This is a genomic window from Frankia sp. Cppng1_Ct_nod (genome assembly GCF_920656135.1).
Lineage (GTDB): Bacteria > Actinomycetota > Actinomycetes > Frankiales > Frankiaceae > Protofrankia > Protofrankia meridionalis.
Map to the genome: position 1 here is coordinate 1 of NZ_CAKKTK010000005.1, position 57,671 is coordinate 57,671.

56 protein-coding genes and 2 pseudogenes (1 of these 58 running past the window's edge) are annotated in these 57,671 nt (G+C 67.5%); 35 read left to right on the top strand and 23 right to left on the bottom strand.

Translation table 11 applies throughout. From position 1 onward, the window contains the following. The 5 genes from NBW77_RS22005 to NBW77_RS02780 form a co-directional block, all read left to right on the top strand. Window positions 1-319 (top strand): cytochrome P450 (locus tag NBW77_RS22005; protein ID WP_284346876.1); only part of this gene is annotated, 319 nt, incomplete at its 5' end. 7 nt (window positions 320-326) lie between these two features. Next, on the top strand, window positions 327-1,478 hold the full coding sequence (locus NBW77_RS02765) for a class I SAM-dependent methyltransferase (RefSeq protein WP_131744942.1): 1,152 nt from the start codon (window positions 327-329) through the stop codon (window positions 1,476-1,478). After that, window positions 1,475-2,671: a cytochrome P450 gene (locus NBW77_RS02770; RefSeq protein ID WP_131744943.1), complete on the top strand. Its 1,197-nt coding sequence runs from the start codon at window positions 1,475-1,477 to the stop codon at window positions 2,669-2,671. Before NBW77_RS02765 ends, NBW77_RS02770 begins: the two co-directional genes overlap by 4 nt. A gap of 100 nt (window positions 2,672-2,771) precedes the next feature. Next, a complete protein-coding gene (locus NBW77_RS02775) occupies window positions 2,772-3,617 on the top strand; it encodes an SAM-dependent methyltransferase (protein ID WP_131744944.1) in 846 nt (281 codons plus the stop codon). A 261-nt stretch (window positions 3,618-3,878) separates the two neighbouring features. Next, window positions 3,879-5,834 (top strand): KedN5 family methylcobalamin-dependent radical SAM C-methyltransferase, encoded by a 1,956-nt coding sequence (locus NBW77_RS02780; RefSeq protein ID WP_207386783.1) that lies wholly within the window; start codon window positions 3,879-3,881, stop codon window positions 5,832-5,834. Window positions 5,835-6,048: 214 nt separating this feature from the next. Here the strand turns inward: NBW77_RS02780 and NBW77_RS02785 are convergent, their stop codons facing one another. The 3 genes from NBW77_RS02785 to NBW77_RS02795 all read right to left on the bottom strand — a co-directional run bounded on the left by NBW77_RS02785 (window position 6,049) and on the right by NBW77_RS02795 (window position 8,373). Then, window positions 6,049-6,177 (bottom strand): ribbon-helix-helix protein, CopG family, encoded by a 129-nt coding sequence (locus NBW77_RS02785; RefSeq protein ID WP_242605511.1) that lies wholly within the window; start codon window positions 6,175-6,177, stop codon window positions 6,049-6,051. A gap of 659 nt (window positions 6,178-6,836) precedes the next feature. Beyond that, a complete protein-coding gene (locus NBW77_RS02790; RefSeq protein WP_131744945.1) occupies window positions 6,837-7,148 on the bottom strand; it encodes a VOC family protein in 312 nt (103 codons plus the stop codon). A gap of 409 nt (window positions 7,149-7,557) precedes the next feature. Then, window positions 7,558-8,373, bottom strand: a complete 816-nt coding sequence (locus tag NBW77_RS02795) for an oxidoreductase (RefSeq protein ID WP_131744946.1) — start codon at window positions 8,371-8,373, stop codon at window positions 7,558-7,560. A gap of 67 nt (window positions 8,374-8,440) precedes the next feature. Here NBW77_RS02795 and NBW77_RS02800 point away from each other — a divergent pair, with 67 nt between their 5' ends. Then, entirely contained in the window at window positions 8,441-8,662 is a 222-nt protein-coding gene (locus tag NBW77_RS02800; protein WP_250279239.1) for a TetR family transcriptional regulator, read from the top strand. Window positions 8,663-8,690: 28 nt separating this feature from the next. On the opposite strand, the pseudogene NBW77_RS02805 reads toward NBW77_RS02800, so the two are convergent. Further along, window positions 8,691-8,870, bottom strand: a pseudogene (locus NBW77_RS02805) (integrase core domain-containing protein); the annotation flags it as partial. Between the two features lie 722 nt (window positions 8,871-9,592). Here NBW77_RS02805 and NBW77_RS02810 point away from each other — a divergent pair. The 7 genes from NBW77_RS02810 (at window position 9,593) to NBW77_RS02840 (ending at window position 17,562) form a co-directional block, all read left to right on the top strand. Next, window positions 9,593-10,774, top strand: coding sequence for an inositol-3-phosphate synthase (locus NBW77_RS02810; RefSeq protein ID WP_131744947.1), 1,182 nt, complete (start codon window positions 9,593-9,595; stop codon window positions 10,772-10,774). After that, window positions 10,771-11,646: an SCO3242 family prenyltransferase gene (locus NBW77_RS02815; RefSeq protein WP_131744948.1), complete on the top strand. Its 876-nt coding sequence runs from the start codon at window positions 10,771-10,773 to the stop codon at window positions 11,644-11,646. Before NBW77_RS02810 ends, NBW77_RS02815 begins: the two co-directional genes overlap by 4 nt. Continuing rightward, window positions 11,643-13,385: an EboA domain-containing protein gene (locus NBW77_RS02820; protein WP_250279240.1), complete on the top strand. Its 1,743-nt coding sequence runs from the start codon at window positions 11,643-11,645 to the stop codon at window positions 13,383-13,385. Before NBW77_RS02815 ends, NBW77_RS02820 begins: the two co-directional genes overlap by 4 nt. A 103-nt stretch (window positions 13,386-13,488) precedes the next feature. Further along, the gene (locus tag NBW77_RS02825; protein ID WP_131744949.1) at window positions 13,489-14,382 is read left to right on the top strand and encodes a TatD family hydrolase; all 894 of its coding nucleotides are present in this window, start codon (window positions 13,489-13,491) and stop codon (window positions 14,380-14,382) included. Between the two features lie 35 nt (window positions 14,383-14,417). Beyond that, window positions 14,418-15,614 (top strand): metabolite traffic protein EboE, encoded by a 1,197-nt coding sequence (gene eboE / locus NBW77_RS02830; RefSeq protein WP_131744950.1) that lies wholly within the window; start codon window positions 14,418-14,420, stop codon window positions 15,612-15,614. Beyond that, window positions 15,611-17,053, top strand: a complete 1,443-nt coding sequence (locus NBW77_RS02835; protein ID WP_131744951.1) for an alkaline phosphatase family protein — start codon at window positions 15,611-15,613, stop codon at window positions 17,051-17,053. The genes eboE and NBW77_RS02835 overlap by 4 nt, the downstream gene beginning before the upstream one ends. 59 nt (window positions 17,054-17,112) lie before the next feature. Then, a complete protein-coding gene (locus NBW77_RS02840) occupies window positions 17,113-17,562 on the top strand; it encodes a hypothetical protein (RefSeq protein ID WP_207386785.1) in 450 nt (149 codons plus the stop codon). A 120-nt stretch (window positions 17,563-17,682) separates the two neighbouring features. On the opposite strand, the gene NBW77_RS02845 is transcribed toward NBW77_RS02840, so the two are convergent. From NBW77_RS02845 to NBW77_RS02855, 4 genes are all read right to left on the bottom strand, one after another. Continuing rightward, window positions 17,683-18,972 carry an alginate lyase family protein gene (locus NBW77_RS02845; RefSeq protein ID WP_207386786.1) on the bottom strand — a complete coding sequence of 430 codons (1,290 nt, stop codon included), beginning with the start codon at window positions 18,970-18,972 and terminating at the stop codon, window positions 17,683-17,685. A gap of 289 nt (window positions 18,973-19,261) precedes the next feature. Continuing rightward, on the bottom strand, window positions 19,262-19,384 hold the full coding sequence (locus tag NBW77_RS22010) for a nuclear transport factor 2-like protein (protein WP_284346877.1): 123 nt from the start codon (window positions 19,382-19,384) through the stop codon (window positions 19,262-19,264). 67 nt (window positions 19,385-19,451) lie between these two features. After that, a complete protein-coding gene (locus NBW77_RS02850) occupies window positions 19,452-20,681 on the bottom strand; it encodes an acetamidase/formamidase family protein (protein WP_250279241.1) in 1,230 nt (409 codons plus the stop codon). A gap of 373 nt (window positions 20,682-21,054) precedes the next feature. Further along, on the bottom strand, window positions 21,055-21,192 hold the full coding sequence (locus tag NBW77_RS02855) for a hypothetical protein (RefSeq protein WP_165485850.1): 138 nt from the start codon (window positions 21,190-21,192) through the stop codon (window positions 21,055-21,057). Window positions 21,193-21,261: 69 nt separating this feature from the next. Between NBW77_RS02855 and NBW77_RS02860 the strand changes: the two genes are divergently transcribed. Then, window positions 21,262-22,344 (top strand): helix-turn-helix domain-containing protein, encoded by a 1,083-nt coding sequence (locus NBW77_RS02860; RefSeq protein WP_131745576.1) that lies wholly within the window; start codon window positions 21,262-21,264, stop codon window positions 22,342-22,344. Between the two features lie 44 nt (window positions 22,345-22,388). Next, complete coding sequence (locus NBW77_RS02865; RefSeq protein WP_131745575.1) at window positions 22,389-22,916, top strand: PIN domain-containing protein; 528 nt, start codon at window positions 22,389-22,391, stop codon at window positions 22,914-22,916. A gap of 21 nt (window positions 22,917-22,937) precedes the next feature. Here the strand turns inward: NBW77_RS02865 and NBW77_RS02870 are convergent, their stop codons facing one another. Next, window positions 22,938-25,022 (bottom strand): hydantoinase/oxoprolinase family protein, encoded by a 2,085-nt coding sequence (locus tag NBW77_RS02870; protein ID WP_131745574.1) that lies wholly within the window; start codon window positions 25,020-25,022, stop codon window positions 22,938-22,940. A gap of 212 nt (window positions 25,023-25,234) precedes the next feature. Here NBW77_RS02870 and NBW77_RS02875 point away from each other — a divergent pair, with 212 nt between their 5' ends. Both NBW77_RS02875 and NBW77_RS02880 read left to right on the top strand, forming a co-directional pair. Next, window positions 25,235-28,951 (top strand): multifunctional oxoglutarate decarboxylase/oxoglutarate dehydrogenase thiamine pyrophosphate-binding subunit/dihydrolipoyllysine-residue succinyltransferase subunit, encoded by a 3,717-nt coding sequence (locus NBW77_RS02875; protein WP_131745573.1) that lies wholly within the window; start codon window positions 25,235-25,237, stop codon window positions 28,949-28,951. 38 nt (window positions 28,952-28,989) lie between these two features. After that, complete coding sequence (locus NBW77_RS02880) at window positions 28,990-29,166, top strand: DUF6104 family protein (RefSeq protein WP_165485849.1); 177 nt, start codon at window positions 28,990-28,992, stop codon at window positions 29,164-29,166. A 5-nt stretch (window positions 29,167-29,171) separates the two neighbouring features. Here the strand turns inward: NBW77_RS02880 and NBW77_RS02885 are convergent, their stop codons facing one another. Then, on the bottom strand, window positions 29,172-30,146 hold the full coding sequence (locus tag NBW77_RS02885) for a zinc-binding dehydrogenase (protein WP_131745572.1): 975 nt from the start codon (window positions 30,144-30,146) through the stop codon (window positions 29,172-29,174). A gap of 453 nt (window positions 30,147-30,599) precedes the next feature. Continuing rightward, window positions 30,600-31,865, bottom strand: a complete 1,266-nt coding sequence (locus NBW77_RS02890; protein WP_131745570.1) for an NAD(P)-dependent malic enzyme — start codon at window positions 31,863-31,865, stop codon at window positions 30,600-30,602. Window positions 31,866-32,110: 245 nt separating this feature from the next. Here NBW77_RS02890 and NBW77_RS02895 point away from each other — a divergent pair, with 245 nt between their 5' ends. Next, the gene (locus NBW77_RS02895) at window positions 32,111-32,728 is read left to right on the top strand and encodes a dTDP-4-dehydrorhamnose 3,5-epimerase family protein (RefSeq protein WP_131745569.1); all 618 of its coding nucleotides are present in this window, start codon (window positions 32,111-32,113) and stop codon (window positions 32,726-32,728) included. Here NBW77_RS02895 and NBW77_RS02900 read toward each other — a convergent pair. Then, window positions 32,689-33,231 (bottom strand): S24/S26 family peptidase, encoded by a 543-nt coding sequence (locus NBW77_RS02900; RefSeq protein ID WP_349816946.1) that lies wholly within the window; start codon window positions 33,229-33,231, stop codon window positions 32,689-32,691. The genes NBW77_RS02895 and NBW77_RS02900 overlap by 40 nt on opposite strands. Between NBW77_RS02900 and sodN the strand changes: the two genes are divergently transcribed. The 3 genes from sodN to NBW77_RS02915 all read left to right on the top strand — a co-directional run bounded on the left by sodN (window position 33,207) and on the right by NBW77_RS02915 (window position 35,711). Then, window positions 33,207-33,602 (top strand): superoxide dismutase, Ni, encoded by a 396-nt coding sequence (sodN, locus tag NBW77_RS02905; protein WP_131745567.1) that lies wholly within the window; start codon window positions 33,207-33,209, stop codon window positions 33,600-33,602. The two genes, NBW77_RS02900 and sodN, sit on opposite strands and share 25 nt — an antisense overlap. Window positions 33,603-34,155: 553 nt before the next feature. Continuing rightward, complete coding sequence (locus tag NBW77_RS02910) at window positions 34,156-34,728, top strand: anti-sigma factor (RefSeq protein WP_131745566.1); 573 nt, start codon at window positions 34,156-34,158, stop codon at window positions 34,726-34,728. Beyond that, a complete protein-coding gene (locus NBW77_RS02915) occupies window positions 34,725-35,711 on the top strand; it encodes an RNA polymerase sigma factor SigF (protein WP_250279242.1) in 987 nt (328 codons plus the stop codon). Before NBW77_RS02910 ends, NBW77_RS02915 begins: the two co-directional genes overlap by 4 nt. Here NBW77_RS02915 and NBW77_RS02920 read toward each other — a convergent pair. After that, window positions 35,708-36,136, bottom strand: coding sequence for a hypothetical protein (locus NBW77_RS02920; RefSeq protein WP_175324649.1), 429 nt, complete (start codon window positions 36,134-36,136; stop codon window positions 35,708-35,710). The genes NBW77_RS02915 and NBW77_RS02920 overlap by 4 nt on opposite strands. 217 nt (window positions 36,137-36,353) lie before the next feature. Here NBW77_RS02920 and NBW77_RS02925 point away from each other — a divergent pair, with 217 nt between their 5' ends. Further along, window positions 36,354-37,352 carry a diacylglycerol/lipid kinase family protein gene (locus NBW77_RS02925; RefSeq protein ID WP_131745600.1) on the top strand — a complete coding sequence of 333 codons (999 nt, stop codon included), beginning with the start codon at window positions 36,354-36,356 and terminating at the stop codon, window positions 37,350-37,352. An 85-nt stretch (window positions 37,353-37,437) separates the two neighbouring features. Here the strand turns inward: NBW77_RS02925 and NBW77_RS02930 are convergent, their stop codons facing one another. After that, window positions 37,438-38,175 carry a glycerophosphodiester phosphodiesterase gene (locus NBW77_RS02930; RefSeq protein ID WP_131745565.1) on the bottom strand — a complete coding sequence of 246 codons (738 nt, stop codon included), beginning with the start codon at window positions 38,173-38,175 and terminating at the stop codon, window positions 37,438-37,440. Between the two features lie 481 nt (window positions 38,176-38,656). On the opposite strand from NBW77_RS02930, the gene NBW77_RS02935 reads away from it, so the two are divergent. Then, window positions 38,657-38,902 carry a WhiB family transcriptional regulator gene (locus NBW77_RS02935; RefSeq protein WP_131745564.1) on the top strand — a complete coding sequence of 82 codons (246 nt, stop codon included), beginning with the start codon at window positions 38,657-38,659 and terminating at the stop codon, window positions 38,900-38,902. A gap of 267 nt (window positions 38,903-39,169) precedes the next feature. Here NBW77_RS02935 and NBW77_RS02940 read toward each other — a convergent pair whose 3' ends face one another. Beyond that, window positions 39,170-40,642, bottom strand: a complete 1,473-nt coding sequence (locus NBW77_RS02940) for a sensor histidine kinase (RefSeq protein WP_131745563.1) — start codon at window positions 40,640-40,642, stop codon at window positions 39,170-39,172. A gap of 118 nt (window positions 40,643-40,760) precedes the next feature. Between NBW77_RS02940 and NBW77_RS02945 the strand changes: the two genes are divergently transcribed. From NBW77_RS02945 to bsaP, 4 genes are all read left to right on the top strand, one after another. Next, window positions 40,761-42,023 carry an 8-amino-7-oxononanoate synthase gene (locus NBW77_RS02945; protein ID WP_131745562.1) on the top strand — a complete coding sequence of 421 codons (1,263 nt, stop codon included), beginning with the start codon at window positions 40,761-40,763 and terminating at the stop codon, window positions 42,021-42,023. Continuing rightward, complete coding sequence (gene bioD, locus NBW77_RS02950) at window positions 42,020-42,736, top strand: dethiobiotin synthase (RefSeq protein WP_131745561.1); 717 nt, start codon at window positions 42,020-42,022, stop codon at window positions 42,734-42,736. The genes NBW77_RS02945 and bioD overlap by 4 nt, the downstream gene beginning before the upstream one ends. Before the next feature lie 210 nt (window positions 42,737-42,946). Beyond that, on the top strand, window positions 42,947-44,029 hold the full coding sequence (gene bioB, locus NBW77_RS02955) for a biotin synthase BioB (protein ID WP_502799425.1): 1,083 nt from the start codon (window positions 42,947-42,949) through the stop codon (window positions 44,027-44,029). A gap of 77 nt (window positions 44,030-44,106) precedes the next feature. Then, on the top strand, window positions 44,107-44,307 hold the full coding sequence (bsaP, locus tag NBW77_RS22245) for a biotin synthase auxiliary protein BsaP (protein ID WP_131745560.1): 201 nt from the start codon (window positions 44,107-44,109) through the stop codon (window positions 44,305-44,307). Between the two features lie 79 nt (window positions 44,308-44,386). On the opposite strand, the gene NBW77_RS02960 is transcribed toward bsaP, so the two are convergent. Further along, complete coding sequence (locus NBW77_RS02960; protein ID WP_131745559.1) at window positions 44,387-44,617, bottom strand: biotin/lipoyl-binding carrier protein; 231 nt, start codon at window positions 44,615-44,617, stop codon at window positions 44,387-44,389. A 261-nt stretch (window positions 44,618-44,878) separates the two neighbouring features. On the opposite strand from NBW77_RS02960, the gene NBW77_RS02965 reads away from it, so the two are divergent. Both NBW77_RS02965 and NBW77_RS22680 read left to right on the top strand, forming a co-directional pair. Then, window positions 44,879-45,499, top strand: coding sequence for a DUF5317 family protein (locus tag NBW77_RS02965; protein WP_131745558.1), 621 nt, complete (start codon window positions 44,879-44,881; stop codon window positions 45,497-45,499). A gap of 130 nt (window positions 45,500-45,629) precedes the next feature. After that, window positions 45,630-45,704, top strand: a complete 75-nt coding sequence (locus tag NBW77_RS22680; RefSeq protein ID WP_369299096.1) for a 50S ribosomal protein bL37 — start codon at window positions 45,630-45,632, stop codon at window positions 45,702-45,704. Between the two features lie 181 nt (window positions 45,705-45,885). Here NBW77_RS22680 and NBW77_RS02970 read toward each other — a convergent pair whose 3' ends face one another. The 4 genes from NBW77_RS02970 to NBW77_RS02985 all read right to left on the bottom strand — a co-directional run bounded on the left by NBW77_RS02970 (window position 45,886) and on the right by NBW77_RS02985 (window position 48,830). Further along, window positions 45,886-46,836: a GDP-mannose 4,6-dehydratase gene (locus tag NBW77_RS02970; protein ID WP_131745557.1), complete on the bottom strand. Its 951-nt coding sequence runs from the start codon at window positions 46,834-46,836 to the stop codon at window positions 45,886-45,888. A 47-nt stretch (window positions 46,837-46,883) separates the two neighbouring features. Beyond that, entirely contained in the window at window positions 46,884-47,168 is a 285-nt protein-coding gene (gene rsrA, locus NBW77_RS02975; RefSeq protein WP_131745556.1) for a mycothiol system anti-sigma-R factor, read from the bottom strand. Continuing rightward, entirely contained in the window at window positions 47,165-47,968 is an 804-nt protein-coding gene (locus NBW77_RS02980; RefSeq protein WP_502799427.1) for a sigma-70 family RNA polymerase sigma factor, read from the bottom strand. The genes rsrA and NBW77_RS02980 overlap by 4 nt, the downstream gene beginning before the upstream one ends. A gap of 187 nt (window positions 47,969-48,155) precedes the next feature. Further along, a complete protein-coding gene (locus NBW77_RS02985) occupies window positions 48,156-48,830 on the bottom strand; it encodes an alpha/beta hydrolase family protein (protein WP_349816947.1) in 675 nt (224 codons plus the stop codon). A 90-nt stretch (window positions 48,831-48,920) separates the two neighbouring features. Between NBW77_RS02985 and NBW77_RS02990 the strand changes: the two genes are divergently transcribed. The 5 genes from NBW77_RS02990 to NBW77_RS03010 all read left to right on the top strand — a co-directional run bounded on the left by NBW77_RS02990 (window position 48,921) and on the right by NBW77_RS03010 (window position 53,994). Next, entirely contained in the window at window positions 48,921-49,709 is a 789-nt protein-coding gene (locus tag NBW77_RS02990; RefSeq protein WP_131745555.1) for a methyltransferase domain-containing protein, read from the top strand. 134 nt (window positions 49,710-49,843) lie between these two features. Then, the gene (gene aroA, locus NBW77_RS02995) at window positions 49,844-51,199 is read left to right on the top strand and encodes a 3-phosphoshikimate 1-carboxyvinyltransferase (RefSeq protein WP_131745597.1); all 1,356 of its coding nucleotides are present in this window, start codon (window positions 49,844-49,846) and stop codon (window positions 51,197-51,199) included. A gap of 10 nt (window positions 51,200-51,209) precedes the next feature. Continuing rightward, window positions 51,210-52,199, top strand: coding sequence for a ribosome small subunit-dependent GTPase A (rsgA, locus tag NBW77_RS03000; protein ID WP_131745554.1), 990 nt, complete (start codon window positions 51,210-51,212; stop codon window positions 52,197-52,199). 228 nt (window positions 52,200-52,427) lie between these two features. Then, complete coding sequence (hisN, locus tag NBW77_RS03005) at window positions 52,428-53,186, top strand: histidinol-phosphatase (RefSeq protein ID WP_284346879.1); 759 nt, start codon at window positions 52,428-52,430, stop codon at window positions 53,184-53,186. 37 nt (window positions 53,187-53,223) lie between these two features. Next, window positions 53,224-53,994 carry a glycerophosphodiester phosphodiesterase gene (locus NBW77_RS03010; protein ID WP_131745552.1) on the top strand — a complete coding sequence of 257 codons (771 nt, stop codon included), beginning with the start codon at window positions 53,224-53,226 and terminating at the stop codon, window positions 53,992-53,994. A gap of 835 nt (window positions 53,995-54,829) precedes the next feature. On the opposite strand, the gene NBW77_RS03015 is transcribed toward NBW77_RS03010, so the two are convergent. The 3 genes and pseudogenes from NBW77_RS03015 to NBW77_RS03025 all read right to left on the bottom strand — a co-directional run bounded on the left by NBW77_RS03015 (window position 54,830) and on the right by NBW77_RS03025 (window position 56,513). Continuing rightward, on the bottom strand, window positions 54,830-55,378 hold the full coding sequence (locus tag NBW77_RS03015) for an alpha/beta fold hydrolase (RefSeq protein WP_502799426.1): 549 nt from the start codon (window positions 55,376-55,378) through the stop codon (window positions 54,830-54,832). Between the two features lie 11 nt (window positions 55,379-55,389). After that, window positions 55,390-55,524, bottom strand: a pseudogene (bldC, locus tag NBW77_RS03020) (developmental transcriptional regulator BldC); the annotation flags it as partial. 152 nt (window positions 55,525-55,676) lie between these two features. Beyond that, entirely contained in the window at window positions 55,677-56,513 is an 837-nt protein-coding gene (locus NBW77_RS03025; protein WP_250279245.1) for a DUF8083 family protein, read from the bottom strand. 271 nt (window positions 56,514-56,784) lie between these two features. On the opposite strand from NBW77_RS03025, the gene NBW77_RS03030 reads away from it, so the two are divergent. Continuing rightward, on the top strand, window positions 56,785-57,671 hold the 5' portion of the coding sequence (locus tag NBW77_RS03030) for a Glu/Leu/Phe/Val family dehydrogenase (protein WP_242605474.1). Its footprint extends 184 nt past the window's final position; only the first 887 of its 1,071 coding nucleotides appear in the window; it begins with the start codon at window positions 56,785-56,787; the stop codon falls past the right edge of the window.

The following is a 57,671-nucleotide window of genomic DNA, read 5'->3' on the forward strand; positions in this document are numbered from 1 at the left end:
CCCTGAGGGGGCGCCCGTGCAGATCAATGTGGCAGCGGCCAACCGCTGTAGGAACGGGGAACCCGCGGACGATTTCGACGTGAACCCGGCCCGCAACCACATCAGCTTCGGGCTCGGTCACCACTACTGTCTCGGTGCGCCGCTGGCCCGCCTGGAGGCCGGGCTCGCCCTGAGCGCCTTCCTGCCCCGCTTCCCGAACGCCCGGCTGAGCGGGACCACCGAGGTGGGGTGGGAGTCGGAATGGATGACCCGCCGCATCAAGGTCCTCCCCGTTGTGCTGGCCGCTGCCGGCTCGTCCCAAACCGATCACGAAAGGTAGGACCAGCATGGACGAGGCATTGATCGAATCCGTACTCGCCATCGCGGCGCAATCGGAGCGGGCGGCATACGCTGCCACGGCCAAACAGGGCCCCGCCGAGGTCGCCGAGGTCGTGCTGACCGAGGTGGCCGCGCTGACGCGGGTGCTCCCCGGACCGGACGAGAAGGTGCCGGTCCAGTGGGACCTCGGCTTCGGCGACGAGCGGCTCGGTTACGTCATGACGGTCGGCGGTGGCGGCGCGACCGTCGAACCGGGCTGGTACGAGGGCGCCGACGTGGTGATCCGCCAGGACCTCACCGAACTCCTCCGCGCGGTGTACGGCGAGGCCGGGCCGCACGACTCCAGCAGGGAAGTCTTCGTGAATTTCCCGGACGGTCCACCGGAGGCCGACCCGGACGGCCGGGACCCGCGGCGGCGCGCGCAGGGCATCGCGGCGGCGCGCGCCGCCACCCGGGCCGCCACGGCGAACCCGGTCGACCTCACTGAACTCGCGATCCGCATGGGCACCGACAAGTGGGGCCGACACTGGTACACCTCGACCTACGAGCGATACTTCGCGAGGTTCCGCGACCGCAACGTTCGGGTACTCGAGATCGGCCGCGGCGGTGGTGAGTCGCTGCGCATGTGGACGCACTACTTCCGCAGGGGACAATTGATCCGCATCGACGCCAGGGACAAGTCGCTGAGCATACCGATGCGCGCGCGTGCGGTGTGGGGTGCCCCGGACCACGAGTTCCTCGCCTCGCTCGGGGCGGACCTCGGCCCGTTCGACGTCGTCATCGACGACGGCAGCCTCATGAACCACCGCGTCCTCACGTCATTCACCGCCCTGTTCCCGCATCTGCGGCCCGGTGGCCTTTACTCGATCGAGGCCGTCGGCGTCTCCTACTGGCCCGGTTGGGGCGGTAGCAGCACCGACCTCAACTCACCCACCACGATGGCGGGGTTCGTGAAGAGCCTGCTCGACGGCCTCAACCACCAGCACATCGAGCGTGCTGGCGAGTACGAGCCGACGCTCACCGACCGGACGGTCTCCGGCGTCTGCATGCACCACAACATGGCGTTCATCGAAAAGGGAGTCAACACCGAGCGCGGTGCTCCCGCGTGGGTGAGGAACGCCAACTCGGCACTGTTCCGGGATGGGGACGAACACCGATGACGCAGACCTCTCGGCTGCCGGAGTTCCCTTTCGCGCGGTCGAGTGCGCTCGACACCGACACGCTTGGCATCGAACTGTTGGCCAGCGCCCCAGTCACGCGGGCGCGGCTGCGCGACGGCGCCGAGATCTGGGCTGCGCTGAGCAACGCCGCCGCGCGCCAGGTCGTGACCGACCCCCGGTTCAGCAGCCGGGCGGCGCTGGAGCCGGACGGTCCCAAGATCGGCAACACCGTCCCCGATCTGCTGCTCAGCATGGATGGCGAGGAGCACGCCAGCGTCCGCAGCCTGTTCTCCAAGGCGTTTACGCCGCGCATGGTGGAGCGGATGCGCCCGTGGATCGAGGGCCTCGTCAGCGATCTACTCGACGCGGTAGAGCGAAAGGGACCGCCGCTCGACCTGGTCGAACAATTCACCGCACCCCTGCCGGTAACGGTGATGTGCCAACTCCTCGGTGTGCCGTACGCCGACCGGGGACAGTTCATGGCGTGGACCGACCGGATGCTCGGCGACACCGGGTTCACCCCCGAGGAGATCGCCGAAGGCATCGGCAATCTCCAACAGTACATGGGGCAGCTCGTCGATCGGAAGCGGCGTGAACCCGCAGAAGATTTCACCACCGAACTCATCGGCGTGTCTGAGCACGGTAACCGTCTCACCGAGGACCAGTTGGTCAACAACCTCTTCCTCATGCTGGGCGCCGGATACGACACGACGCTCAAGCAACTGTCCAACTCGATCCTGATCCTCCTGTCACGCCCGCAGGAGTACCTCCGGCTGGTGGAAAACCCCGACCTGATCCCGAACGCCGTCGAGGAACTGCTGCGCTACCTGCTGTTGTCCCCGACGGGGCTGCCGGTGCGTGTCGCCGTTGAGGACGTCGAACTGGATGGCCAACTGATCCGCGCCGGCGAAACCGTCGCCGTGCTGTACCACGTCGCCAACCGCGACCCCGCCTTGTTCGAGTGCCCGAACGAGCTGGACCTCACCCGGCCTGAGGCCGCCAAGCACATGTCCTTCGGTGCGGGCCCGCACTTCTGCCTCGGGGCTCCGCTGGCTCGCCTCGAGCTGCGGACGGCGTTGTTCCAGTTGACCCAACGCTTCCCGGCACTGCGGCTGGCGGTACCGCCCTCGGATGTGCTGTGGAAGGAGGGCGGCATACAGCGCGGGCCGCGAACGCTTCCCGTCGAGTGGTGACCTGCCGACCTCGTACGAGAGAAAGACGGCACCTCAGCGGCGTTGAACAATAACCACTCCGAAAAGCAACCAGACGCCGCACGATGACAGGAGCGAGGAAATGGCTGACGTTTCGCACCAGACCCGGAACGTGAACTCAGGGGACCGGAATACTGGTGAGTCGGACCTAAAGACCGACGTCCCCCACCCGGCCCGGATGTACGACTACTTGTTGGGAGGAAAACACCACTTCGAGGCGGACCGCAACGCTGCCGAGGGGGCTTTGGTTGCGTTCCCCAACCTCCAGATCTCGGCGAAGGAGAATCGGGCTTTCTTGATGCGCACCACCCGATTCGTCGCCCTTGCCGGAGTCCGCCAGTTCCTCGAGATCGGAGCGGGTTTACCCACGACCCCTAGCCTGCACGAAGTCGCCCAGCAGATCGCCCCCGACTCTCGCGTGCTATATGTGGACGATAACCCCATGCTCTTCGTCCAAGCCCGCGATCTGCTCGTCGGGACCGAACAAGGCAGGGTCTCCTACTTCGACGCGGACCTCCGGGACCCGGAACGCATCCTGTCCGCCTCCGTGCTGAGGGAAACCCTCGACCTCGCTCAACCCGTGGCGCTCTCCCTCGTCGCAGTCTTGCACTTCCTAGCGGACGACGACGATCCGTACGGCATCGTGGACCGCCTGGTGGCTGCCCTCCCTTCTGGCAGCTATGTGACGATCAGCCACCCCACGGGTGACTTCGACCCCACCACGGCGGTACTCGGCGACGACTTTCGAGCCCGTGGAATGCCGGCCCAACAGCGTAACCGAGCTCAAATCGGCCGGTTTCTCCACGGGCTGGAACTCATCTACCCCGGCCTCGTGCCGGTACACACCTGGAGGCCTGACCACACGACCCCCGCCGATGTGACCGACGCAGCCGTGTCCATTTATGGCGCGGTGGCCCGTAAGCCCTGATTCGAGGACGTCCGTCCGCAGCGGCCCGTCCACGTCGATCCGGTCCACCCGGCCGAGGTTCATCAGCCTCGAACAGCCGAAACTCCAGATCGGTAAGCCTGTGATCTGCGGTTTAACCTCAGCGCGCTCCGTCGTGTGCCCACGAACGGCGAAGCGCGGGTCACGCGTTTCAACGGGAAGCGCCAGGCACCTTTTACCTTTTACGTGGGCCCGAGATGCTCTGTGAATCCTCTGCAATCCATCGTGGATAAGGGAGGGGTAGTGAATGATGCTGCGCATATCAATGTGACCTTGGTCCAGCAAGGTGTCTGGGACATGCCCAAAGAATCCATGCCCCTGGCGTCTGGATATCTCAAGAGTATGGTGATGGAAGATGTCGAGTTACGACAGTCCGTGACGGTGGAGATCTGCAACTTCCGGGGTGGGGTTACGCATGGCGAGATGGCAAGATCGCTCTTCTCGCGTACCCTTCCTGACATTCTCGCGTTCTCGGTCCTGGGTTGGAACGTGCGGGCGTTCGGTTCCCTGGCGGAGACTTTCAAGCAGCTCAAGCCAGATGGGTGGGTGGTCTTCGGCGGGACGCACGTTAGCGGCCAGGCGGACCGCGTCTTCCGGCTTTACCCGGAGGTAGACGTCATCGTCAACGGAGAAGGCGAGATCACATTCAGGGAACTTGTACGTGCCAGGGTGAGGGGGGTGCGGCTCACCGATCTGGCAGAGATAGTCGGAATATCCTGGCGGGCGGCCGACGGCTCAACCGTCACAAATGTGGATCGACCACGTATCGAGAATCTTGAAATCATCCCCTCTCCATTCCTCTCCGGTGCGATCGACCTGGTGGATGAAAAGGGCGAATTCCGGTACGATGTCGCTCTAATCGAAACGAACCGGGGCTGCCCCTATAAGTGCGCGTTCTGCTACTGGGGCGGGGCGGTAGGACAGCGGGTTCGCGCTTTCTCCCGTGAACGGTTGCGGGCGGAACTGGAGCTGTTCGCCAAGCTGCGCGTGCACACCATCGTTGCCTGTGACGCGAACTTCGGCATGCTCCCAGGCGACTTGGAGCTGGTGGAGGACCTCATCGAGATCAAGAACAGATACGGCTTTCCGTGTGCCTTCGAGGGATCGTGGGCAAAGAACAAATCAAAAGTATTCTACGAAATCGTACGGCGGATGAAGGAAGCGGGTCTGCGTAGCTCCTTCACTTTAGCGCTTCAGTCACTCAACCCCGATGCCTTGGATTCGATGAACCGGCGCAACATGAAGGTGAACGAGTGGCGCGACCTGGTCGAATGGCTGAACCAGGAGGGACTGGACTGCTACGCGGAACTCATCTGGGGAGCGCCCGGAGAAACCGTCGATTCCTTCATTGAAGGCTATAATGATCTTTCTCAGTACGTGTCCCGGATTGCAGTCTATCCTATCATGTTGCTCCCCAACACCGCTTACGCGGAGAACAAGGCGTCGCACGGTATTGTCGCGGTACGTGGGGACCACGACGACTTCGAGTACGTACTTTCGCACCGCTCGATGTCCTTCGAGGACAACGCACGAGTCCAGCGCTTTCTGTTCTGGGCGCGAGTGATCGCGGAGAATGCGGTCCTGCGTCATTGCTGGCTTCCTTTGCGATTGCTGGCCGGATGGCAGCAGTCCCGGCTCTTGGACAGCCTGGCGGACTGGGTCGACACGACGTCATGCTCACTCGCGGCTACCTTGCGCGAGGCCGTCGCCCGCGCACATGGGGGCGGGGCCCCCGCCTACGCGAAGGCGATCGGCTATCTCTTCAGCGATCCGGGACGACAGGCACTGGATCTGTGGTGGCGGGAGGTAGTGAGTCCGCAGCTCGATCCGGCACACCGCCCGTTTCTGGACGAGGTCTTTCGGTTCGACCTACTCACACAGCCCGTCCTCCCCCCTCCAGGAACCACGGGCGAGGGCGATGCGCACTCCGACATCCCACCTCTGCGGGTGATCGATGGCCACGAATACTACGTACGTGAGAACGTCCTGCTCAGCTATGATGTGCCCGCCCTGCTGGCCGCCTTGCGCTGTGACATCCCCGTTTCCCTCAGCCCGACACCGACTCGGATTAACCTGTGGTACCGGGTGGGCGCGTTAAACGCGGTGATATCCACCAATCACGAGGAGATCGTGCACTTCATGGGAGAATTTCGGACCGCCGGTTCCCTAAGTGGGACGCCGGCTTCCCCCGATCGCTAACCGACATCCTGCGCCTGGTCACCGGTCCGGTACATTCGCTGGCCGGGGCGGGAGACCAGGGATCAGGCATAAACTTGGCAGCGGGTGGTCGCCGGCGATGTCGTGGACGGAGCCGGGGAACCCGTCGGAGATCTAGATCGGCCGGCCGTGGGGGTCGGTCAGCCCCTGGAGGTTGACGCCGTGGTGCTTGTGCTTCCCCGAGTAATGTCGAGGATTACGCGCCGTCGAGCCACGCCCGGAGTGCCTGGCGGATAACGGTGCCGGCGTTCATATGATCGGCAGCCGCCTGCGCGGCAAGCGCCGCCCGCAGCTCCGGGTCCAGCCGCACCGGTACCACGTCCACAGGGCCCGATCCCCATTGGGTAGATTCGCATGCGATTCGCATCGGGGTATGCTGGCAGGCGTGGTCAGAACGACATCGACTCCACGTGACCTTCCGCATGTCCCGCCTTGCCAGCGCCTCCGTCGCACACGGATCCTCGGCGGGATGATCAACGAATACCGCAACGCCGCCTGACGACCTCCGGCGGCCCGGCCACCCCAGCGCAAACGCCCAGGTCACCATCCGGATCGGGGTTTTGGAGCCACACAAGGCCCCGCAATCACCGTCCGCTCGGTCGCTACACAGCTGCTGACCAGGGACGATGTCGAGTGAACCCGACGCCAGCAACATCGACAATGGACTCGAACGTGCGTTCCGGAGTTCGGGTAGGACCCGCGCCGACGGTGAACCTCGTGACCGTGCGGGCCTGTCCGGTTCCGAGGGGGGCCAGGCGCAGCAATGCGCCTCGCCTACCCGACCTCGCGCTCGGGGCTGCGTCTCGGCATCCCGATCTCCGTGACAACTGAAATGTAGCCAGGTGCAAGCTGGTATCTGCCGAGCAGTCGCCGCCAGTGTGGCGGCGGGACCATCAAGTATGGTTAGCGAATCCGGTAGGAACAGCTCGACCAGCAGCGAGCGCTACTCTGACGCACTGAGTTTTCCCCAACAGGCCGAACGTGTCAGCCGGAGACGGTGACGTTTACAGCACGACCGTCGGGATCACGGAGCAGATGCTGGCCTAGAGGAAGACGTGCTTCCGGAAAGTGGCTGGTCGAGAGGACGAAGCCGAGACGCAGTGCTCCAGTGGCTCCGTTCCGGCCTGCGGGATAGATCTCAAGCACGCTGCCGCCGGCGAGGCGGGCGGCAACATGCTTCGACCCGTTCCCGTGGCGTTCGGCGGTGAACACTAGACCGAGGCTTTCGTAAAAGGCTTGGCAGCTGGCGACGTCGGAGGTGTAAAGGACGAGCAGGCTGAGCTGCGGGTCGTTCACGGCTACAGTCTTTCTCTCTGAGAAAGCGGATTCGGTGCCGAGTGTGTGGTCAGTAGGGCACGTACGGCGACAGCGGCCTCGTGTAGTGAGGCGAAGACTTCTTCGTGGCCGCCGTAGCCGGCTTCCCTGATCTGGCGGAGCGGTGGCGCTGGCTCACCTTTCTCGGCGATGAGCTTGCCAAATTGAGGCAAACGTGTCTGGAATTCCGGCCGACGCCGGAATTCTTCTGCTGAAGGATGAACGAATTCACGGTAGGGACCATGATGTCGTCATGACCATTCACCATAAGAGTCCGGTAGGGAGCGTCCACGGAGAGGTTCTCGGCCTTGTCTGCCAGATACGTGCTCACGACTTCTCCTTGTTCGTGTGCTCGAGGGTCTTGTTGGTGTGTTTGATGGTCGAGTGGGTGTCAGCCGGCCAGCTGGTTGAGTTTGCGGATCTGGCGGTCGAAGGAACGGGCGGGGGCGATGCGGCGCAGGGTGGCGACGCGTCCGGCCGTCGAGCCTGCGGTGTAGCGCAGTTTCGGCTTCGCGTTGGTGGCTGCCGCGACGATCACCTTGGCGACGACGGCGGGGTCGTCGCCGTCCTTCATCGCCGCAGCCATCACGTCGTCGAAGATGCGCCGCTGCTGGGCGTAGACCGGCAGCGGGTTGTCGGCCTGGACGGCGTTCACGTCGAACGGGGTGTTGGTGTAGGCGGGCTGGACGAGAAGCACCCGGATGCCGTGCTCGCGGACCTCGTGGTCCACGGACTCCGAGTACCCCTCGATCGCGTGCTTGGTCGCGGCGTAGACGGCCATGTAGGGTGCCGGGACGAACCCGAGGACGGACGAAATGTTGATGATGCGCCCGTTTCCCTGGGCGCGCAGGTGCGGCAGGACGGCCGTCGTCATCCGGATCGTGCCGAAGACGTTGACGTCGAAAACGCTCTGCGCCTGGGCGACGGAGTTCTCCTCGGCGGCACCCACCGCACCGATACCGGCATTGTTGACCAGGACGTCGATCTGCCCGAACTTCTCGATCACCCGTTTGACGACGACGGTGACCGACTCGTCGCTGGCCACGTCGAGATCGAGGAACGTCACCCCGTCGAGAGGGGCGACGCGCGAGGTGTTGCGGCTCGTGCCGACCACCTCGAAACCCGTGTCGGCGAGCGCGAGAGCGGCTGCCCTCCCGATACCCGAGGACGCACCTGTCACGAGCGCTACCGGCCGAGCTGTGGTCATCAGGGTCTCCCTAACTCATTGGATGATGGTTGTAATACTATTCACGATGACCGGCGGAAGGCAAGTCGTGGCTGGCGGGGAGCGTGGGGTGGGCGCCGAGCGCAGGCAGGCGACGAGGCGGCGGATCATCGAGACGGCCGGCCGTCGGTTCAAGCGCGACGGCATCGACGGCTCGGGCATCGCCACGCTCATGACGGACGCCGGGTTGACCAACGGCGCCTTCTACGCCCACTTCGCATCCAAGGACGACCTCGTCGCCACCGAGGTGACCAACTTCCTCGCCAGTTGACCACTCCAACCAAACGCCGACACCAGACGATGTAAAGCATCCGGTCGGTGACCTCGGTCCGAACAGTCAGGACGAACCGTTCCGCGTAGGCGTTCGCCCGGGGAGTCCGGGGCGGAATCGTGACCGCGGTGATGCCTGTGTCGGCGAGGGCCGCGTCGAACGACGCGGTGAACTGCCCGGCCCGGCCACGGACCAGGAACCGGAAGTCCACACAAGCAACTCCAGGTTTTTGGACGCCGACGAACGGCCGAACAGAACCAGCCAGCCACATACCCGAACGAAGATCAGACAGATCAGACACGCGGACATGGTTGACCCTCATGCCGACAGCCACACCGTCGCATCACCCCAGCTCACAGGCGCAGGCCGACTTCTGGCACCCACATGCCGAGCTTGCCGTCCCTTAAAGTGACCCACTGGTCCATGTCAGGCGAATCAAATAAATGTGATCTAAATCACATTTATATTATCTATATTGATAGTTACATATTAATAAGATTAATCTCCGAAAAAAGATGATGAATCGTAGCCCGGACGTCGCCGTTGGATCATTGCCGTTGGATCATTATTCGTGTCATGGGCGAGCTGCCCCCGAGGTCAAATTTCTTCCCCGTTCGACGGGCCTCTTCGACCCGTCGCTGGTTCGAGTGTCGTCCGTCGTAAAAGGCCGTGACCGGCGTGCGACGCCGACCATCAGTTGAGCTGTCGGATGCATGCAACGGAGGCGTCCGTGTCTGAGATTTCGACCGCATTCGCTTCGATTTCTACCAACAGCACTCCAGTGCGTTCACGAGCATCGCCTGGCCTGGCGGATACCGGACCGCAGCCGGGTGGGCCGGCAGAGAAATTCGCGCTGTACACGCATAGTGTGCGGTGAGACACTCTCGGTGTTTTCTGAGGATTTGAAAGAACGAATGTTGGAGGGAATGGATGGGCGACGGTATTCTAGCCGGGAATTCACGGGTCGGCCTGTGGTTGATCGGCGCGCGGGGCTCTGTGGCCGCCACTGTCGTCGCCGGAGCCGCCGCGATCCGCGCCGGCATGATGCCCGCAACCGGGTGTGTCAGCGAGCTGCCCGACTTCCGCGATACGGGTCTGCCAAATTTCAACGATCTGGTGTTTGGCGGGCATGACATCGTAACCGTACCATTACCCAAGAGAGTTGAGCAGCTCGCTCAGGACGGGGTCATTCCCGCCACCCTGCTCGGCCCCATCGACGGTGCCCTGGTAGCCGCGGAGACTGAGATCAGGCCCGGGATCGGGGCACTCCCGGTGGGACAGACACTGAGCGAGGCGGTAGCGCCGATTGTGGCCGACCTGGTGTCGTTCCGCCGGCGACACCGGCTTGCCCGGGTTGTAGTCGTCAATGTCGCCTCGACCGAGCGTCCGTCGCAGATATCCGCGGCGCACGACTCGTTGGCCGGCTTGGAAGAAGCGATGTCGGACACCTGCCCGGCCATACCGACGAGTTCCCTGTATGCGTACGCGGCATTCAGGGCAGGCTGTTCCTACGTCGACTTCACCCCGTCGGCGGGGGCTCGGCTGCCTGCTCTCGACGAATTCGCCCGCGTCCAGGGCCTACCTTACGCGGGCAGCGACGGTAAGACCGGTGAAACTCTCGTCAAGTCGGCGTTGGCACCGATGTTCGCGCATCGCGCGCTGCGCGTGCGGTCCTGGACCGGCGTTAACCTGCTCGGCGGCGGGGATGGTGCCACGCTGGCTGAACCGGCAGCCGCCCAGAGCAAGACGATGTCGAAAGGGCGCGCTCTCGAAGCCGTTCTGGGCACCGCGGTCGAGGGTGCCGTTCACATCGATTATGTGCCGGAACTCGGTGAGTGGAAAACCGCTTGGGACCACATCTCGTTCGAAGGTTTCTTCGGTGTCCGGATGACAATACAGTTCACCTGGCAAGGCTGCGACTCCGCGCTGGCCGCCCCCCTGGTCCTGGATCTCGCTCGGCTGATGGCCCGAGCACACGAAACGGGTCGGGTGGGTCCACAGGGTCAACTGGCGTTCTTCTTCAAGGATCCGGTAGGGACCGACGAACACCGTCTGGTCATGCAGTACGAGGCGCTCCGGCAGTGGGCGATGTTGCTTCGGAGTCAGCGATGAAGGCTGTCGCTGACCTGAGCTCTCTGGTCGAGCTGGTCCGTGCGCCCGCGGCGCTGACCGTGCCGGGTGACTCCCTGTCCGGCGCGGCCGCGGCGGACAGGGAATTCGGCCCGGCCGCGGCGGGTCTCGCCCTCGCCTCCGTGTTCCTGTACTGGGGCGGGATGGCGCTCAACGACGTCGCAGACCGGGATGTCGACGTGACCGAGCGGCCGCACCGGCCAATCCCCTCCGGTCGGGTTACCCCGCGAGCCGCCTTCGCGCTCGCGTCCGGTCTCACCGCGGCTGGCGTCGGCGTCGCCGGTCTGGCGGGTGGCCGTTCCGCGCTTGCTGTCGCGGTCCCGTTGGCGGGCGTGGTGTGGGCGTACGACCTCGTGCTGAAACCCACCAGGCTGGGTCCCGCGGCCATGGCGACCGCACGGGCACTTGACGTGCTACTCGGTGCCGGTTCGCGCCGCCGCCGCAGCCTGCCGGTGGCGCTCGTCGTGGCGGGGCACACGGTCCTGGTCACCGAGTTGAGCAGGCGTGAGGTGGAAGGCTGCGATTCGGAGTTCCCCAAGGCGACCCTGGTTGGTACCGGGTTGGTGGCTCTCGGTGCCGCCGCTGCCACCCGCCGCTCGGGCGGGTGTGTGCCCAGACTCGTCGGTCTGGGTCTGCTGGGTACCTACGCCGCGACGTTCGGGGCGGCTCAGGTCGCGGTCGTGCGTGACCCGCAGCCGGCGCAGGTACAGCGGGCGGTCGGAGCCGGAATTCTCGGGCTGCTGCCTCTGCAGGCAGCGGTTGCGGCGCGCTCCGGCGCGCTTGGTGCGGCCGCTCTGTTAACCGCGGCCTTCCCGTGGGCGCGTGCCCTGTCCAGAAGGGTGTCGCCGACATGAGCGCCTCCGCTTACGACGGCGCGATCAGTCGCGTTGTCAGGGATGTCACCAACACCACCACCAACGCCGACGCTGTCACCGCTGTCCCTGCGGCAGGGCCGGGCCGGCGCACGGCGTTGCGCTTCGGTTACGGCACCAACGGCTTCGCCGACCATCGTTTCGAGGACGTCGTCACGGTGCTGGAGGGTCTCGGATACAACGGCGTAGCCCTGACTCTTGATCATCAGCATCTCGACCCGTTCGACGCTGACCTCGCCCGGCAGGTCGACCGGGTGCGGGACCGGCTCACCACGGCCGGTCTCGCTGTCGTGATCGAAACGGGTGCCCGGTATCTGCTCGATCCGTGGCACAAGCACAGTCCCACCCTGGTTTCGCCCCAGGACCGGGGGCGCCGCCTGGAGCTGTTGCGGCGGGCGGTCCGGGTCGGTGCGGACCTCGGTGCCGAGGCGGTGTCGTTCTGGAGCGGAGCCGTGCCGGCCGGAGTCCCGAGCGAGCTCGCCTGGGACCTGCTTGTCGACGGTTGCGCAACCGTCGTCGAGGCGGCCCAGGAGGCGGGCGTCCAGCTCGGATTCGAACCCGAGCCAGGCATGATGATCGAAGATCTCGACGGTTACGAGCGACTGCGGGATCTCCTCGGAGCGCCTACTGCCTTCGGCCTGACCCTCGACATCGGGCATTGCCGTTGCCTCGAGCCGGCACCCGTTCCCGACTGCGTCCGTAGGTCCGCGGACTGGGTGGTCAACGTGCAGATCGAGGACATGCGCCGCGGCGTTCACGAGCACCTGGAGTTCGGCCTCGGCGAGATCGATTTTCCGCCGGCGCTCGATTCCTTGATCGAGATCGGCTATCGCGGCCTGGTCTCGGTCGAACTGCCTCGCCACAGCCATGCGGCGCCGGACGTGGCACGGCGCTCGTTGGCATTTCTGCACTACGCCGGCGCGCCGGCGCGCTCGATGAGCGGACGGGCCTCCGCATCGTCCTCGTCATCCTCCTCGTCCCCGGCCGGTGTGCCCGGCGAGCCGTCCGTCAACGACGTCGCGTCGGCGCTTGCCGCCGCGCTCCCCGCCAGCGGCCATGCCTGGTTGGTTGCGGCGGTCGACACCGTCCGCGCCTCGCCGACGGAGATCCGCCGGCTGTTTCCAGCCGCGCGCAGGCACTGCGGAAGGGGCCAGCCCGGCAAGCAGGGCCTGCATGCCCAGCCGTACCCGATGAACGGGCCACTCCGCCCGGCGCTCGCCGACTGGACGAGCGACGACGCGGCCCGCGCATTGCTACTCACCGCCCTGCCTATGGCCGACGAAGCCCTCGCCGCCGAAGCGGCCCGGCTCTATGAACAGGGGGACGCCGCCGAGCGTCGCGCCGTGCTGCTGGCCCTGCCGCTGCTGGACGTCGGTTCGGCTGCCCTGGCGATCGTGCGGGATGCCCTCCGTACCAACGACACCCGACTGATCGGCGCGGCTGTCGGGCCGTATGCGGCCCGATACCTCGACGACGCGTCCTGGCGCCAGGCCGTGCTCAAGTGCGTCTTCGTGGGCGTCCCAGTCGCCGTTGTCGCGGACCTGGCCGGGCGGGTGGACGAGGAGCTGGCCCGAATGCTCGTCGCCTTCGCGCACGAGCGCGTCGCCGCGGGACGGGACGTCCCGGCCGACATCTGGTCGGTCGTGGACCGCTTCCCAGACCTGCGCCTACCCGAGCTGGCGGCGCAGTCCGGGCCGCACCGCGGATCGGGCTACCCCTGACACTCCGGACACCGTCCATATGCCATCCGGATGAACTTCTGGGATCGGCAGTCGGTAATCATCCTGGCTTTTCTTGCCGGATCAGTCCTCGCGGAGGCGAAAAATGCGCATCTTCGATCCCCACATCCATATGACCAGCCGGACCACCGACGACTATGCGGCCATGTGTGCGGCGGGCGTCCGTGCGTTGGTTGAGCCGGCATTCTGGCTGGGCCAGCCCCGTACCAGTGTCGGCAGTTTTGTCGACTACTTCGACAGCCTCCTCGGCTGGGAGCCGTTCCGGGCCACCCAGTTCGGAATCAGCCACCACTGCGCGATCGCGCTGAATCCCAAGGAGGCGAACGATCCCCGGTGTGCACCGGTGTTGGACCTGCTGCCCCGGTACCTGGTCAAGGACCGGGTGGTCGCGGTCGGAGAAATCGGATTCGACTCGATGACCGCCGAGGAGGAGAAGTGCTTCGTCGCCCAGCTCGCCCTCGCCGTCGAGTATGACCTGCCGGCGATGGTGCACACCCCGCACCGGGACAAGAAAGCGGGAACCTTACGGAGCCTCGAACTGGTACGCCGTTCGGGTATCGCCCCGGAACGGGTTGTGCTCGACCACCTCAACGAGGTGACCGTCGGGCCGGTGGCCGAATCGGGCTGCTGGATGGGATTTTCAATCTATCCTGACACGAAGATGGACCCGGACCGCATGGTTCGCATCCTCGCCGAGTACGGTCCGTCCCGGATGCTGGTGAACTCGGCCGCCGACTGGGGGCGCAGCGACCCCCTGCGCACCCGAGTCACCGGCGAGGCGATGCTTGCCGCGGGGTTCAGCGCCGACGACGTCGACAAGGTGCTGTGGCGTAATCCCGTCACCTTCTTCGGCCAGAGTGGACGACTGGAAATCGACGGCATCGAAGATGCGGATGACCTCGACGCCGCAGCGGTTGCGCCGGCCCCCCGCCCCGGTGCCGAGTTCGCGGGCAACTCGGTGCTGCGTGGTGTCCGATGAGCCTGGCACCCATGGGCTGGTGAAGGAGCATTAGCATGCGCTTCCGCCATAGTGACGGCACCATTCTTCACGTAGCGTACTGCACGAACGTCCACCCGGCCGAGGATCTCGACGGCGTCCTGGACCAGCTCGAACGGTACGCCGAGCCGATCCGCCGACGGCTGGGCACCGAGATGATCGGGCTCGGTCTATGGCTGGCCCACGATGTCGCCGCGGCACTCGACGGTAACCCCGCCCATCTCAAAAGACTGCGCGCGGATCTGGATGCGCGCGGCCTCGAGGTCGTGACCCTGAACGGGTTCCCGTACCGCCACTTCCACGCTCCGGTGGTGAAACACGCTGTGTACACACCCGACTGGTCGCAGCCTGAACGGCTTGCCTACACGTTGCGGTTGGCGCGCCTGCTGACCCGGTTGTTGCCGGCCGACGCGGCCCGCGGCAGCATCTCCACGCTTCCGCTGGGCTGGCGGAGCACCTGGGACGGTGACCGCAGGGACGCCGCCGCACGCAATCTGGTGGCGCTCGCTGACGAACTTGCCGTCCTCGAGGAGCGGACCGGCCGACGGGTGCGAATCGGGTTCGAACCCGAGCCCGGATGCGTCCTGGAGACCACCAGCGACGGGGCGCGACATCTCGGCGACGTCGACCGGTCCAGGCTGGGGATCTGCGTGGACGCCTGTCACCTGGCGGTGGCCTTCGAGGAGCCGGCGGCGGCTGTGCGCACCCTCGCGGCGGCCGGTCTGCCGGTGGTCAAGCTTCAGGCGTCCTCTGCGCTGCACGCCGACGACCCGGCCGACACCCGCGTTCGGGAGTCACTCCGTGCGTTTGTCGAGCCACGGTTCCTGCATCAGACGCGCGAACCGACGGCCGGTCCCGCGGACTCGCCCGAGATCCTGTTGGACGCGCGCGACGACCTGCCCGACGCGTTGTCCGGCGAGAGTCCGCTGCCCGCGCGCGGTCCGTGGCGCGTCCACTTCCACTTGCCGCTGCACGCCGTCCCCACGAAGCCGCTGGCCAGTACCCGCGACGTCCTGATCGGTGTGCTTGCCGCTCTGATCGGCGGCGAGCACGCCCTCACCGATCACATTGAGGTCGAGACCTATACCTGGACGTCTCTGCCGCAGCAGGATCGGCCGGTGGACGAGACTTCTCTCGTCCACGGGATCGCCGCCGAACTGGACTGGATTCGCGCGGAACTGGTCCGGCAAGGCCTGCGCGAGGTGACGTCATGACCGGGCTCGCGGCGAGCCGGGTCCCGGTGCTCGCACTCAACGTCGTCGGCCTCACCCCGAGACTGCTCAACCACATGCCGCACCTGCGCGCGGTCGGCTCCGCCGGTTTCACCGCCACGTTGGAGCCGGTGTTCCCCGCGGTCACCTGCTCGGCGCAGTCTTCCATGATTACCGGGTTGCTGCCCCGTGACCACGGCGTGGTCGGCAACGGCTGGTATTTCCGGGACCTCGGTGAGGTGCTTTTCTGGCGGCAGCACAACGGCCTCGTAACGGGGGAGAAGGTATGGCACGAGGGCCGGCGGCAAGTTCCCGGCTACCGGGTTGCGAACGTCTGTTGGTGGTACGCCATGGGCGCCGACGTCGATATCACCGTCACCCCCAGGCCGATCTACCACGCGGATGGCCGCAAATCGCCGGACTGTTACACCGTGCCCGCTGAGCTGCATGACGAACTGAGTGCCGAGCTTGGGCCTTTCCCGTTGTTCAGTTACTGGGGGCCGGGGGCGGCGTTACGTTCGTCCCAGTGGATCATTACGGCGGCATGCCGAATACTCGACCGCAGCCAACCGGATCTCACCCTTGTCTACGTCCCGCATCTCGACTACGACCTGCAGCGGTACGGGCCGAACTCCCCGCAGGCCGTCGCGGCGGCCAAGGACGTGGACAGCGCACTGGCGCCGCTGCTGCTACAGGCGCAGACCGCGGGCGTAACTGTCATCGCGGTCAGCGAATACGGCATCACCCAGGTGCACCGGGCTGTCGACGTCAACCGCGCGCTCCGCCGCGAAGGCCTGTTACGGGTGTACCGCCAGGCCGGTATGGAGTACCTCGACCCGTGGACATCGAAGGCGTTCGCCGTCGCCGACCACCAGATCGCCCATGTCTACGTGCACGATCCGGAGGATCTGCCGCGGGTCCGCGCCCTCCTGTCCGAGCTGCCGGGAGTGGACGAAATCCTGGACCGCACCGGGCAGGCGAAGCTCGGTGTCGACCACGAGCGTTCCGGCGAGCTGTTGCTCATCGCCGAGCCCGACGCCTGGTTCACGTACTACTACTGGCTTGACGACGATCGTGCTCCGGACTTCGCGCGTAGCGTTGAGATCAACCGCAAGCCGGGCTACGATCCCGCCGAGCTGTTTCTCGACCCGGCCGACCGGTGGGTCAAGGCACGGGCCGCTCTCACCCTCGCCCGCAAAGCGGTCGGTTTGCGCTACACCATGCGGGTCATCCCGCTCGACCCGTCACCGGTACGCGGCAGCCATGGCCGCCTGCCGGACGATCCTCGGGACGGCCCGGTGCTGGTTTGCTCCGACCCGGCCGCGGCGTGCGAGCGACTTCACGCAACCGGCGTCAAGGAACTGCTGCTACGCCTGGGCGGGATACCGCGGGCGGACGAATCCGGGGGACGGACGAATCCGGGACACTTTGGCGTGCCATGACGGCGAGCCCGTAGCCACCGGACACCGCTTCAGTGGCGACTACCAGAAAGGGTTGGAAGATGTCCCTGAATTCTCCCGCCATGGCCGATAGCCGGCGCGCGGCGGCCAAGTGGCTGACCGATTTTCTGCGCGCGCACGGCGGCGCATCCGGCACCGTCCACGTGCGTGCTGGTGACGAGCTTCTCCTGATCGCTGCTCACAACATCCCGGCTCATGTCCAGCAGATCACAGCGGTCATTCCCCGTGGCAAGGGAATGGCGGGCCTGGCCTTCGCCCGAGTGGAACCGGTGCAGACTTGCAACCTCCAGACCGACGAAACCGGCGACGTCCGACCCGGTGCCAGGGCGGTGGCCGCGAACGCCGCGGTCGCCCTTCCGGTGACAGACGCGGCAGGGGAGGTCCGCGCGATCGTGGGTATCGCCTTCGACAGCGAGCGTGACATCCCACCGGACGAGCTCACCAGGCTGATCGCCAGATCGGCAGGGGTACCCATCCCCGCAATCCCCTGATCCGCGGCTTTCACCGGAAACGGCACTGTTGCATTCGCCTGTGATCGCCCACAGTCTCCGATGCTGTGGGGATCCAGAACCCCGGTCCGGACCGTGAGCTGGGGCCAGTCGCACGATCCGTTACAGGGTGTGGGTCAGGGTGCCGAAACCCAACTGGTCGAACCCTCCGCTGTTGGGGCCGTAGTCGCCGCCGCCACCCTCGGCCCGGACCCTCGCGGCATAGGCGGTGACATTCGGTGCCGCGAGCCCCCGGCGTTTGACATAGTGGTTGTAGATGAGCTCCCAGCAGGGGCGGTCATGTCCGCGGTCGGCTTCGGAGACGGCGGTCTGCGACTGCTGGGCACAGTTCTGGCCGGAGCCCCAGGTATACGTGGTGAAGGGGACGGACTCGCCCAGGTTGTACTTCGCGACGTATTCGCAGCCTCGCAGGAACCGACTGTCGCTGTATCCATACATGTCCTCGCCCTGATTCCAGGCCATTTCGCAGAATGCACCCATCAGAGCGGGACCAAGCGTGGCATGGCCCTGATCCCGGCCGCTTTCCTGCCACTGGCCGAGCCCGCCCGGGTGCAGGAACGGAACGGCCTTCATGATGGCCCCGTTCCCCTCGCCATGCTTGAAGTATTCGATGGCCCGGTCGAACTTGGCCCGGTCGTCGCAGAGGATGCCGATGGCCAGGATGGAGGCCATGTTACACAGATCCCAGTTGGCCCAGTAGTTGGTGATACAGGCATCATTGTGCTCACGGAGGAACCGATCGTTCAAGGGATAGAAGACGTTCAGCACCATCTCCTTGAACCGGTCGAGGTCGAATCCGTCGTAACCCCGCATGATCTCGGCGGTGTTGGTGAACTGGTAGCCGTATATCCCGGCGGCGAGGAACCGGTCGGCGTTGCCGGTGACCATCGTCAGCGTTCCGGACCAGGCGTTGAGAATATCCCGCGCCGCGTCGGCGTGGGCGGCTTCTCCGCTGATCTTCCAGTGCAGCGCGTTCTGGTACGCGGCGTGGATGTCGTTGTACAGCTGGGGGTAGTTCTGCCCTTCCCCACCCCGTATTACCGTCGCGGTCGGACGCGCCTTCCAGGTGCTCCGGGAATGGCCGTTGGCCACCAACCTGTCCCAACCCGCCTTCCAGGGGGTGGCACCGGCGCGCACCTTGGCGGCCATACGGTCGAAATCAGCCTGCATGTGCAGCATGCCGGGATGAGCGAAGGCACCCCTCGCCGGCCCGCTGACGCCTGGTGTGGTCGGTGACGGCGCGGGTGTGGTTGCGCTCGGCGTTGTCTGTGCTGCCGGCGTGCCCAGATCGGGCTCGCACGCGGCCAGCGGCACGGTTACGGCCGCGCCCGCGGCGAGGCCGAGAAGGCGGCGCCGGTTGATCTGTCTCTTCGGTCCCGCGTTCGTCGACACGGAGCTCCTCATCGGGGTGGGATCCCCCCCAACCTGACAAACAGGTTTATACCGTATGACATGTCGCGCTCCGGTCGAAGGATGCGCCTTCCGTCCCCCGACGGACGGGCAGGCCCGGCAGGTAGGCGAAGCGGGTCCGTTGCACCATGGGAAGGCGGGACAGCGTGGACCCTGCCGGACCGGTGATCAGATCGCCAGGCCATAGCGTCATCGACGTGAGCGCCGCGGCCCATAGGCGGATCGCCTTCGACGACAGCGACGGCGATCCGCTCGGGGTGCTCCGGCCCGGCTATGAGAAGGCCGCGGCCGACTGCTCGGTGTCCTCCGAGCCCCGGAAGAACACGATCTTTCCGTCGGCGAAACGCCACCAGTGCTGCATGTACATTGCCGCGGTCTTGCCAGTCGCGTGCACCGTTAGTGGCTGTCGGATTCGCAGTCAGGCGGCGGGACGATATCCGTTGATCAGAATGGTCCGGGCTTCATCCACCGGCCGCGGCCCGGAACAATCCCACCGAGGTGAACAGTGCCCTGGGCACACCGCGGCTGTCGAGGACCTGCCCACGGCCGTGGACTCGGCCGCCCCCCGAATAGGGCACCTCCGTGCGTATCAGGTGCCAGTCGCGCACATCGAGGTCCTCAAAGAAAGTGACGGTCTGCGCTACAAGTAACGCGGTGTGCGTTCTGTCTGCCGCGCCGTGGGCGGCGATGAACAACGGCAGTGTCGTGGGCTCGCACGAGTAGGCGACCAGTGCCCGCCACAGGGTGGAGTCGTCCGGGACGCCGTTCATCCGCATCCACAGGTCGTGGCAGTGGGTGTCGGTTTCGATAAAAGGTTCACGCAACGCCCCGAGAGCGGCCCGGGTTGCAGTCTCCTTCAATGCTGTCAGCCGGAAGGTCGCCCGCAGCGGCCCTTCAAGCGCAACATTGGCAATTTTCCCGTCCCCCAGAGCGTAGTGCGGGTCACCGACCGCGAACAACGCGCCGGGAACCTGCACCGGAAGAAACAGCCGGGCGCCGACACCGAGCTCTCTGCAGTCGAGAGCACCACCGTGCACTCCGACCGAAGTCGAACGAACCAGCCCGGCACCGTCGACGGCAACCGACATGATACCCATGAACGGCGACAGCGGGAAACGCACCTTCCGGCCATCCACTCCGCCCAAGGTGCCGAAAAGCCGGCCGCGGCGACGTTCCACGGCGGAAAAACTACTGGTGGTTCTGAAAGCCGCCCAGTTCCTGGCGCCGGCGTCAGGATCGGGAGGTTCACCTTCGGGAAACTCCCCGGCAAGCAGCCCGGCCCCGTGGCGAGTCGACACCACGCCGTAGCGAGCCCGTGGGTGCAGCGAAACCACATCGACCCGCAGCACGTCGCCCGGCTCGGCGCCGCGCACGAACACCGGACCGGTCACCACGTGCGGGCCGTCCACCCCGAACCGGTGCGGAATTCCGGACATCGCAATCGTGCGGGCATCGTCGAGCACCTCGGACCTCGCGACACCGAACCGGCCGAAGAATGCATCCGGGTCACGTCCCTGGTCCTCCAGGATTCCTTCCTGGCTGACCGTGTCGACCGTCACCGCCAGGCCGGATTCCACGCTCAGGACGGGACGGGTTCCGGCAGTGGGCAGCTCACCCCACCTGACTGTCTCCGGGGTGGACGGCAGATAGTGTTTGCCGTCCACTTTTCCCTTACCGGGTTGCAGGGCCACTATGGCGCTACCACCGCGGCGTCCGGGACCACCCGCAACGTCCGGTAGAACCGTCCCGGCCAAGGCAGGTGGCCGTCCCGGAGGCCTGGCACCGCCGGCTTCCCCATCCGGGCGCGAGAACCTGGCCCGGCTTCCCTCGCAGCCAAAAGTGACGCAGGAAAAAACATGATCGCGCCATCTTTGGCCGACAGGATGTGGTCGTGACGCGGCACGGGCGTCAGGTTCGCAGTACAAGATGACATTCAGATTTCCGGCACGTTACGGCCGCACTCATTCCGATTCGTCCTGTTTTTACACTCCGCATCGGCGCAGCCCGGTTTCCGATGTCATTGCGGCCGGGCCGTCGGGCCGGGTCGTCGGGCCGGGCACGGGTTCAGGCACGGGTGAGCAGCAGGGAACCGACCGCGTCCACCTCGGCGTACCAGCCGTCGTGCACCAGACAGGTCGCCTCGGCGAACTCGAAGTCATCACCGGCCAGCCGCAGCAGGAGCTCCGACGCGGCCCGACGCATGGGCGCACCGTCCTGCTCACCCGTGGACTACCGGCCAGATGATGTGGGAAAGTCACACACGTGGAGCCCGTGCAGCAGTGGTCGGAGGTTGGTGAACGGGTCCGGCAGGCCAGGTTGGCAGCCGGTCTCACCCAGGCAGAGCTGGCCTCGAAAATTGATCTGGAAAGATCCGCGCTCGCTCGGGCCGAAGGCGGATCCCGTCGACTCGACGCCCTAGAGCTGTTTCGGCTGTCCGATGCTCTCGACCTGCCTCTCGCACACTTCGTGACCCGCCCGCCAGCAGCAGTGGTCTCGCGGCGGACCCCGCTCGTCGACGAGTCCGACCGCGCGGCCCAGGAGCGGTACCTCGTCGACACCGACCTCGAGACTCACCTACGTGAGACCGAGTGGCTTGTCGATCAGGAACTTCTGGTTCCGCCGCAGTTGCCAGCTCCCGCTCCGGCAGAAACAGCCCACGACGCCCGCAGCCTTGCTCGGGACATTCGCCGGGTGCTCGGTCTCGCCCCGGCCCAACCGCTGGATTCACCCACCGCCGCATGTGAGAAATTCGGTCTGTATCTCCTGGTAGTCGACCGGGATGCCGATGGCGCAAGCCTTCTTTCCGACCGCTTCGGAGTAGCGGTCGTGGGAGGACGCCCCGCACCGGGACGACGCCGCTTCACCGCGGCTCACGAACTCGGTCATCACCTACTTGGCGATGCCTATCACAGCGATGTCGGAGTGGCGGCATCCCGGGACGATCGGGAACAGATCGTCCACGCATTTGCCGCGGAACTGCTCCTACCCGAATCCGCGATACTCGCCGGTTGGGAACGATCCGGGACCGCAAGAACCCGGTTGATATGGATCGCCGGTACCTACCGGGTGTCCTGGTCCGTTGCGGTCGGAACCGCACGCCGCCTCGATCTCATCAGCTCCGAGGAAAGTCAGAGCGTACGTGCGAACACGCCCCGCCGCGGTGACTTCATCGCCACGCTGGGAGCCGAACCAACCCCAGACCTACCCGTCGGCGAGGTCGGACCTGCCTGGCGCCAGGCAGTTCTCGCCGGATGGACCGCCGGTCTGCTGACCGCGACCCGGACCGCCGAACTACTGCGTTCCATGATTAGCACGGACGAACTCCCTGAAAGAAACATCGAGCCCGCTCCATGAGTTTACCAACCAGCCTCGGACCAGACCCTGTTCCGGAGACAACATTGATCTGGGATGCGAGCGCCGTCAACCCGGCTGCCCGGGCGGACCGGCTCGATGTACTCATCGACCTGGCCAGCTCCTGCCGCCATGTGATGACAGCCGCTGTTGTGGAAGAGCTGGCGCGGCACGGGTTGAGGCAAAACGTTACAGACTGCGGTTTTGAGATTGTTCACGTAGACGGGCTGACCGAAATCGTTGCGCTGGCCCGATGGGTCGACCGGGCCGGTGCAACAGAAGATCATAATCGCGGTGAAGCGACCGTACTCGCCTGGGCGGATGTGCACGGCGCCACCGCGATGATCGATGATCGAGATGCGCGCATAGCCGCCCAGCGTTCTGGTGTCCGAGCCCATGGAACACTCTGGCTCATCATCCGGGCAGTTATCGAGGGCCGGCTTTCCGAAAAAAGTGCGGCGAGGCTCGTCGACACCCTGCGCGACTCCGGTGCCCGTTACCCCACTGACGGCGCTCGTCTGCACGTCTGGGCTCGCGACGTCGGGATGTCATTCGACGGCTTACCCGGCCGGTAGCGCCGTCGGCCGGGCCCGGGTTCAGTCACGGGTGAGCAGCAGGGAACCGACCGCGTCCACCTCGGCGTACCAGCCGTCGCGCACCAGACAGGTCGCCTCGGCGAACTCGATGACAGCGGGCCCCACGACGCCATCGCCCGGCCCCAGCGCCCCACGGGGCACGACATCCACCTCCCGCCACGTCCCACCGAGGTGGATGGACCGACGACCGCGCACAGCCGTGGAATCGGCCGCGGGCGCGGTCAGCTCGGGACGCCGGCCCGGTACCACCGCCACCAACCGCGCGGCCACGACCTCGACATCCCGGTCATGCGCGAGGTGCCCGTACCGGCGCAGGTGCTCGGTCTCGAAGGCCGCCCGAACCTGCCCGGCGGTCACAGCACCGGCGAGCTGTCCTCCGGCGGGCTGTCCTCCGGCGGGCTGTCCTCCGGCCGGCAGCCCACCCCCGGCGGCGACCACGACCGTCAGCTCGTGTGACTGCCCTAAATACCGGCAGTCCATCTGCAGGTCGACCGCGAGTGCGGGCAGGTCCTCGGCGGGCACGTCCGCATGGGCGGTCCGGGCGAGTTCGGCGAAGGCGGCGGCCAGGTCGACCTCTCCGAGCAGGCCACGCAGTGGACGCAGATAGTCCCGGCGGACGTCCCCGAGCGCGAGCCCCAGTGCGGAGAGCACCCCGCAGGCCAACGGCACCAGCACCCGCCGCATCCCCAGCTCCTCGGCGAGCGCGCAGGCGTGCGTCCCCCCGGCGCCGCCGAAGGCCACCAGGGTCAGCTCGCGTGGGTCAAGGCCGCGTTCGACCGAGACCACACGCAATGCCCGGATCATCTCCGCATCGGCGACCGCCACCACCCCGGCCGCAGCCTGGACCGCCGACAGACCGCCACCGGACGGTCCAAGGGCCGCGCTCAGGACGGCCAGCGCCTTCTCGGCGGACGCCCGCGACAACGTGACCTGGCCGCCGAGGCTCGCGCCGTCGGCCAGGTAGCCGAGCGCCAGGTCCGCGTCCGTCACGGTCGGCTCGCCGCCCCCGCGGCCATAACAGGCCGGTCCGGGATCGGCGCCCGCCGACCGTGGCCCGACCCGCAGCGCTCCCCCGGAATCCACCCACGCCACCGACCCGCCACCGGCGCTCACCGAGTGGACGTCCACCGTCGGCAACATGATCGGTACACCGGCGAGCACCGATTCGGCGGTGGTCTGCGCCCGCCCGCCCAGCACCGGCGCGACATCCGTCGACGTTCCGCCCATGTCGAAGGTCAGCAGGTCGGTCATGCCCGAACGGCCCGCGACATAGGCGGCGCCGACCACCCCGCCGGCAGGGCCGGACAGCACGCACGCCGCGGCGTGGCCGGCGGCGACGGCAAGCTCCACCACTCCACCGGAGGACTGCATGACCAGGGGTTCCGGCAGTCCCACGGCCACACACCGGCGTGCGAGCGCACCCAGGTAGGCCGACAGTTTCGGCGTCAGGTAGGCGTCGGCGACGGTGGTGGCGAACCGCTCGTACTCGCGGAACTGCGGGAGTACCTCGTGCGAGGACACCACTGTGACGCCCGGTAGCGCGCCGCGCAGCAGATCGGCGACCTGGCGCTCATGCTCGGGATGCGCGAAGGAGAACAGTAGGCATACGGCGACGGCCTGCAGACCGTCGAGCGTCGCGAGGGCGGCGGCGACGTCGCCCAGCCCTTCGACGTCCAGTGGCACGACGACACCGTCGGGATCGCATCGTTCCACCACGGTGTACCGCAGCTCGCGTGGCACCAGCGACGGTGGGCGGTCCCGGGTCAGGTCGTAGAGTGCCGGCCGGTTCTGCCGGCCGATCTCGATGATGTCGGCGAAGCCGTGGGTGGTGACCAGGGCGGTGCGCGCGCCGCGCCGCTCGAGCAGCGCGTTCGTCGCGACCGTGGTGCCGTGGGCGAACCGTTCGACAACCTCGCGCCCGCCACGACCACCGGTCAGCCCGGCTCGGCGGACCGCGTCGAGCACCGCGGCAGATGGGTCGACGGGCACCGACGGCACCTTCCCGAAGAGCAGCCGACCGTCGTCACCAACCGCCACGAGGTCGGTGAAGGTCCCGCCGACGTCCACCCCGAGCCACACCGCCACGCCATGATCCTCGCATGTTCCGGGGCTGTTGAGCCCACCCGATGCGGGAGGCTACGACTGTCGATCTTGACATACTTCGGTATCCGTGGCACGTCTCACGGGTCACAGTGTTCGGGCAGATCCGATGAAGCCGACGAGTAGCCTGAGCAGGCGGCAGCGGAAGGGCCTCCACAGCAGGCCATAACAGAGGGTAGATAGAGGGGAACGCCCCCGTGACAGCACCGACGGTACCCGAGTCCGGACCCGACTTCGGCCCCAACGAGTGGCTGGTATTCGAGATCTACCAGCAGTATCTCGTCGACCCCGACAGCGTGTCGCCCGAATGGCGTGAGTTCCTCTCCGACTACCAGCCCGGTGGGACGAACGGTCAGCCGACCGCGACCGGGGCCGTCCCGCCCGTCGTCACGGAGGGTTCGGTGCCGGCGCCGAGCCGGCATGCGGTCGCGCACGCCGGCGGGCCCGACGCCATTGCGGCCGACGCATCCGTACCCGTGCGGCCGGCCGCGCCCATACCCGTGCCCACGACCGCACCCGCACCCGTGCCCGCACCCGCCGTTTCCGTTCCGACGGACGGCGTCCTGACCTCACCACTGCGTGGTGCCGCCGCACGGGTCGTCGCGAACATGGAGACGTCCCTGCACGTCCCCACCGCGACCTCGGTGCGCGCGGTCCCGGCGAAGCTGCTCTCGGACAACCGGATCGTCATCAACCGACACCTGGCCCGGTCCCGCGGCGGCAAGGTCTCGTTCACGCATCTGATCGGCTACGCCATGGTCAAGGCGCTTGAGGCGGTGCCGGCCATGAACCACTCCTATTCGGAGGTCAACGGTAAGCCGACGCTGGTCGCGCCGGAACACATCAATCTGGGGCTCGCTATCGACCTGGTCAAGGGATCGAGCCGGCAGCTCGTCGTCGCCGCGGTCAAGCAGGCCCAGGTCATGGACTTCAGCCAGTTCTGGCTCACCTACGAAGATCTTGTTCGGCGAGCCCGGATGAACAAGCTCACCGCCGACGACTTCGCCGATGTGACGATCACCCTCACGAACCCCGGCGGGATCGGTACCGTGCACTCCGTGCCCCGCCTGATGGAGGGCCAGGGGACGATCATCGGTGTCGGTGCGATGGAGTACCCGGCGGAGTTCCAGGGTGCGTCCCCCGAAACCCTGTCGAAGCTCGCCGTCTCAAAGATCATTACTTTGACCAGCACGTACGACCACCGGATCATCCAGGGTGCGCAGTCGGGCGAGTACCTACGCCGCATGCACCAGCTGTTGCTCGGCGCGGACGGCTTCTACGAGGAGATCTTCCGCTCGTTGCGCGTCCCGTACGAGCCGGTGCAGTGGGTCACCGACATCACCTCATCCCATGAAGGTGACCTCGACCATGGCACCCGGGTACTGGAACTGATCCACGCCTACCGGGTCCGCGGACACCTCATGGCCGACACGAACCCCCTCGAGTTCGCCATCCGCAGCCACCCCGACCTCGACATCATCAGTCACGGCCTGACCCTGTGGGACCTCGACCGCGAGTTCCCCGTCGACGGCTTCGCCGGCCATCGGACGATGACGCTGCGCGACATCCTGGGTGTCCTGCGGGATTCCTACTGCCGCCGGGTCGGGATCGAGTACATGCACATCCAGGAGCCGGACGAACGGGTCTGGATCCAGCAGCGGGTCGAGCGGGCCGCCGAACGTCCCGACCCGGCCGAGCAGCTGCACGTCCTCGAGCGGCTCGGCGCGGCCGAGGCGTTCGAGTCCTTCCTGCAGACCAAGTACGTCGGGCAGCGCCGGTTCTCCCTCGAGGGTGCCGAGTCCGCCATCCCGCTACTGGACGAGGTGCTCCAGCGGGCCGCCGAGGCCGGCATGGACGAGGTCACCTTCGGGATGGCCCACCGTGGCCGCCTGAACGTCCTCGCGAACATCATCGGCAAGTCGTACCGGCAGATCTTCGCCGAGTTCGAGGGCTATGTCGACCCGCAGACCGCGCACGGCTCGGGAGACGTCAAGTACCACCTCGGCGCCGAGGGCGTGTACACCGGCCCGGACGGTCGTGAGGTTCCTGTCTCCCTGGTGTCCAACCCGTCCCATCTGGAGGCGGTCGACCCGGTCCTGGAAGGCGTCGCCCGCGCCAAGCAGGACATGCTCAACAAGGGCCCGGAGGGGTTCACCGTCCTGCCCGTACTCGTCCACGGGGATGCCGCTTTCGCCGGTCAGGGCGTGGTCGCCGAAACGTTGAACCTCTCCCAGCTTCGTGGTTACCGCACCGGCGGCACCGTCCATGTCGTGATCAACAATCAGGTCGGGTTCACCACGTCCCCGATCGCCAGCCGCTCCTCGGTGTACGCGACCGATGTCGCCCGGATGGTGCAGGCACCGATCTTCCACGTCAACGGGGACGACCCCGAGGCGTGCGTCCGGGTCGCCCGGCTGGCCTTCGAGTACCGGCAGGCGTTCCACAAGGACGTTGTCATCGACATGGTGTGCTACCGGCGGCGCGGCCACAACGAGATGGACGAGCCCTCGTTCACCCAGCCGCTGATGTACGACACGATCGCCACGAAACGGTCGGTCCGCAAGCTCTACACCGAGGCGCTGATCGGCCGCGGTGACATCACGCTGCCCGAGGCCGAGCAGGCGATGAAGAACTACTCGACGCAGCTGGAAAAAGCGTTCGCGGAGACCCGTGACACCTCCCACCGGCCCGCCCACGGCCCGCGGCTGGTGACGACCCCCGCGGAGGCCGCCGCCGCGGCAGCCGTGTCGACAGCCGTGTCGCTGGACGTCATCAAAAAGATCATCGATACGCAGACCGCGTTGCCGGAAGGGTTCACCGTCCATCCACGGCTGCGTCCGCAGCTCGAACGCCGAGCTCAGATGACCGCCACCGGGAAGATCGACTGGGCGTGCGCGGAGACGATCGCGTTCGGGTCGATCCTGCTGGACGGCCGGCCCATTCGCCTCGCCGGGCAGGACAGCCGGCGCGGTACCTTCGGCCAGCGTCACGCCGTCCTCGTGGACCGGCACACCGGCGAGGACTACTCCCCGCTGAAGTCGCTGGAGGCGGAGGAGGGCGCCGGCACCTTCTACGTTCACGACTCGCTGTTGTCCGAGTTCGCGGCGATGGGCTTCGAGTACGGCTACTCCGTGGCCCGTCCCGACGCGCTCGTGTTGTGGGAGGCCCAGTTCGGCGACTTCGCCAACGGCGCACAGTCGATCATCGACGAGTTCATCGCGGCAGGCGAGGCCAAGTGGGGCCAGCGCAGCGCGGTCGGGCTCCTGCTCCCGCACGGCTACGAGGGCCAGGGTCCGGACCACTCCTCCGCCCGCATCGAACGGTTCCTGGCCCTGTGCGCCGAGAACAACATGCTGGTGTCGGCCCCGTCCAGCCCGGCAAGCTACTTCCACCTGCTCCGCAGGCAGGCGCTCTCGCCCGTCCGGCGCCCGCTGGTGGTCTTCACCCCGAAGTCGATGCTGCGGCTGAAGGCCGCGACCTCGACGATCGAGGATCTGACCGACAGCTCATGGCGACCGGTCATCGACGATGCCGGGATCGGGGACCACGCCGGCGTGCGGAAGGTACTGCTGTCGGGCGGGAAGATCTACTACGACCTGCTGGCCGCGCAGACCAGCAGAAAGATCATCGACACCGCCCTCGTCCGGATCGAACAGCTCTACCCGACGCCGGTCACGGAGCTCGCCGAGGTCCTCAAGAGCTACCCGAACCTCACCGACGTGGTGTGGGTGCAGGAGGAGCCCGCCAACCAGGGCGCCTACCCGCACATGGCCATTCACCTGCCCGACGCGCTGCCCGCCGGGCTGCGGCTGCGACGGGTGTCCCGCAAGGCCTCGGCCGCACCCGCGTCCGGTTCCTCCTCGGTGCACGAGAAGGAGCAGAACGCCCTCGTCGAGGCCGCGTTCACCGCGTAGTCCACGGCCGGGCAGGGGCAGGGAAACCGGAGCAGACGGTGTATTTCACCGACAGGGGTATCGAGGAACTGTCGACGCGTCGCGGTGAGGAGACCGTGACGCTCGACTGGCTCGCCGACCAGTTGCGCACGTTCGTCGACCTGCATCCTCAGTACGAGGATGCGGTCGAGGAACTGGCCACCCATCTGGCCCGCCTCGACGACCCGGACGAGTGACCGGCTCAGACGGTCAGGACGAGCTTCCCGAAGACGTCGCCCTCCGCCAGCCTCTCGAAGGACGCACGGGCATCGGCAAGTGGGCGGACGTCGTCCACCAGCGGCCGTAGGCCGACCCGCTCGGTGAAGGCCGCGAGTTCGGCCAGCTCATCGCGGGTGCCCATGGTCGAGCCGATGACCGACAGCTGCAGGAAGAAGATGCGGGTCAGATCGGCCGGCGGGTTCGCGCCGCTGGTCGCGCCCGAGCAGACGATCCGGCCACCCGGACGCAGCGCCCGCACCGAGTGTCCCCAGGTCGCCGCTCCGACGGTCTCGATCACCGCGTCGACCTTGACCGGCAGCCGCGTCCCGAACTCGAACGCCTCATCCGCCCCCAGTTTGACCGCCCGCCCACGCTTGCCGGGGTCCCGCGACGTGACGAGGACGGTGTGACCGGCGGCCTTCGCAATCATGACTGCGGCTGTGGACACGCCGCCGCCGGCACCCTGCACCAGCACTGTCCCGCCACCGGCGGCCGGCAGGCCGGCCCGGTGCACAACCATCCGGTAGGCGGTCAGCCAGGCGGTGGGAAGACACGCCGCCTCCTCGAACGACAGCGACGCCGGTTTGGGCACCAGATTGCGCCGCGGTACCGCCACAGTCTCAGCGAGGGTTCCCGGATACCGCTCGGACAGCAACGACCGCCGCGGATCGAGGGTCTCGTCCCCGTTGCCTGCCGCCGGGTCGCCGATGACGGCATGGACGATCACCTCGTCGCCGTCCGCGCTGACCCCGGCCGCGTCACAGCCGAGGATCATCGGCAGCCTGTCCGCGGGCAGCCCGACGCCGCGCAGGCTGAACAAATCATGATGGTTGAGCGCCGCGGCCCGGACCGACACCGTCGTCCAACCGTCGGGGACGTCGGGCGTGGGTCGCTCTCCGACGTCCAGGCCGGACAGCGGGTCGTCAGGACTCTGGGAAACCGCGGCGACTGCGAGCATCAACACACCCTAGGGCCACACCAGGCACGATGCGTGTGATCATAGCTATCCGCGAATCCCATTACCCATCGGCTACCCGATGCATCAACCACACAACCCCAACGACAGTGGGAACAAACCGGTACCCAGCGCGGCGCCCGTCGCGTGCCAGTCCGAACTGTGCTCCACTCTTCGATGTGGTGACACACAAACAGGTACGGACACCCAGCCGGGGTTCGTCCCGATGGTTCCCCTGGAGACAGCGCACCCCCACGCCGGTAGCCGAGCCCACCCCGGTCGTGCGCGCGGGGAGCACCACGGTTGTGGTGGTTCCCGCAACGGACTTCGTCTCCTGCACGTACAAGGGATGCGGGACACTGCGGCCTCTGATCGAGGCCACCGAGAAGCGCCCCTGCGCCGGCTGCGGCCGGGTCTAGCCCCGGGAGCGACCCGGGGCCACCTCAACTCCTCCAGCTATCGGCGGGCGATGCCGTCGGCGCGTGCCTGACGGGCCACGGCCGCGGCGACCGCCGGCCCGACCCGCTCGTCGAACACGCTCGGGATGATGTGGTCCTCGGTCAGCTCATCCGCGATCACAGCGGCAAGCGCATCGGCCGCCGCGAGCTTCATCGGCTCGGTTATCCGACTGGCGCGGACATCCAGCGCCCCGCGGAACACACCGGGGAAGGCCAGCACGTTGTTGATCTGGTTGGGGTAGTCACTGCGACCGGTGGCGACGACCCGGGCGTACCTGTGCGCAACATCGGGGTCGACCTCGGGGTCGGGGTTCGCCATCGCGAACACGATCGAACCCGGCGCCATCGACGCCACCGCATCCTCGGGCACCTTGCCGGCGGACAGCCCGATGAAGACATCCGCCCCGGTCAGAGCATCGTTGATCGAACCCGTCAGACCCGCCCGGTTGGTCTCGGCCGCGACCACGGTCTTGATCGACGTCAGGTCGGGACGCCCCGTGTGCAGGATTCCCCGACTGTCACCCACGGCAATATCACCGATACCGGCAGCAAGTAGGATGCGGGTCACCGCCACGCCCGCGGCACCGGCTCCGGAAACGACTGCGCGCAGGTCGCCGAGGCTTCGGCCGGTCAGACGGGCCGCGTTCTCCAGCGCGGCGAGGGTGACGATGGCCGTCCCGTGCTGGTCGTCATGGAACACCGGGATGTCGAGACGGTCCTGCAGCAACCGTTCGATGGCGAAGCAGCGCGGGGCGGAGATGTCCTCCAGGTTGATCCCACCGAAGCCCGGCGCCAGCCGGACGACGGTCTCCACGATCTCCTCGACGTCGGTGCAGGCCAGGCAGATCGGTACTGCGTCGACCCCGGCGAAGTGCTTGAACAGCAGCGCCTTTCCCTCCATGACCGGCAGGGCCGCGGCCGGGCCGATGTCTCCGAGGCCCAGCACCGCGGTGCCGTCGGTCACGACCGCGACCGCGTTCGACCGCCAGGTGAAGTCGTCGGCGAGCCCCGGCTCCCGCGCGATCGCCGTGCAGACCCGCGCCACACCGGGCGTGTACGCAAGCGACAGGTCGTCCCGATCGTTCAGCGGGACGGTAACAGCCAGGCCGATCTTCCCGCCCTGGTGCAGCACGAACGCGGGATCGGTGGCACGGGAGGACGGATCCGACCCGTCCGGCGCGGAGGCGGGTTCGGGCACGGACGGTACCCGGATCGACGGATCGGGCCCAGCCCGGTCGACAGAATGGTCGGTTGTGGCGGTCATCACATACTCCCTCAGACGAGATGCCTCGACGGGTAGGAGGCGTGGATGGCTGGGCCGGGGGTCGCCCGGGGATGCTGTTCAATATGACACGCGGGCCCGACCACTCGCCCGCAGGCACGAATGCCTCTGGACATCACGATCGGACGATCGGGCAACCAGGCCCGGGCCTGATCGGACACATCCGCTGCCGGCTACGGACGGATTGGCCACCCGGGCGGCATCATTACCCGGTACGGTGCGCGTTCGTGGAAGTTCAAGAACTCTCGATTGCCGGCGCCTGGGTGTTCACCCCCCGCCAGCACACCGACGACCGGGGCACGTTCCTGGAGTGGTTCCGCTCCGAGACCGTGACCGATGTGATCGGGCACCCACTGGGTCTCGCCCAGGCGAACCACAGCGTGAGCCGGCGGGGGACGCTGCGGGGCGTTCACTATGCCGACATCCCGCCCAGTCAGGCCAAGTACGTCACCTGCGTCCAAGGCCAGGTCCTCGACTGTGTGGTCGACATCCGGCTCGGCTCACCGAGCTACGGGACGCATCAGGCGGTGCTGCTGGACGACACCGACCGGCGCGGCCTCTATCTCGCCGAGGGGCTCGGCCACGCCTTCATGGCGCTCACCGAGACCGCGGCGATCTCCTACCTCTGTTCGACGTCCTACAACCCCTCGCGTGAGCACGGCATCGACCCGCTCGACCCGGACCTGGCGCTGCCGTGGCCCCGGGACGTGACTCCGCTGCTGTCCGAGAAGGACGCGCAGGCCCCGTCGTTGAAGGAGGCCGAGGCGTCGGGTCTGCTCCCCTCCTACGCCGACTGCCTCGCCTTCTACGAGACCCTGCGGATCCAGGCGGGCCGCGGCCAGTAGCGCACGACCACCCGGCCCAGCACGTCCCCGGACGGCACTGAGCCGAAGGTCGCGCTGTCGGTGCCGGACGTGACGTTGTCGGATCGCAGCCACCACGCCCCGTCCGGCTCGACGAAGGCCGCGCGTTTCACCCCGAGTCCGCGGCCGGGTAGCCGTGCCACGACCACGTCTCCAGCCCGCGGTGCCGCTCCCCACAGGACCAGGCAGGCATCGCCGTCCCGAAGCGTCGGGACCATGGAGTTACCACTGACGCATACCGCCCGCACGGCAGGACATCGACTCACCCGGGTAGGTTGCCAGAGAAAGTGGGAACGAAGCCTGGACGCCGTTCGAGACGGGGGTCTACCCGCTGCATCCCGATGACGGTCAACGATGCTTCCACCCGCCAAGTTACCTTGCGTGATTATGGTCGTAGGCTGTTGGACGAACTTACGGTGACGACCACCGGACGTCCAGCGAGACGAGAAAGGACGGCGGTATGAGCCTCCTGCACCCGAAGACAACGGTCAACGCCCACTGTGACCTGCCCTGCGGGGTCTACGACCCGGCCCAGGCGAAGATCGAGGCGCAGTCCGTGAAGGCCATCCAGGAGAAGTTCCAGGGGAACGAAGACCCAACGTTCCGCACCCGCGCCCTGGCCATCAAGGAGGAGCGGGCCGACCTGGTCAAGCACCACCTGTGGGTGCTGTGGACCGACTACTTCAAGCCCAACCACCTGGAGAAGTACCCCGAGCTCCACGACCTGTTCTGGCAGGCCACCAAGGCGGCGGGGGCAGCCGGGGCCAAGGGCTCGGTCGACCCGGTGGACGGTCAGAAGCTGATCGATCTGATCGACCAGATCTCCGCGATCTTCTGGGAGACGAAAGCCGCCTGATCGACCTGGGCCTCCGGACCTCCCGGACCTCCCGAGTCGAGGCCGATAAGGCCCCGGGCGACGCCATCACGATTTTTTACGCGTTGCCGGAGGCTCCGGGGACGTCCCATTCGTGAGATCGCCCACCCCGTCCGGCCGATCAGGGCGAACGGGGTGGGATTTCACCCGATTCAAAGACATTGAAGACATAACAACCATCGGGCCGGGTCGGCTCTCATCGGATCTGAACCGATGGGAACCGACCCGGCCCGATGCGTCCGGGACCATCCGCGCACTGAGGACAATTAGTTGCAGTCCGTCATGACCGGAACAATCAGCAGGATTGATCACCCGACCTGCGATGACACCTGGGCGCTGGGTACGGTGGTCTTCGTGTGGCACGAGCAGCGCGCGGACGCCAACAGCCGAAGGTGAAGTGATCAAGGTTCTTCGCGTCACCGGAGGCCTCAGGGGACACCGGTGACCAAAAGCGACGCAATCGCAACTGTTCGCGTCAACGTAATCATGGTTCTTCGCGTCGCCGGAGACCTCAAGGGATACAGGGGGTACCGCAGTGGACACAACGCCGAAAACCGACACCGCGAACGGTCAGGGCGGTGCCCCCGGTCGTGAGGTTTCCGGTGGCGGTGTCTCCCGTGGCGGTGTTCCCGGCGGGGGCCTGCGCGATGTCGTGCAGCTCACACTGCCCGCGGCAAGCGCCTACCTCTCCGTTCTGCGAACCGCCACCGCATCGCTCGCGGCCCGCGCCGACTTCACCCTCGACGACATCGAGGACCTTCGGATCGCCGTGGACGAGGCATGCGCGCTGCTGCTGCTGTCAGCGGTGCCCGGTTCTAACCTGGAATGCACGTTCGAGCTCTCCCCCGGGGTCATCCAGGTCTCGGTAACAGTGCGGAGCCTGGACGGCGAACCACCGTCCAGGGAGACGTTCGCCTGGACGGTGCTGACCGCCCTGGCCGACGAGGTCTCAAGCTCCGTGGACGCCGACTCGCGTGTCACCATCGGTCTGCGCAAGCGCCGCGGCGTCCCTGAGGACGGCGTGCCCAGTCCCGCGGCCGCGACACCCGGAGCCACGTGGACCGAGAACGCCGGCGCTCCTGCAAGCGGACCGGTGGGCGCGCCGTGACCGCAGGGCGTACCCGACCGCTCCAGGATGCCGTGGCCGCGATCGAGCAACGCTCGCAGGCCCTTCTCGACGACCCCCATGGCATCCTCACCACGGGCAACACTCCCATGGACGAGGCGTCGGACAGCCCCCTTGGCCCGGACCCGTCGACCCCCACCGCATCGGTCGCGACCCAGGCCCGGTCGCAGGACGACTCGTACAGCGATCCCGAGCATCCGGGTGGAACCAACGACCGGGCCCACGCCCGGGAGCTGTTCGCCCGGCTGGTCACCCTGCCCGAGAAGAACTCGGAACGGGCGGAGATCCGTGACCAGCTCGTCCGGATGCACCTGCCGCTCGTGGAGTACCTGGCGCGCCGTTTCCGCAATCGCGGCGAGCCACTGGACGACCTGACCCAGGTTGCCACCATCGGACTGATCAAGTCCGTGGACCGCTTCGACCCCGAACGCGGCGTGGAGTTCTCCACCTACGCGACACCCACGATCGTCGGGGAGATCAAACGGCACTTCCGGGACAAGGGCTGGGCGATCCGGGTCCCACGCCGGCTGCAGGAACTCAAACTGGCGTTGACCAAGGCGACGGCGGAGCTGTCCCAGACGCTGGGCCGCTCCCCGACCGTCAGTGAGCTCGCCGGTCATCTGGAGATGAGCGAGGAGGAGGTGCTGGAGGGCCTGGAGTCCGCCAACGCCTACTCGGCGGTCTCGCTGGACGCGCCGGACTCCGGTGACGACGAGGCTCCGGCGGTGGCCGACACCCTCGGCGTCCAGGACGAGTCGTTGGAGGGTGTCGAGTACCGGGAGTCGCTCAAGCCACTGCTGGAGAAATTGCCCCCACGGGAGAAGCGCATCCTGTTGCTGCGGTTCTTCGGAAACATGACCCAGTCGCAGATCGCCGCTGAGCTCGGCATCTCCCAGATGCACGTCTCGCGGCTGCTCGCCCGCACGCTCGCCCAGCTACGCCGCGGCCTCCTGGACGACGCCTAACGATCATTGGGACGGTAGGCGCCGGCCAGGCCGATCAGGGCAAGGACCAGGATCGGGACGGCCACCAGCGGGACGCCCTCGCCGTAGCGGTGGCCCTGGAGCAGTCCGACGGCGACCGGCAGGCACAGCAGCTGGACGACGACAACAGGCGAGCGGGCCCACTGCCGCCCGGCGAACAGCGCCCGCGCGAGCAGCGCCAGGCCCACCCCGGCGGCCACCGCGAGCACGCCGCCGAGTTCAGCTCGGCCACGGTCATCGGTGCCCGCGCCGAAGCCCCGCACCACCAGGAACGTCCCAAGGCCGGCAAGCATCAGCGCCTCCGCTCCGAGCAGTGCCACGGCGGCCCGCAGTGCACGCCTGGTGTCCCGCGGCCGGCCGGCCCGCCCGCGGGCCGACGCATCGGCGGGCAGGCCGGCCGACGACACCTGCCCGGACCCTGTCCGGTGGGCTGTCCGGTGGGCTGTCCTGGAACGCACCCGCCGACAGTACGTCGTGACGGTGAGGCCGTGACGGTGAGGCCGCAGCGGCCAGTCGTGGCCATAGCGGGGCGGGTGGATGCATGCGGGGGCCGGCGTTGTCCACCGGGTGGTGAGGATTACGTCGTCAGGGACTGCGATGGTCGAAACGGTTACCGTGGACATCATGCGCGCGCTGTTGGTCGTTAACCCCATCGCCACGGCTACGACCCAGCGCGTTCGGGAGGTTCTGGTCAGCGCCCTCGCCGCCGATCTCAGCGTGGACGTCGTCGCCACGAAGGGCCGGGGCCATGCCACCGAACTCGCCGAACGCGCCGCCGGGAACGGACTCGACCTGGTTGTCGCGCTCGGCGGCGACGGAACCGTCAACGAGATCGTCAACGGGCTGCTGCGTTCGGGACCGGCCCCGAACGTCCCGGCATTCGCGGTGGTGCCCGGTGGAAGCACCAACGTCTTCGCCCGCGCGTTGGGCTACTCCGCATCCCCGGTGGAAGCCACCGGGGAGCTTCTGGAGGCACTACGGGACGGCCGCAGCCGACGGATCGGCCTCGGGCACGCGACCTTCACCGACCCGTCGGGGTCGGACCAGTCCCGCTGGTTCACCTTCTGCGCCGGTCTCGGTCTGGATGCGGCCGTTGTCGAGCAGGTCGAACGCAAACGGGTACACGGACGCCGCAACACCCCCGGGTTGTACCTGCGTTCCGCGCTCGGCCGCTTCATCCGCGGTACCGGGCACCGGCATCCGCCCATCACCGTCACCACCGGCGAGCGGCCCGGCCCGGCGGTGGCCGCGGACCCGGACGGCGTGGGGTCGGACGGCGTGGGGTCGGAGCAGGTCCTCGTCGCCGTGGTCTGCAACACCATGCCCTGGACATACCTGAACGCCCGGCCGGTGCGGGCCTGCCCCGACGCGTCCTTCGACAGCGGTCTGGACCTCATCGGTCTGCGCCGACTGCGGGTGTCGACGACAGCCCGCAGCGGGCTACAGATGCTGCACGGCAGGAGGGGGCCGCACGGTCGAAACGTCCTCGCCCTGCACGACCAGCCCATGATCACGTTGACGACCGCCCGGGAGCTGCCGTTCCAGCTCGATGGCGAGTACATCGGGCCGCAGACGGAGGTGACCGTCAGGTCCCGGCCGAGGGCCCTACGCGTCATCGTCTGAGACGTCCTTCGCGAGCACCGACTCCCGATGCGCCAGGGGGGCGCTTCCCAACCAGCCACCCGACGTCAGGCTCCCTGCGAGGCGGTCAGGCCGCTCCACGGCCAAGTTTGCGGACAACCTCGGCCGGATTATCACAGATCGCCGCATCGACACCCGCGTCCCGTAGCTGGCCGGCATCCGCCACCGACGTCACCGTCCAGGTCACAAGGCCCACGCCCGCAGCCCGGGCCCGCTGGGGAACCGCCTCGGACCCGAGCACGGACGACACGTGGGCATGCAGTTCCTGGTGCCCGGCCGAGCGCACGTAGGCGATGCCGCTGTTGACCGACATCCGCGGCATGGACAGGAACGCCGTGGCCACGCCGATCCCGGAGTCGCGTACCGCCTCGATCGCAAACCAGTCGAACGAGGACACGGTGACGGCCTCCGGTGAAACGGGACGGGAGACCCTGCCGAGCCCCCGTGCCCGCAGGAGCTCGACCAGGGCGTAGGCGGTGCGTTCCCTCGGTGCGTCGAAGTCCGGCTGCCCCGGCTGGTTCTTCACCTCGAGGATGATCCGGCCTCGGCCGTCCCACGCGTCCAGAACATCGCTCAGGACGGGCACGCCGAGGTCGGCGAGTTCGCGGGTGCTTCGGCGCACAACCGCCCTGCCGGTCAGCCTGCCCGGCAGGCGAGCGTCGTGCACGCACACCAGATCCCCGTCGGCGCTGCGCCGTACATCCACTTCGATACCATCAGCGCCAGCACGCAACGCGGCTTCCACCGCATCGACCGTGTTCTCCGGGCCCGGAACCCGGCTGCCGCGGTGACCAAGAACCTGCATGGTCCAACGATGCCATCACAGCCGCGGCCGGCGCCGCCAGGGACGTCCAACCAGGTTCCATGTAGCCGAGAAACCCTGAGATGACAACACTGAAGGCCAATCCGGCATGTTGTCCAGATCGGTGACATATGTGTGTTCACTGAGTTGGCAGTGCTGGGAGAGTCTGTCTGTCAACGATGTTCAACCATCCGCAAAGAGTGGTCTACCTGTGTCTCCGCCCGACCGACGCAGGCCGGAAGGGGTACGAAGCCACTTCCAGGTTCTTGCGCCCACGGTAGTTGCGGTGGGAGGGTGGCGAATGTCCGAGGTGGATGGACCACGTTCACCCTGGGCTCACGCGCGAGGGTGCAGCCGGTCGAAAGATCAAGACCCCGCACGGATCCGACATCCGGTTGATTGTCGGGAAGTGCGGCACAACCGTAGCGGCTCGCAAAGCGTCTCACGTGCAGTGTGGCCCGAGACGAGAGAGGGAGTTGTACGCATGGACTGGCGCCACAGAGCGCTCTGCCGTGACGAGGATCCCGAGCTCTTCTTCCCGATCGGTACAACCGGTCCGGCTGAACGCCAGGTCGAAGAAGCAAAGGCCGTCTGTAGGCGGTGTGCCGTAACAAGTGATTGCTTGAGCTGGGCACTTGACACCGGGCAAGATTCCGGAGTCTGGGGCGGTTTGAGCGAGGATGAACGACGAGCACTCAAGCGTGCGCGCATGCGAGTTCGCACCGCCTGAGTACTCACAACCACCAACGCGGCACGACCTGCACGACGACTTCCCAGGTGGCCCTGGAATGACAAACCAGCCCCAGGGATGTTGCCGTGTGCATTTGTGTCGCTTCCGTCCGTATTCGTGCAGTTTGCGAGCGGAACCATCGACACCTGTTGTAGTGGTGTCGAGACGGTAAGGCGCGGCGGGCCAGGACGGGGTGGGACGGCGCCAGGCACGGTGGTGCTGTACCCACCTCGACGGCCTCCATAACATCGATCTTCAAAAAAGTTTTCACGACTGCAACGGGATGGAAAGCAGGGCCTCCGTTCCGCGATCCGGCCCCGCCTGGAGCCGGATCGCCCCCTGCATCTCACCGAGGACGAGCTGGCGCACGATCTGCAGTCCGAGACGAGGTGAATGCTCCAGCTGGAAGTCGTCAGGCAACCCCGCGCCGTCGTCAGCAACAACCACGTCCAAGCGGTCAACATCCCGATGGACACGGAGTTCGATCGTGCCAGCAGAACCCTCGAACGCATGTTCGACAGCATTCTGCAAAAGTTCGGAAAGCACAAGGGCCAGCGGCGTGGCGAGTTCCCCGGGCAGCCGTCCAAATGATCCTTTGCGGGTGGTGTTCGCGCGGGTACCGGTCGAGGCGAGATCAACCGTTACCGACGTGATCTGATCGGCGATCTCGTCGAAGGGCACGGACTCTCCGAGGCTCTGCGAGAGCGTCTCATGAACGACAGCGATCGAGGTCACCCTACGCACCGACTCGCGCAGCGCGAGGCGTGCCTCATCCACCTTGGTGCGACGCATCTGCAGACGCAGCAACGCCGCCACCGTCTGCAGGTTGTTCTTCACCCGGTGGTGAATCTCCCGGATCGTCGCGTCCTTGCTGAGTAGCTGCGCCTCCCGGCGCCGGAGATCAGAAACGTCACGAACAAGGACAAGCACCTCGCGGGTGGCAGCCGGGAACAGCGGAATCGCGCGTAGCAGAACCACCGTGCTGCCGACCGCGAGTTCCACTTCGACCGGCCGACGGCGACCGATCGCGTGCCAGACCGCCGGTGTGGTCGCGGGCAGGTTCAGCGTCCGGTGTACCGAACGCAGGTCCTCACCGGTGACATTGCCGGTGTAGCCGAGACGGCGGTAGGCCGACAACGCGTTCGGACTGGCAAAGATGACCTTTCCCGAACCGTCCAGGCGGAGCATCCCGTCACCGACCCGCGGTGCCTCGGGCAGTTCGACCGCACTCCCCCGGAACGGGAACGCCCCCTCGGCGATCATCAGAGCCAGGTTGTTCGCGCACTGAAGGTAGGCGGATTCGAGCGCGCTCGGCGTCCGGGTCGTGGCGAGATTGGTATCCCGGGCCAGCACTGCGATCACGCGGTCCTCATGCAGGACCGGGATCGCCTCGGTCCGAACCGGCACCCCGCCGTCCCACTCCGGCTCACCTTCGCGGGCGATCCGGCGCTCGCGCCACGAGTTCTGCACCACCCACCTGTTGATCACAACACTGCCGACCTCGTCGTTGTGGTAGGCGGTCGGTCCCGTGGTCGGTCGTACCTGCGCGACCACCAGGAACTCCGCCCCCGGCCCGGAACCGCCACGGGCCACCGCAAGTCGACTCGGCACGAGCAGCAGCAGGTCCGCGAAGGACAGGTCGGCCAACAGCGCCCAGTCGGCTACCAGAGCATGGAGGTGGTCTATGTCGTCCGCACCAAGATCGGTGCTCTCGCGCAGAAGGTCCGCCAGCGTGCCCACGCAGGCAGACTGCCAGATGCGGCGAGGCAGCGGAGCCCCGGTACCGGATCAGTGCCAGATCACCACCGTGCCGCGGGCTCCCAGTTTCCCCGCGCCGCCTTTGGCCTAGGCTTCCGCTGTGCGTCCTTCCACCCACGCGGTCAACAATCCGCTCGCATGGCTGGACAGCCACGCCCGCCGCCGTGAGGAGGCAGGGCTGCGCCGCACCGTGCGTCCACGCGGCCCGGACGGATGGACGTCCGCCGACGCACCACACGGAGATCTCCCGCGCCTGCTGGACCTGGCCGGAAACGACTACCTGGGGCTGTCCCGTCATCCCGAGGTGATCGAAGGCGGAGTGCGGGCGCTGCGAGCCTGGGGTGCCGGCTCCACCGGGAGCCGGCTGGTCACCGGAACGACCACCCTGCACGGCGAGCTTGAGGAGGCCCTCGCCAACCACACCGGCTTCGCCTCCGCGCTGGTATTCGCCTCCGGGTACGCGGCCAACCTGGGCGTTCTCACCGCGCTGAGCGGCCCGGACGATCTCATCGTCTCGGATGAACGCAACCACGCGTCGCTGGTGGACGCGTGCCGGCTGTCCCGGGCGCGGGTACGCATCGTCGCGCACGCCGACGTCGAGGCGGTCGACGCAGCGCTGGCCGGGCAGTCCTGGCGGCACGCCGTCGTGGTCACCGACTCGGTGTTCTCCGCCGACGGCGACCTCGCCCCGCTTGCCGCGCTGCACGCCGTGGCCCGGGCCCACGGCGCGTTGCTGCTGGTGGATGAGGCGCACGGGCTCGGCGTCGTCGGTCCGGGCGGCCGGGGAGCCCTCGCTGACGCCGGGCTCGCCGGCGAACCGGATGTGGTCGCCACCGTCACCCTGTCCAAGGCACTGGGCAGTCAGGGCGGCGCCGTGCTGGGCCCACCCCAGGTACGCGCCCACCTGATCGACACCGCCCGCACGTTCATCTTCGACACCGGGCTCGCCCCGGCCTGCGCCGGCGCGGCACTGGCCGCACTCGGGCTGCTGGACGCCACCCCGGCTCTCGCGGACGACGTGCGGCGGCGCGCCCGCGAGCTTGCCGCGCTCACCGGCGCGCCGCCGCCGGCCGGAGCGGTCGTGTCGGTCGTCCTGGGTGAACCCGGACCCGCGGTGGCCGCAGCGGAGGTCTGCCGCGCCCACGGCGTGGCGGTCGGCTGCTTCCGCCCGCCGACCGTGCCCCCGGGGACGAGCCGGCTGCGGGTCGCGGCCCGCGCGGACCTCACCGACGCGGACATGGCGCACGCCGCCGGCGCCTTCGCCGCCGCCCTGGGCACCGCCATCCGCGGCACCCACGCCCCCAGTGCCCCCGTACAGCACGCCTCTGCACTCGACGAACCCGGTTTCGGCACGTCAGGGTGACCGTGATCGTGGTGACCGGAACCGGGACCGGCGTCGGCAAGACCGTCGTGACTGCCGCGGTGGCCATACTCGCCCGTGCCCGGGGCGCTGACGTCGCCGTGGTAAAGGCCGCCCAGACCGGCGTCGAACCCGGTGAACCCGGCGACCTCGACCATATACGACAGTTGTCCGGAGTTGAGGATCTGCACGAGTACGCCCGGTTCCCGGCGGCGCTGTCCCCGGCGGCTGCGGCCCGCCTCGCCCGACGCCCTCCGGTGGAGTTGTCCACCGTCGCACACCGGGTGGCGGAGCTCGCCGAGCGCCGCCGGCTCGTCCTGGTGGAAGGCGCGGGTGGGCTGCTGGTCCGCTATGACGACGAGGGCACGACCGTGGCCGATCTCGCCCGCATGCTCACCGCGGAGGTGCTGTTGGTCAGTGAGGCCGGACTCGGCGCGCTCAACGCCACCGCCCTGACCCTGGAGGCGCTCGCAGGTCGCGGACTGGATCTGGCTGGACTTGTCATCGGTTCGTGGCCACCCGCCCCGGACCTCGCCTGCCGCTCGAACATCGCGGACCTGGAGATGCTGGCGGCGCGCCCACTCACCGGGGCGATCCCTGCAGGGGCGGGCGATGCGGATGCGGCATCCTTCCGTGACACGGCCCGGGCGTGCCTCGCACCGGCACTCGGCGGGACCTTCGACGCTCGAGAGTTCAGAAGGAGACACAATCCATGACGGAAAGTGTCCGGTTGCTGTCCACGCACTGGTTCCGACTGAGAACTATCGCGGACAGGCGAGCGTGAACCACGGCGGGTGTGCAAACGTCCACCTTGATGGGACGGACCCGGCGGACGGCCCGCGCCCCGCCCGTCCGCACTGTCCACGCTGCCCGCCCCGCCCGTCCAGACGAGTCGACGTCCGCACCGGACCACAGGGAGACCTACCGTGCCGCCATCGTCAGCGACCGCCCCGCCCGTGACCTCGGCCTCTGCCACACGGCCATCCGCTCACACCGAGCAGGCAGGTGGAGACGTCGAGCCCGACATCCTTCAGGTTTCCCGGCGACAGGTCCTCGAGGACGGCCGCGGCCTGTCGGCCGAGCAGGCGCTGGAGGTGCTGCGCCTCGGCGACGACCGGATCAGCGAGGCACTCGCGCTGGCCCACGAGGTGCGGATGCGCTGGTGCGGCCCGGACGTGGAGGTCGAGGGGATCGTCAGTCTCAAGACCGGCGGCTGCCCCGAGGACTGTCACTTCTGCTCCCAGTCCGGCCAGTTCGACTCGCCCGTCCGTGCGGTCTGGCTGGACGTCCCCTCGCTGGTCGAAGCCGCAAAAGCGACAAAAGAGACCGGTGCGAGCGAATTCTGCATCGTCGCCGCCGTCCGTGGCCCGGACGAGCGGCTGATGGCCCAGGTCCGCGCCGGGGTCGCGGCAATCCGCGCCGCCGTGGACATCAACGTCGCCTGCTCGCTCGGGATGCTCACTCAGGAACAGGTCGACGCCCTCGCCACGATGGGTGTGCACCGTTACAACCACAATCTGGAGACGGCTCGGTCACACTTCCCACAGGTCGTGACCACCCACAGCTGGCAGGAACGCTGGGAGACCTGCGAGATGGTGCGGGCGGCCGGCATGGAACTGTGCTGTGGGGCGATCATCGGGGTCGGTGAGACGCTGGAGCAGCGGGCCGAGCTCGCCGGGCAGCTCGCTGAACTCGAACCCGACGAGGTTCCACTGAACTTCCTCAACCCACGGCCGGGCACACCTTTCGCCGACATGGCGGTCATCAGCCCGAAGGACGCGTTGCGCACGATCGCCGCGTTCCGGCTCGCACTGCCGCGCACCATTCTGCGCTATGCGGGAGGACGCGAGATCGCCCTCGGTGACCTGGCCGTCGAAGGGATGTTGGGTGGCATCAACGCGGTCATCGTCGGCAACTATTTGACGACTCTGGGGCGCCCGGCCGAAGCGGACCTCGCGATGCTCGCCGACCTCAAGATGCCGATCAAGTCCATGCAGGCCACATTCTGACCAGACCGGAAACGAGAGTCAGGGCGCCTCGCCGGGCAGGGCTTGCCCATCCTTGACGAGGCGCTACTCTCGGCGCCATGACTCTCAGCGGTGCGCAGGCGGCCTACTGCGATCGGTGCGGACGGTCACTCGCAGACGGCGGGCACGACAGTTGTGCGCAGGCACGGCTGCTGGAGCCACCGAGGTTCTGCGGGACCTGCCGTCGCCGGATGGTCGTGCAGGTCACGCCAACGGGGTGGACCGCCCGCTGCGCCGAACACGGCATGATCGTCAGCTGAGCCCTCGGCACCCGAGCCCGCAGTGCCTGGGTTCCGGCACTACTCGATGTCAGCCTGTCACGGGTTACCGGGTGTGCCCTCAGGCCACCGGTACCTGGTCGAGAAGGGCGATCAGGTCGCCTTCCTGAACGACGTCTCCCTCCTGGACCGCGATCTGGGCAACCCGGCCTCCATCCTCGCTGAGCACCGGAATCTCCATCTTCATGGAGTCGAGAATGACCAACGTGTCACCGGCCGACACCGTGTCACCGACGCCGACGACGACCTTCCACACGTTGGCCACCATCTCAGCCCGAACTTCCTCAGCCACAGGTCCCCCTTCCTTACTACCGATCGGACATGAGCACAGCGTGAGCGTAGTGTGCGCCCGCACACTACGGCTGCACGCCACGTCGACAAAGAAAGTCCCTCTCCGCTCACTGATTCACCCAAACCCGGCGGTAACAACACCCGACCCAAAACCCCGATAATGATCTCCCTGTCCACCGAGACCGCGGTCCTGTGCAGCATCAGACATGCCAGAATGGCGACCCTGAGGTCGAGCGCTCCAGGGACACAGCACACTACGAGAGTGTTCGTTCTCCTTGTGCTCGCCCTTGCGGGTGGCATCGCCGTCGGGCTGGTTCGCGGTGGGACGTTGCGTGCCTTGGGACGCATCGATGTAGCGCGTCCGTGGACGTTCGCGGCCGTGGTTGCGGCGCTGCTCATCGGACGGATCATTCCTGGCACCCACGCGGCCGGCTGGGTGGCGGCCACGGTGGGGATCGCGCTGTTCGCAGCGGCGAATCCCCGCCTGCCAGGCCTCGGCCTGCTCCTGGCCGGGATCGCCCTGAACACCGCGGTGATCCTCGCCAACGGCGGCCAGATGCCGGTCTCACTCGCGGGGGCCGAACGCGCCGGTGTGCCCGTGCGCGACGTACAGTCGTCCTCCCAGTACACACCGGGCGGAGCAGGTACGGTCCTGCGCCCGGCCACGGCAGTGATACCGGTGGCCTTCCCGAACGCGCCGGCCGTGGTCAGCCTCGGCGACATCATGATCGCCTCCGGGGTCGGGCTGTTCGGCGCGGTCGCGCCGATGCGGGCACGGCGCACCCTGGAGTCACGCCGCGCCCCCGGGACGGGGCATCCGCACTCAGGTGTCCATTACGAGGAGGATGCGGACGCCACGACGACCGAACCCGTCCACGGCTAGGGCCTGGGGCCTGGGGCAGCGCGGGAGGAACACGGCGCGCTATCGCCGTCCCGGGCACGCGGCCGGCTGTCGGTCCTGGCCGGCGGATGGTCCATGACAGGATGACCTCGGAAGAAAGGAGGTCGTCGACATGGCGAAGAAGAAGCGTAAGCGGCGCGCACGCGCCAAGAGCAAGGCCAACCACGGCAAGCGCCCGAACACCTAGAAACGCCCCCGGGCCAGGATCGAACCCCGGGCGTCCGTCGACCCACGGCTCCGCGATGACCAGCCTGGTGGACCGGAGCGCCACGGTGGCCCGGTGGTACCGCACGCGGACGCGGGCCGTACCACCGGGCCACCGTGGTAGAACCCGAACCATGTGCGGCGCAGGCCGGGAGCGGGGTGGATCAGCTGGTGGCGGTCCGGCTGCTCAGCCAGCTGACGGTCTGGCGCAGGCCTGCCTCCAGGTCGACCTGAGGCCGCCAGCCGACCAGCCGCTGCGCCCTGCTGACGTCGAGGGCGATCCGCTGCAGCTCCCCGGGCCGAGGCGGGGCGAACTCGGGATCGTCAGCCACCCCGACGATCGCCGCAATCCTGCTGTGCAGTTCCCGGACAGGTGTCTGGACGCCGGTACCGATGTTGAGCCGTTCCCCGTTTGCCGCATCCGGTGTGACCGTACGGGCGAAAGCGTCCGCGACATCACCGACGAAGACGTAGTCGCGGGTGGTCTCACCATCGCCGAAAATCCTGGTCGGGCGGCCTTCAAGCATCGCCGTCCCGAAAATCGCCACCACACCGGCCTCACCGTGGGGGTCCTGCCTCGGTCCGTAGACGTTTCCGAGCGCCAACGCCGTCGTGGCCAGGCCGTAGGTTGACCGGTACACCGACAGGTAGAGTTCGCCGGCTGCCTTCCCGGCCGCGTATGGGGACTCGGGAGCTACCGGCATGGTCTCGTCGACCGGCAGGCGCTTGGGCGTCCCGTAGATCGAACCGCCGGACGAGGTGTGGACGAGCTTTCCGACACCGGCCAGCCGGCTGGCCTCCAGCAGGTTGATCGTGCCGAGCACGTTCAACCGGGCGTCGAGCAGCGGGTCGCGGATGCTCACCCGCACGTCGATCTGCGCCGCCAGGTGCAACACGACATCGGGACGCACACGCTGCACCACTTCGGCAAGTTCGCCAGAGGTGACATCAACCTTCTCGAACGAGAACCGGGCGTCCCTGGAGGCCAGGCTCAGGTTCTCCAGCCGTCCGGTGGACAGGTCATCGATCCCGACGACGTCGTGGCCGTCGGCAAGCATACGGTCAGTGACCGTGGAACCAATAAAACCGGCCGCGCCGGTGACAAGGATACGCACGGCACGAGAGCCTAACCGCCACCGGTCGCGTACTTTACGACAGGCGCCTACTCGGCGCGAAACTCAATAGCAGCAGCATCGATGCGGGCGGCGCGTAGCCGCTCAAGAACGCTCATCCGAAGCGAGTCGGGAGCGCGCTCCCCCCCACACCTACGGGCAACGAGCAACTTCACCTCGTGTTCGACACCGAACTCACGCAGGCAGGGAGAGCATTCGTCCAGATGTGAACGAATCAGGTGCTTATGGTCGAAATCAATCTCACCATCGAGATAGAGATAGACCGCCTCCAGTACCTTCCGGCAGTCGATCGCGTGCGGGTCCCCACAACTCACGATCCACCGCCATCGACATCGGTGCTGCCGGTGCGGACCAGGCCCCGCTCCAGGGCGTAGTGCCCGAGAGCTGTACGCAGGCCACGACGGCCACGGTGCAGACGCGACATCACGGTGCCTATCGGAGTACCCATGATTTCCGCGATCTCTTTGTAGGCGAAGCCCTCGACGTCCGCAAGGTAGACCGCTATGCGGAAGTCCTCGGGCAGTGCCTGCAGAGCATCCTTGATGTCGCTGTCCGGCAGATGCTCCAGCGCCTCGGCCTCGGCGCTCTTCAACCCGCTCGACGTGTGCGACTCGGCTTCGGCGAGTTGCCAGTCCTCGACCTGTTCGGTAGGACTCTGCAGCGGCTGGCGCTGCCGCTTGCGGTAGGTGTTGATGAACGTGTTCGTCAGGATGCGGTAGAGCCAGGCCTTGAGATTCGTACCTTCCTGGAACTGGTGGAACGCCGCGAAGGCCTTCACAAAGGTCTCCTGGACCAGATCCTCGGCATCAGCGGGGTTCCGCGTCATCCTCAGCGCCGCCGCATACAACTGATCGAGGTAAGGCAGGGCATCGTGCTCGAACCGGCTACCCCGCTCTTCGGTCGTCTCGTCGACCAGGACCACTCCCTCGTTCATCGGGCCGTCCGCGGAGTACCGGTTCAGGGGCGCACCGCCGACCTCTGCTGCGGACGATACCTCGACAGGCGCATGTTCGCGTGCGGAAAAGCTGCCGGCCACGACGGGACGGGGTACGCCGGGACAACGGTCCCGATCACCTGCGTGACCCTCGGATGACCGTGGTGTCGCCGCGGGCATTGCCTCGGTGTCACCGGCGCGGCATGCCGGCCCGGGCGCGAGATGGGCAGTCATCAAACCTCCGGATGGATGTCCTTGCAGGTTGCGTAACCGTCCGACCCACCGTCGGGATTCCCGCCGGTCCGCCATGGACGACCGTCGGACGCCCGAACCGATCTGGTCCGTGACCGCCATGCCGGGCCGGCAGTCACGGACCGTCCACACCGTCAAGGGCCTGGAGCAACCTGCGATGAATCCAGTCCGCCCCCACCGCCGACGCCTCATTGATCACATCGGCTTCGGTGCGACCGTCCCGGCGGCGGGTCCGCATGGCGTGATCGGCACCGTGTAGGACGTACACCTCGATGTGTCGCGCCGGGTCCGGGTCGGGCATGCCGAACGCGTCACGATCACCCTGCACCACCAGCACCCGAACACCGGCTGCGAGTAGTTCCGGCAACCTCGACGGCCGGTCGGCGGCAGGCACCCCCGGGGACAGGGTTCCACGGGGCGCGAACAGCGGAAATCCGAATGCCACGACCCCCACGGCACCGATCTCTCGAGCACACCGGCAGGCCACCCGCGATCCCATGGAACGGCCGACGAGAACAACAGGACGCGGATGCGGCAACACGCCCATTGCCGTGCGCAGTACCGCGTCCAATCTCGCCGGACGATCCGGCGCACGGCGTCCCGCGACCCGGTACGGCATCTCCAGGCGGGCGACACTCACCCCGGCATCCGGCAGCCGCGCCGCGAGCTCGGACAACACCCCGACATCGGTTCCACTGCCGGCGCCGTGCAGGAGCACGACAAGTCCGATCGGGGTACCTACCGCGGGAACCACAAACATGCGCCCGCCGTCGACCTCCAAGGAGGTCATGTCACCGTTGACCATGGAGATCTGTCAGACTTCCGGTAAGCCTGTGTGACTTGTTTCGCATCTTCTCCCCTTGAAGGATAGGAAAGGTCCATGCTGCCCCGTCTCGACGCCGAGCCAGATCAGCCGCGCGGACGAACCCCGACCCTCGTCTACGAGGCCCCCATGGACAGCGATGATCCTTACTGGGCGTTCTACGAGGATGTCGCCTCAACCCAGCTGGCCAGCTGGCTACCGCCGACGCAGATCCGGGTTCTCGACGTCTCCGGTCCCCGGACGAGATTCGCCCGCCAGATGGTCGCGGCCGGACATGACGTGGTGCGAGTGGTCCCGTCCACGGATCTCGGCGACCCCCTTACCGGATCCGGCCGGCTTCTTCACGTCGCAGGCGATTCCCGGTCACTCGACTGGTTCGCCCCGGCGAGCTTCGACGCGGTCCTTGCCGAAGGCCGCGCCCTGTCATTCTGCCTGGCCACCGAGACCACCCTCGAAGAGATCTACCGCATGCTGCGCCCTGGGGGGCGACTACTGCTGTGTGTCGACTCGCTCCTGCTGGGGCTCGCCCGGCTCGCCGAACAGCACCGCTGGGCAGAGTTGTCGGACGTGCCACGAGCCGACGTCGTCCTCGTCCCGGCCGAAGACGGGTCCATCACCCGCTGCTTCTGGCCGGAGGAACTGCACGCCCTGCTGACGAGCGCCGGCCTTGACGTCGACTGGATCCGGCCACGCACGGTGCTGTCCGCCGAGGCCGTGACCCGCGCGGTCGCATCGGATGTGTCCTGCTTTCCCACCCTCGTCCGGACCGAGGTCGAGCTTTCCGCCGAGCGTCAAGGCGAATCCATCGGAATACACCTTGTCGCCAGTGCCCGCCGCCCCGACTAGAAAACCGATCACAGCCGAGGCTTCGGGCAGACGTCGCCAGTGCCCGCCGCCCCGACTAGAAAACCGATCACAGCCGAGGCTTCGGGCAGACGTCGCCAGTGCCCGCCGCGGACAACGTCCGGCATGCTGAACTGGTGACCGTCACCACGGATGTACCCATCGATCCCTGGCCGGCTCCGACGGCGGACCGACCTGTCGAGGCGACCGTAACGATGCCCGGCTCCAAATCGGCGACCAACCGGGCGCTGATCCTCGCGGCGATCTCGGACGGGACCAGCCGGCTGACGCGGCCACTGCGGTCGCGTGACACGTTGCTCATGGCAGCCGCACTCGGCGGGCTGGGCGTAGCGGTTGTCGACGACCACGACGACTGGCTGGTCCACGGCCAGTTCCCGCTGCGGCGGGTCCCCGCCGCCCGGATCGACTGCGGCAATGCAGGCACCGTCGCCCGGTTCGCTCCGGCGTTGGCCACGCTGGTCCACGGCGACGTGGTGCTCGACGGCGACCCGCGGATGCGCGACCGTCCGCTTACCCCTCTGCTGGATGCGCTGCGAACCCTCGGCGCGCGCATCGACGGCGACCGGATGCCGTTGACCGTGCACGGCCGGGGATGCCTCGCCGGAGGCGAGGTCACGGTGGACGCGTCCGCGTCCAGCCAGCTCGTCTCCGGGCTGCTGCTCGCGGCACCCCGCTACGATCATGGAGTGACCGTCCGCCATGTCGGCTCCCGGCTACCGTCATGGCCGCATCTGGAGATGACCGTCGCGGCTCTGCGTGCCGCGGGCGCGGCGGTCGAGGCCACGGTCGAGGCCACGGTTGAGACGGAGGTCGTGGGGCCAACGGGCTCAGGCGCGTGCTGGTCGGTCGGTCCAGGCCCGCTGGTGGCCCACGACCACATCATCGAACCCGACATCAGCAGCGCCTCCGCCTTCCTCGCCGCCGCGGCGGCGACCGGTGGCCGGGTCGTGCTCGCCGACTGGCCGGACCGGACCGTTCAACCCGGCCGGATGCTGCCGGACCTTCTGGCCGCCATGGGATGCATGGTCACACATACCGCGGCCGGTCTTGAGGTCCGTGGACCCGGGCGCCTCAACGGGATCGACGTCGATCTCTCCGACTATGGCGAGGCCGCCCCGACTCTCGCCGCCCTCGCCGTCCTCGCGGACTCACCGAGCCGGCTGCGTGGCATCGCGCACCTGCGCCTGCAGGAGACCGACCGTCTCGGCGCGCTCGCGACCGAACTGGGGCGCCTCGGAGCGGCGATCACCGTGACCGACGACGGACTGGCCATCTCCCCCGCCCCGCTCGCCGGCGCCCGCCTCGACCCACGGGCCGACCATCGCCTCGCCATGGCCTACGCGGTCGTGGGGCTCGTCGTACCGGGGGTCCTGATCGACGACATCGCCACTACCGGCAAGACCGTGCCGCAGTTCCCACGGCTGTGGGCCGAGATGCTGGGGATCGGGATGCCGGGCGCTCTAAGATGGTGACCACCTAACCGTGCCTCGAGAGCTTGACGAGGACGACGTCCGGGTTCGGGCCGGACGCGGGTCACGGCCTCGCACCCGGGAACGTCCCGACCATGCCGATGCGCTACCCGCGACCGTGGTCGCGGTCGATCGAGGCCGCTACACCTGTCATGTCACCGGGAAGGCCGTGCTGGTCGCGACGGTCCGCGGCGGTTCACTGCGCCGGACCAGCGTGATCGTCGGCGATGAGGTCACCCTGGTCGGGGACGTCTCCGGCTCGCCCGGCAGCCTCGCCCGGATCGTCGGACGCGGTGAACGCCGCAGCGTGCTGCGCCGCACCGCCGACGACACGGATCCGGTCGAACGCCCGATCGTTGCCAACGCCGACCGGCTTGTCATCGTCTGCGCCCTCGCGGACCCGCCACCGCGAACCGGTTTGATCGACCGATGCCTGGTCGCGGCCTATGACGGGGGCCTTGAACCGGTGCTCTGCCTCACCAAGGCCGATCTCGCGGACGGCTCGGCGCTGCGTGAGCTCTACGCGCCGCTGGGCCTGCCCGTGGTCACCACCCGACCGGACGCGGACCTCGACGGGCTGACCGCGCTGGTGTCCGATCGGGTCTGCGTCCTGTTCGGCCACTCCGGGGTGGGCAAGTCGACGCTGGTCAACCGCCTGGTGCCGGACGCGACCCAGACAATCGGGGTGGTCAACGCGGTGACCGGTCGCGGCCGGCACACCTCGTCCGCGGCGATCGCCCTGCCGGTGCCAGGTGGCGGCTGGGTGGTGGACACCCCGGGGATTCGCTCGTTCGGGCTGGGCGCGGTCGACGCGGGCCGGGTGCTCGCGGCCTTCCCCGACCTTGCGCCGGCCGCGGGTGGCTGCCCGGGTGGCTGCACCCATCGGGCGGACCTCCTCGACTGCGCCCTGGACCGCGCTGTCGAGGAGGGGCACGCGGACCCGGGCCGGCTCGCGAGCCTGCGCCGGCTGCTCGTCGCCCGGTCCGGGGCCGAAACGTCCTAAAGTCACATCAGGCGACGTCTGCCCGCTGCGCCACCGTGGACCGGACGTTTCCGCGAACCGTCCGACGGATCACGAGGACACGGTATATACGGTCCGCCGCGGATATCTCGAACGCGGCTGCCGTCCGGGTACGCTCACCCCGTGACCCGTTCCGCACGAACAGATTCAGATCCGGTTCACGGCGGAGGAGCCACCACCGACGAACACCCGGTTGCTGATGACCTCGCGCTGGCTCTTGTCCTCGCGGACGCCGCCGACGCGATGACCCTGGCCCGATTTCAGGCCGTCGACCTGCGGGTCGAGGCCAAGCCCGACGCCACCCCGGTCACCGACGCCGACACCGCGGTCGAAGCGATGATCCGCGAGCGGCTGGCCGAGGCTCGGCCCGCTGACGCGGTGCTCGGCGAGGAGCAGGGGCTGATCGGTGACGCCCGGCGCCGCTGGGTGGTCGACCCGGTGGACGGCACCAAGAACTTCGTTCGCGGGGTGCCGGTATGGGGGACCCTGCTCGCTCTCGAGATCGACGGTGAGGTCGTCGCCGGTGTGGTCAGCGCACCCGCGATGGGCCGGCGGTGGTGGGCCGCCCGCGGTTTCGGAGCCCACACCCGGACGGCCGTCGGCGAGGTCCGTTCCCTGGGCGTGTCCGCGGTGACAGACCTCAACGACGCCTACCTGTCCTTCGCGTCCGTGGAGAGCTGGTCTGCGGCCGGCCGACTGGCGCCCTTCATGGACCTGGTGGAGGCGGTGTGGCGAACCCGCGCCTTCGGTGACTTCTGGTCGCACATGATGGTCGCCGAGGGCGCTGTCGACCTTGCCTGCGAGCCTGAGGTATCCCTGTGGGACCTTGCCGCCCTCCAGGTGATCGTCGAGGAGGCCGGGGGCACCTTCACCGACCTGACGGGCCGCCGCGGCCCGTCAGGCGGCTCGGTCCTGACGACCAACGGCCGCCTGCACGCGGCGACGCTGGCCATCCTGAACCGCTCCTGAACCGCTCCTGAGCTGGTCCCCGAAGCGGCGTGACCCGGTGACCGGTACGACGCCGCGCCCGATCGGGTTCGCCCACCGGGGCTCACCCGCCCGTTTCCAGCGGGAGAACACCCTGGCGGCCTTCTCCCGGGCGCTCGCGGGCGGCGCCGGCGGGCTTGAGTCGGACGTGTGGCTTACGGCTGACGGCGTCCCGGTGCTGCACCACGACGGCGTCGTCGGACTTCCTCCACGGCGCCGTCGGATCAGCGACACACCCGCGGCAGAGCTGCCGGGTTGGCTTCCGGGTCTCGCCGACCTCTACGCCACCTGTGGTGGCGACTTCGAGCTGAGCCTGGATTTCAAGGATTCGCCTGGGACCGCGCCGTGGGCGGTACGGGCGGCGGTGGACACCGCGCGGGCCGTGGGCGCGCCAGGACGGCTGTGGCTGTGCGGGAACCTCGACGCGATCCGGGAGTGGCGGGCGCTCGACGATTTCGATGACGAGGTGAAGCTGATCAATTCCGGGTCCACAGAGGAGATCGACTCCTGTGGGTACGCGGGTCATGGCGGACTGAAAGCGTATGTACGGGATACGGCGGCCGCCGGCGCCACGGCACTGAACCTGCGTGCCAACGACTGGTCCGCGCAGATGGTGCCGCCGGTCCACGCCCAGGGACTTCTTGCGTTCGGCTGGCATGCCCAGTCATCCCGGACGCTGAACCGTCTTTTGGGATTTGGGCTGGACGGCGTCTACTCCAACCACCTCGGCCGACTTGTTCGCGCCACGGGTCACGAGACAACAATCACGCGCGCACGTCACGTCACGTGATCAAAAAACAACGGTCAATCATCATCGACAGGCAATGGTCGGCACAAAACCATGGTCGGGCACTGCGATCCGAACTTCGGTGTCATCGCAATCCGCCTTGCTGCGCAGGGTAACCATCCTGACGCATTGGCGTAGCTTCGCTACTCCCCCGTAGCGCCTTGATGAACCGTACGGGACCCCACCCGCATTCGCGTCGCCGAAAGTGCTTATTTCATGACACCCACACCCTGGTGAACGGTTCAGTCCTCGGTAGCCACTTTCAGCATCTGCGGTGGAAATCCTGTCCGTTCCGCAACATGTTCGACAGAGTAACCCTGCTGTACCAGGTCACGGGCCTGCTCAAGGGTCCAGCCACGACCGGGATCAACCCGGCGGACGATGACCTCACTTGCCTGACGACGCTCTTCCGGCCAGCTCAGACGCGCACGACGTGCCAACGGTCGACCTCCGATATATCTCTGACTTCAGTTACTACAACGAGGATAGGCCACATTGGCACACCTGTGCCCGGTGAACTCCACGATAGCGGCCCACCGCATCCCAATGCGATAGCGGGTTGGAACATAGAAGTGGCATCTGTCTCGACAGCCCGGCGCGATGGCCGCTCTGGTGGGATGAGCCGGGTATCATGCGTGACTGTCAGTGGACACGAAGTCAGCGGACGCGAAGTCAACCGACCCACGGTTGTTGTTAGCTCCCGAGAACACCACGGCTTCTGGCCAGTATGAACCATTGCCGAGACACCTCGAACAGGGCCCTCCGCCGACCCCACCGATGGTCGGCCCCCCGCACCCACACCGAGTTCTCGGCATCTTCGCCGCCGGCTTCACCTTCTTCATCTCGGCTCCTGCGAGTCTCCCCCTTTCCGGGAGCGGACGTCGACCGGACCACCCGCGGCGGTGACCAGCCTGGCCCGTCCTCCAGCGGCGGCCGGCGACGCCCGACGGCCCCGACCATGGACGGACTGCTGGTCCGCCCGTCCCCTTGAGCGCATCAGGTCCCGCCACTGCCGGGCGGAGTACGTTGCCGGGCGCGTCGAGGACAGAAAGTCCTCCAGCACCATCCGAAAACGCTCCGGATCGCTGCGGTGCGGGAAATGCCCGGCGTCCTCAAAGATCTCCAGACGGCTGCCCGGCATCGCGGCATGCGCGATCCGTGCGTGTTCCAGCGGAATCACGGCGTCGTGCGCACCCCAGATGATCATTGACGGCATTCCGGCCGCGAGATAACAACGGTCCAACATCGTGATTGCCTGCCCGTGCCCGTCCACCGACGTCCGCAACGTCCGCAGGAATGCCTTCCGCGCGGTGTCCACATGCAGGGCGTCGAATGTCCGCATCAGGTCGTCGGCGTCCCGCCCCAGATCGGTGTGCAGCCACCGCAACGTCCGGGTTGACCGCCAAGGGTGCGGATCGAGGTGAGCTTGCCCGCCTTGGCCCACCTGGTCACTGTCTTTGGGTCAACCCGGAACATGGTCGCTACTTCTGCGGGCGTCAGCAGCGGCTCAGCGTCCGGTGTTCTCGTCGTCATTGTGTTGGCCTCCCGTCACAGAGCGTCGCTCCGTCCCATACAGATCGTGCATCCTTCGGGGGCATTTCGGACATGGCACGTCGGGACCATCTGCTGACTAGTCACATGACGTCCGAAGCGAGCAAGCACGCTCAGTTAGCAGTTCCAAACTGTCAGCTTGCCGACTCTCGCACCTGAAGCGGTCTCCATCGGTTCAGGACACGCTCATACGCCGCAACCGCGACATCTGTTCGCCCTCGGCGTAACGCGCCGACCGCCTCGTCCAGGTCTTCCACCGAGGTATCGCTACGCAGCGCCTCGTCGTCCAGGAGGTCGACGATCCCCCCGTAGTCGAGTTCGATCCGGCTGTGTGGGTGGAAATCCTCCAGCCAATGCCGGAGCTCGACCAGACCGTCGACACCCGGCGAGTCCGGAGCCGTGCGGCGAAGTTCGCCAAGCGCCTCCAGAGCCCGCCCCACCCGCCGCCGGGCGAGGTTCATCGATGTCCGGTAGGACAGCGACCGGTCCGCCGTGTCGCCGGTGATCAGCATGCGCTCCGACGGGTCGAACAGGACGAACCACGGTGGTGGCACGATCCAGGTGCACGTCTGGACGTAGACCTTCAGGTCCGGGCGCCGAGCTCGCCAACGGTCGAGTTCGCTCTCGGCCGGATCGGCGAGACGCCGCGGGATGAACGCCTCCGCCACCCGCTCCGGCAGTTCACCGCGGAACTCCATCGCGGCCTGCCACACGCGCAGTTGGGTGTACCAGGGGCAGACGAACAACAGACCGTCCGCCATCTGGATGAAGGCCGACTCGTCCGCGACGTCCAGCGACGGGCGGATGGTCGCGACCAGAGCGACGACCCGCTCCCGGCGCGCACCGGCACGGCGGGTCGGCACACCACCCTTGGCCGCGTACCGCTCCCAGCGAAGCCGCTCAGCCGCCGGGAAGGCCGCCAGCGGTTCGTACACCCGCAAGTAGGCCGCCGGACTCACGACAGGCGCCACGGACAGATCCTGGCACGTCGGATGCGCCAGGGGGCTACCGCGGGCCCCTTGCCGACGCCGGACCACCGGTTCGAACCCGGCAGTCCACGGCAACACCAACAAGCAATCATCGCTATCACACCGGACCTATGGATACGTTGCGGACGCCGGTCACGCCCGCCTGTCTGCTCCCACGTACCCGACAACGCACATGTAACCGACAACGCACATGTAACCGACAACACGTATGTACCCGACAACGCACACGTCCCCGACGAAGGGAGCCCCAACGGTGCCGTCCGTCTTCAGTTCCGGCTCGCAACACGAGCAGGTGGTGTTCTGCATGGACCACGCCAGCGGACTGCGTGCGATCATCGCGATCTACTCGACGGCTCTCGGCCCGGCACTCGGGGGGACCCGGTTCCACCCATACGCCGACGAGGACACCGCCCTGCTCGACGCCCTCGCTCTGTCGAAGGCCATGGCGTACAAGGCCGCCTGCGCCGGTCTGGACCTCGGGGGCGGCAAGGCCGTCATCCTCGGCGACCCCGACCGCGACAAATCCGAGTCCCTGCTGCGCGCCTATGGACGCTTCGTGGCCTCCCTCAACGGCCGTTACATCACCGCCTGCGATGTAGGCACGTACGTCGAGGACATGGACGTCGTCGCCCGCGAGTCTCGATGGGTGACCGGACGGTCGCCCGAGCACGGTGGTTCGGGCGACTCCGGCGTCCTGACCGCCTCCGGCGTGTTTGCCGGGATGCGGGCCTGCGCCCAGCACCTGTGGGGCTCACCGTCACTCGCCGGCCGCCGCATCGCCGTCGCCGGGGTCGGAAAAGTCGGTCGGCGCCTGGTGGGCCACCTGGTCGCCGACGGCGCATCCGTGGTCGCCGCGGACGTCAACCGGGCAGCCCTGGACCGGCTGCACGCGCAGCACCCGGACGTCGAGCTGCGCACCGACCCCGACACGCTCATCAGAGCCGATGTGGAGGTGTACTCCCCATGTGCGCTCGGTGGGGTGCTCACCCCGCAAACAGTGGGTGCCCTGCGCGCGCGCATCGTGTGTGGCGGGGCTAACAACCAGCTCGCCGGCACAGGCGTGGACGAGCAGCTGGCCTCGGCGGGCATCCTCTACGCACCGGACTTCGTGGTCAACGCCGGTGGCCTCATCCAGGTCGC

What these genes read in the sequence shown, in the direction of transcription:
- NBW77_RS02765 (WP_131744942.1), top strand. Translation starts at nt 327, where the DNA reads ATGGACGAGGCATTGATCGAATCCGTACTCGCCATCGCGGCGCAATCG.
- NBW77_RS02770 (WP_131744943.1), top strand. Translation starts at nt 1,475, where the DNA reads ATGACGCAGACCTCTCGGCTGCCGGAGTTCCCTTTCGCGCGGTCGAGT.
- NBW77_RS02775 (WP_131744944.1), top strand. Translation starts at nt 2,772, where the DNA reads ATGGCTGACGTTTCGCACCAGACCCGGAACGTGAACTCAGGGGACCGG.
- NBW77_RS02795 (WP_131744946.1), bottom strand. Translation starts at nt 8,373, where the DNA reads ATGACCACAGCTCGGCCGGTAGCGCTCGTGACAGGTGCGTCCTCGGGT.
- NBW77_RS02810 (WP_131744947.1), top strand. Translation starts at nt 9,593, where the DNA reads ATGGGCGACGGTATTCTAGCCGGGAATTCACGGGTCGGCCTGTGGTTG.
- NBW77_RS02815 (WP_131744948.1), top strand. Translation starts at nt 10,771, where the DNA reads ATGAAGGCTGTCGCTGACCTGAGCTCTCTGGTCGAGCTGGTCCGTGCG.
- NBW77_RS02820 (WP_250279240.1), top strand. Translation starts at nt 11,643, where the DNA reads ATGAGCGCCTCCGCTTACGACGGCGCGATCAGTCGCGTTGTCAGGGAT.
- NBW77_RS02825 (WP_131744949.1), top strand. Translation starts at nt 13,489, where the DNA reads ATGCGCATCTTCGATCCCCACATCCATATGACCAGCCGGACCACCGAC.
- eboE (WP_131744950.1), top strand. Translation starts at nt 14,418, where the DNA reads ATGCGCTTCCGCCATAGTGACGGCACCATTCTTCACGTAGCGTACTGC.
- NBW77_RS02835 (WP_131744951.1), top strand. Translation starts at nt 15,611, where the DNA reads ATGACCGGGCTCGCGGCGAGCCGGGTCCCGGTGCTCGCACTCAACGTC.
- NBW77_RS02840 (WP_207386785.1), top strand. Translation starts at nt 17,113, where the DNA reads ATGTCCCTGAATTCTCCCGCCATGGCCGATAGCCGGCGCGCGGCGGCC.
- NBW77_RS02855 (WP_165485850.1), bottom strand. Translation starts at nt 21,192, where the DNA reads ATGCGTCGGGCCGCGTCGGAGCTCCTGCTGCGGCTGGCCGGTGATGAC.
- NBW77_RS02885 (WP_131745572.1), bottom strand. Translation starts at nt 30,146, where the DNA reads ATGCTCGCAGTCGCCGCGGTTTCCCAGAGTCCTGACGACCCGCTGTCC.
- NBW77_RS02890 (WP_131745570.1), bottom strand. Translation starts at nt 31,865, where the DNA reads ATGACCGCCACAACCGACCATTCTGTCGACCGGGCTGGGCCCGATCCG.
- sodN (WP_131745567.1), top strand. Translation starts at nt 33,207, where the DNA reads ATGAGCCTCCTGCACCCGAAGACAACGGTCAACGCCCACTGTGACCTG.
- NBW77_RS02925 (WP_131745600.1), top strand. Translation starts at nt 36,354, where the DNA reads ATGCGCGCGCTGTTGGTCGTTAACCCCATCGCCACGGCTACGACCCAG.
- NBW77_RS02930 (WP_131745565.1), bottom strand. Translation starts at nt 38,175, where the DNA reads ATGCAGGTTCTTGGTCACCGCGGCAGCCGGGTTCCGGGCCCGGAGAAC.
- NBW77_RS02935 (WP_131745564.1), top strand. Translation starts at nt 38,657, where the DNA reads ATGGACTGGCGCCACAGAGCGCTCTGCCGTGACGAGGATCCCGAGCTC.
- bsaP (WP_131745560.1), top strand. Translation starts at nt 44,107, where the DNA reads ATGACTCTCAGCGGTGCGCAGGCGGCCTACTGCGATCGGTGCGGACGG.
- NBW77_RS02980 (WP_502799427.1), bottom strand. Translation starts at nt 47,968, where the DNA reads ATGCCCGCGGCGACACCACGGTCATCCGAGGGTCACGCAGGTGATCGG.
- NBW77_RS02985 (WP_349816947.1), bottom strand. Translation starts at nt 48,830, where the DNA reads ATGACCTCCTTGGAGGTCGACGGCGGGCGCATGTTTGTGGTTCCCGCG.
- NBW77_RS02990 (WP_131745555.1), top strand. Translation starts at nt 48,921, where the DNA reads ATGCTGCCCCGTCTCGACGCCGAGCCAGATCAGCCGCGCGGACGAACC.